The 43,472-nt window shown below is 61.0% G+C and carries 41 protein-coding genes and 1 pseudogene (1 of these 42 running past the window's edge); 9 read left to right on the forward strand and 33 right to left on the reverse strand.

Annotated features, from left to right (window positions below):
• From RAK1035_RS19895 to RAK1035_RS20315, 6 genes are all read right to left on the reverse strand, one after another.
• Positions 1–249: the beginning of a copper-binding protein gene (locus RAK1035_RS19895; protein ID WP_008282872.1), read on the reverse strand. It extends 465 nt beyond the left edge of the window; 249 of the gene's 714 nt are visible here — the first part of the coding sequence; the start codon lies at positions 247–249; the stop codon falls past the left edge of the window.
• Between the two features lie 46 nt (positions 250–295).
• A complete protein-coding gene (locus RAK1035_RS19900; RefSeq protein ID WP_112303191.1) occupies positions 296–1,654 on the reverse strand; it encodes a multicopper oxidase family protein in 1,359 nt (452 codons plus the stop codon).
• 11 nt (positions 1,655–1,665) lie between these two features.
• Positions 1,666–3,129, reverse strand: a complete 1,464-nt coding sequence (locus RAK1035_RS19905) for a TolC family protein (RefSeq protein ID WP_008282874.1) — start codon at positions 3,127–3,129, stop codon at positions 1,666–1,668.
• The gene (locus RAK1035_RS19910) at positions 3,129–3,374 is read right to left on the reverse strand and encodes a hypothetical protein (RefSeq protein WP_232279254.1); all 246 of its coding nucleotides are present in this window, start codon (positions 3,372–3,374) and stop codon (positions 3,129–3,131) included. Before RAK1035_RS19910 ends, RAK1035_RS19905 begins: the two co-directional genes overlap by 1 nt.
• A 49-nt stretch (positions 3,375–3,423) precedes the next feature.
• Entirely contained in the window at positions 3,424–3,846 is a 423-nt protein-coding gene (locus RAK1035_RS19915; RefSeq protein WP_008282876.1) for a hypothetical protein, read from the reverse strand.
• A 179-nt stretch (positions 3,847–4,025) separates the two neighbouring features.
• Positions 4,026–4,169: a hypothetical protein gene (locus RAK1035_RS20315; RefSeq protein ID WP_162655212.1), complete on the reverse strand. Its 144-nt coding sequence runs from the start codon at positions 4,167–4,169 to the stop codon at positions 4,026–4,028.
• Positions 4,170–4,456: 287 nt separating this feature from the next.
• Here RAK1035_RS20315 and RAK1035_RS19920 point away from each other — a divergent pair, with 287 nt between their 5' ends.
• Complete coding sequence (locus tag RAK1035_RS19920) at positions 4,457–5,161, forward strand: hypothetical protein (RefSeq protein ID WP_230802100.1); 705 nt, start codon at positions 4,457–4,459, stop codon at positions 5,159–5,161.
• 11 nt (positions 5,162–5,172) lie between these two features.
• Here the strand turns inward: RAK1035_RS19920 and RAK1035_RS19925 are convergent, their stop codons facing one another.
• The 18 genes from RAK1035_RS19925 to RAK1035_RS20010 all read right to left on the reverse strand — a co-directional run bounded on the left by RAK1035_RS19925 (position 5,173) and on the right by RAK1035_RS20010 (position 22,270).
• Positions 5,173–6,516, reverse strand: coding sequence for an APC family permease (locus RAK1035_RS19925; protein ID WP_008282879.1), 1,344 nt, complete (start codon positions 6,514–6,516; stop codon positions 5,173–5,175).
• Positions 6,517–6,624: 108 nt separating this feature from the next.
• Positions 6,625–7,281 (reverse strand): ferric reductase-like transmembrane domain-containing protein, encoded by a 657-nt coding sequence (locus RAK1035_RS19930; RefSeq protein WP_008282880.1) that lies wholly within the window; start codon positions 7,279–7,281, stop codon positions 6,625–6,627.
• A gap of 133 nt (positions 7,282–7,414) precedes the next feature.
• Positions 7,415–8,068, reverse strand: a complete 654-nt coding sequence (locus RAK1035_RS19935) for a methyltransferase family protein (RefSeq protein WP_008282881.1) — start codon at positions 8,066–8,068, stop codon at positions 7,415–7,417.
• On the reverse strand, positions 8,068–8,337 hold the full coding sequence (locus tag RAK1035_RS19940; RefSeq protein WP_037298741.1) for a DUF2933 domain-containing protein: 270 nt from the start codon (positions 8,335–8,337) through the stop codon (positions 8,068–8,070). The genes RAK1035_RS19935 and RAK1035_RS19940 overlap by 1 nt, the downstream gene beginning before the upstream one ends.
• Positions 8,338–8,352: 15 nt before the next feature.
• Positions 8,353–10,707: a copper-transporting P-type ATPase gene (locus RAK1035_RS19945; RefSeq protein ID WP_008282883.1), complete on the reverse strand. Its 2,355-nt coding sequence runs from the start codon at positions 10,705–10,707 to the stop codon at positions 8,353–8,355.
• Positions 10,704–11,651 carry a ribose-phosphate diphosphokinase gene (locus RAK1035_RS19950; RefSeq protein ID WP_008282884.1) on the reverse strand — a complete coding sequence of 316 codons (948 nt, stop codon included), beginning with the start codon at positions 11,649–11,651 and terminating at the stop codon, positions 10,704–10,706. The genes RAK1035_RS19945 and RAK1035_RS19950 overlap by 4 nt, the downstream gene beginning before the upstream one ends.
• Complete coding sequence (locus RAK1035_RS19955) at positions 11,648–13,156, reverse strand: thymidine phosphorylase family protein (RefSeq protein WP_008282885.1); 1,509 nt, start codon at positions 13,154–13,156, stop codon at positions 11,648–11,650. Before RAK1035_RS19955 ends, RAK1035_RS19950 begins: the two co-directional genes overlap by 4 nt.
• Positions 13,153–14,535, reverse strand: coding sequence for an MBL fold metallo-hydrolase RNA specificity domain-containing protein (locus RAK1035_RS19960; RefSeq protein WP_008282886.1), 1,383 nt, complete (start codon positions 14,533–14,535; stop codon positions 13,153–13,155). Before RAK1035_RS19960 ends, RAK1035_RS19955 begins: the two co-directional genes overlap by 4 nt.
• Positions 14,532–14,897 carry a DUF5676 family membrane protein gene (locus RAK1035_RS19965; RefSeq protein WP_008282887.1) on the reverse strand — a complete coding sequence of 122 codons (366 nt, stop codon included), beginning with the start codon at positions 14,895–14,897 and terminating at the stop codon, positions 14,532–14,534. Before RAK1035_RS19965 ends, RAK1035_RS19960 begins: the two co-directional genes overlap by 4 nt.
• 466 nt (positions 14,898–15,363) lie before the next feature.
• Complete coding sequence (locus RAK1035_RS19970; RefSeq protein WP_008282888.1) at positions 15,364–15,831, reverse strand: phospholipase D-like domain-containing protein; 468 nt, start codon at positions 15,829–15,831, stop codon at positions 15,364–15,366.
• A 158-nt stretch (positions 15,832–15,989) separates the two neighbouring features.
• Entirely contained in the window at positions 15,990–16,685 is a 696-nt protein-coding gene (locus RAK1035_RS19975) for a CBS domain-containing protein (RefSeq protein WP_008282889.1), read from the reverse strand.
• A gap of 39 nt (positions 16,686–16,724) precedes the next feature.
• Complete coding sequence (gene petA, locus RAK1035_RS19980; protein ID WP_008282890.1) at positions 16,725–17,327, reverse strand: ubiquinol-cytochrome c reductase iron-sulfur subunit; 603 nt, start codon at positions 17,325–17,327, stop codon at positions 16,725–16,727.
• Positions 17,324–18,166: an enoyl-ACP reductase FabI gene (gene fabI / locus RAK1035_RS19985; protein ID WP_008282891.1), complete on the reverse strand. Its 843-nt coding sequence runs from the start codon at positions 18,164–18,166 to the stop codon at positions 17,324–17,326. The genes petA and fabI overlap by 4 nt, the downstream gene beginning before the upstream one ends.
• On the reverse strand, positions 18,159–18,338 hold the full coding sequence (locus RAK1035_RS19990) for a hypothetical protein (RefSeq protein ID WP_008282892.1): 180 nt from the start codon (positions 18,336–18,338) through the stop codon (positions 18,159–18,161). The genes fabI and RAK1035_RS19990 overlap by 8 nt, the downstream gene beginning before the upstream one ends.
• Positions 18,322–20,112 (reverse strand): DUF3141 domain-containing protein, encoded by a 1,791-nt coding sequence (locus RAK1035_RS19995; protein ID WP_237183599.1) that lies wholly within the window; start codon positions 20,110–20,112, stop codon positions 18,322–18,324. Before RAK1035_RS19995 ends, RAK1035_RS19990 begins: the two co-directional genes overlap by 17 nt.
• Complete coding sequence (locus tag RAK1035_RS20000; protein ID WP_008282894.1) at positions 20,105–20,440, reverse strand: hypothetical protein; 336 nt, start codon at positions 20,438–20,440, stop codon at positions 20,105–20,107. The genes RAK1035_RS19995 and RAK1035_RS20000 overlap by 8 nt, the downstream gene beginning before the upstream one ends.
• 92 nt (positions 20,441–20,532) lie before the next feature.
• A complete protein-coding gene (locus RAK1035_RS20005; RefSeq protein WP_008282895.1) occupies positions 20,533–21,159 on the reverse strand; it encodes an RNA polymerase sigma factor in 627 nt (208 codons plus the stop codon).
• A 220-nt stretch (positions 21,160–21,379) separates the two neighbouring features.
• Complete coding sequence (locus RAK1035_RS20010; protein WP_008282896.1) at positions 21,380–22,270, reverse strand: DMT family transporter; 891 nt, start codon at positions 22,268–22,270, stop codon at positions 21,380–21,382.
• 255 nt (positions 22,271–22,525) lie between these two features.
• Between RAK1035_RS20010 and RAK1035_RS20015 the strand changes: the two genes are divergently transcribed.
• From RAK1035_RS20015 to RAK1035_RS20025, 3 genes are all read left to right on the forward strand, one after another.
• Positions 22,526–23,194 (forward strand): RNA polymerase sigma factor, encoded by a 669-nt coding sequence (locus RAK1035_RS20015; protein ID WP_008282897.1) that lies wholly within the window; start codon positions 22,526–22,528, stop codon positions 23,192–23,194.
• A gap of 242 nt (positions 23,195–23,436) precedes the next feature.
• The gene (locus tag RAK1035_RS20020) at positions 23,437–24,777 is read left to right on the forward strand and encodes an SAM-dependent methyltransferase (RefSeq protein WP_099911744.1); all 1,341 of its coding nucleotides are present in this window, start codon (positions 23,437–23,439) and stop codon (positions 24,775–24,777) included.
• Positions 24,774–25,817 carry a type II glyceraldehyde-3-phosphate dehydrogenase gene (locus RAK1035_RS20025; protein ID WP_037275430.1) on the forward strand — a complete coding sequence of 348 codons (1,044 nt, stop codon included), beginning with the start codon at positions 24,774–24,776 and terminating at the stop codon, positions 25,815–25,817. Before RAK1035_RS20020 ends, RAK1035_RS20025 begins: the two co-directional genes overlap by 4 nt.
• Positions 25,818–25,862: 45 nt before the next feature.
• On the opposite strand, the gene RAK1035_RS20030 is transcribed toward RAK1035_RS20025, so the two are convergent.
• From RAK1035_RS20030 to RAK1035_RS20055, 6 genes are read right to left on the reverse strand one after another with little or no spacing between them, the layout of a single operon-like run.
• Positions 25,863–26,633, reverse strand: coding sequence for an SDR family NAD(P)-dependent oxidoreductase (locus RAK1035_RS20030; RefSeq protein ID WP_008282900.1), 771 nt, complete (start codon positions 26,631–26,633; stop codon positions 25,863–25,865).
• An 18-nt stretch (positions 26,634–26,651) separates the two neighbouring features.
• A complete protein-coding gene (gene arcC, locus RAK1035_RS20035) occupies positions 26,652–27,563 on the reverse strand; it encodes a carbamate kinase (protein WP_008282901.1) in 912 nt (303 codons plus the stop codon).
• A 2-nt stretch (positions 27,564–27,565) separates the two neighbouring features.
• Positions 27,566–28,567: an ornithine carbamoyltransferase gene (gene argF, locus RAK1035_RS20040; RefSeq protein WP_008282902.1), complete on the reverse strand. Its 1,002-nt coding sequence runs from the start codon at positions 28,565–28,567 to the stop codon at positions 27,566–27,568.
• Between the two features lie 23 nt (positions 28,568–28,590).
• On the reverse strand, positions 28,591–29,820 hold the full coding sequence (locus RAK1035_RS20045) for an arginine deiminase (protein WP_008282903.1): 1,230 nt from the start codon (positions 29,818–29,820) through the stop codon (positions 28,591–28,593).
• A 23-nt stretch (positions 29,821–29,843) separates the two neighbouring features.
• Complete coding sequence (locus RAK1035_RS20050; RefSeq protein WP_037275431.1) at positions 29,844–31,292, reverse strand: YfcC family protein; 1,449 nt, start codon at positions 31,290–31,292, stop codon at positions 29,844–29,846.
• Positions 31,293–31,308: 16 nt separating this feature from the next.
• Positions 31,309–33,675: a heavy metal translocating P-type ATPase gene (locus RAK1035_RS20055; protein WP_008282905.1), complete on the reverse strand. Its 2,367-nt coding sequence runs from the start codon at positions 33,673–33,675 to the stop codon at positions 31,309–31,311.
• Positions 33,676–34,039: 364 nt separating this feature from the next.
• Between RAK1035_RS20055 and RAK1035_RS20060 the strand changes: the two genes are divergently transcribed.
• The gene (locus RAK1035_RS20060; RefSeq protein WP_198133621.1) at positions 34,040–34,543 is read left to right on the forward strand and encodes a DUF6629 family protein; all 504 of its coding nucleotides are present in this window, start codon (positions 34,040–34,042) and stop codon (positions 34,541–34,543) included.
• Positions 34,544–34,552: 9 nt separating this feature from the next.
• Here the strand turns inward: RAK1035_RS20060 and RAK1035_RS20065 are convergent, their stop codons facing one another.
• Positions 34,553–37,441 carry a Tn3 family transposase gene (locus RAK1035_RS20065; protein WP_037298742.1) on the reverse strand — a complete coding sequence of 963 codons (2,889 nt, stop codon included), beginning with the start codon at positions 37,439–37,441 and terminating at the stop codon, positions 34,553–34,555.
• 160 nt (positions 37,442–37,601) lie between these two features.
• On the opposite strand from RAK1035_RS20065, the gene RAK1035_RS20070 reads away from it, so the two are divergent.
• Positions 37,602–38,189, forward strand: coding sequence for a recombinase family protein (locus RAK1035_RS20070; protein ID WP_008282908.1), 588 nt, complete (start codon positions 37,602–37,604; stop codon positions 38,187–38,189).
• Positions 38,190–38,222: 33 nt separating this feature from the next.
• Positions 38,223–39,053, forward strand: a pseudogene (locus tag RAK1035_RS20075) (MFS transporter); the annotation flags it as partial.
• A gap of 173 nt (positions 39,054–39,226) precedes the next feature.
• Here RAK1035_RS20075 and RAK1035_RS20080 read toward each other — a convergent pair.
• On the reverse strand, positions 39,227–40,276 hold the full coding sequence (locus RAK1035_RS20080) for a hypothetical protein (protein WP_008282910.1): 1,050 nt from the start codon (positions 40,274–40,276) through the stop codon (positions 39,227–39,229).
• A gap of 244 nt (positions 40,277–40,520) precedes the next feature.
• Here RAK1035_RS20080 and RAK1035_RS20085 point away from each other — a divergent pair, with 244 nt between their 5' ends.
• Both RAK1035_RS20085 and RAK1035_RS20090 read left to right on the forward strand, forming a co-directional pair.
• Entirely contained in the window at positions 40,521–41,405 is an 885-nt protein-coding gene (locus RAK1035_RS20085) for a recombinase family protein (protein WP_008282911.1), read from the forward strand.
• A 115-nt stretch (positions 41,406–41,520) separates the two neighbouring features.
• Complete coding sequence (locus RAK1035_RS20090; RefSeq protein ID WP_008282912.1) at positions 41,521–42,684, forward strand: ATP-binding protein; 1,164 nt, start codon at positions 41,521–41,523, stop codon at positions 42,682–42,684.
• A 315-nt stretch (positions 42,685–42,999) separates the two neighbouring features.
• On the opposite strand, the gene RAK1035_RS20325 is transcribed toward RAK1035_RS20090, so the two are convergent.
• Positions 43,000–43,233 (reverse strand): hypothetical protein, encoded by a 234-nt coding sequence (locus tag RAK1035_RS20325; protein WP_157132432.1) that lies wholly within the window; start codon positions 43,231–43,233, stop codon positions 43,000–43,002.
• Between the last annotated feature and the right edge of the window lie 239 nt (positions 43,234–43,472).

Genomic DNA, 43,472 nt, shown 5'->3' on the forward strand with positions numbered 1-43,472 from the left:
GTTGGTGATGTTGAAGCGGATGGTTTCGCCCTCCTTGATATTCATCGGCTCACTCTCGATCAGCATCTGGCCCTCATCGTTTTCGAGCAAAGTGACGTCGATTGTGCGGTCCACCTTGGCGGCGTCACCAGGGACACCGATGTCCATCTGCGGTGCCGCCGTTTCAGCTTTGCTGGTATGCCCGGGAGATGCATAAGCGCCCGTGGCAAGTGTGAGAGTGATGGCCGTGCTGAGAAGTATCTTTTGCATTTTATTGTCCTGTAGGTTGGTTCGGTTGGAGATGACGAAGGGCCGCTCAGCCCTTCGAGGTTGGTTTCGGTGTGAGAATGGTCTTGGGGCTGTTGTTGGAGGCAAAGTCGGGTAATTCGCCGGTCCATTCGTAGGCCATCTCGCCCGGAGGGTTCTCGTACCAGCCGGGATCGGAGTAATCGTCCGCGTCGATGCCGTCCCGCACCTTCACGACCGAAAACATGCCGCCCATCTCGATGGGTCCGTACGGGCCCCAACCCGTCATCATCGGGATGGTATTGTCGGGTAGCGGCATTTCCATTTTTGCCATGTCGCCCATGCCGGACATGCCCATTGGCATGTATTCCGGCTGGAATTGACGGATCTTCTGGGTCAGCGGCTTCTTGTTCACCCCGATGAACGTCGGCACGTCATGGCCCATGGCGTTCATCGTATGGTGCGATTTGTGGCAATGGATCGCCCAATCTCCCAGATGATCGGCGACGAATTCGTAGGCGCGCATCGCACCTACGGGAATGTCGATGCTGACCTCCGGCCACTGTGCTTCAGGCGGCACCCAGCCGCCATCCGTGCAGGTGACCTTGAAGTCATAGCCGTGCATATGGATCGGGTGGTTCGTCATCGTAAGGTTCCCAACCCGTACTCGCACCAGGTCGCCCTTGTTCACGACCAGCGGATCGATGTCGGGGAAGATCCGGCTGTTCCAGGTCCAAAGGTTGAAATCCGTCATCGTCATGATGCGGGGTACATAGGTCCCCGGATCGATGTCGAAAGCATTCAGCATGATCAGGAAATCACGATCCACCGGCATGAATGTGGGATCCTTGGGGTGGACCACGAACATGCCCATCATCCCCATCGCCATCTGGGTCATTTCATCGCCGTGGGGGTGGTACATGAACGTTCCGGACTTCACCAAGTCGAATTCGTAGACGAAGGTTTTGCCCGGCGGGATGCTTGGATGGCTCAACCCGGAGACCCCATCCATGCCTGAAGGAAGAATGAGCCCGTGCCAGTGCACCGTTGTGCCTTCCGGCAGCTTATTGGTGACATAGATGCGCACCCGGTCGCCTTCGACAGCTTCGATCGTCGGGCCGGTGGATTGGCCGTTGTAGCCCCACAAATGGGCGATCATGCCGTCGGCAAGCTCGCGTTCTACCGGTTCGGCCACGAGGTGAAATTCTTTCACCCCGTTGTTCATCCGGTGCGGCAGGGTCCACCCGTTCAATGTGACCACAGGTGTGTAGTCCGGCCCGGAATTGGGACGCGCCGTGATCGCCGTTGCTGCGCTATCCATTTGGGCAGCTTCGGGCAGGCCCATGTTCAGGGTTTGACCCCAGGCTTTCGAAGAGACCAGCGTTGCACCTGCCGCGCCGGCTCCGAGTAATTGACGTCTATTTAGCATGTCAGTTCCTTTCAGTGTCCTGCGCCGCCACCGGCGGCAAGTGTCGCGCCTTCTCCACCAGCACCGCCACCGCCTTCGCCGCCGCCATAAATCGCAGCGGTCAGATCAGCCTGTGCCATGTAGAATTCGCGTTTTGCGTTTGCCGCTTCCAGTGATGCGCCCAGTTTCTCGCGCACGTCTGTCAGCAGCTCGAAAGTGTTGGTGATCATGCCGTTATAAGACAGCAGCCCCTCTTCTTCGACGGTCGTGCGTAGCGGCACCAGAACGTCGCGATAGTGGCGGGCGATCTTATACGCGGCGTGATAGGAGGCTTCAGCACCACGCGCTTCGGACCGGACGTTGACGGCTCTTTCTGCCAGCACGTTGGCTGCTTGCAGGTACGACAATTCCGCCTTGCGCATCCGTGCCTTCCCGGTGTCGTAGATCGGGATTGCGAACTCCACCTCCACCTGAGGGGTGGTCACGGTCTCCGTTTCTCCGTCCTCAATTTCCCGCTCCGCTTCGAACCCGGCAATGAATTCGAGATCGCTGATAATGCGAGTCTGATCAGTCAGACCAAACGCTTTGGCCTGTGCTTCCAGGCCAAGTTTGGCAACGCGCAGATCAACCCGATTTCGCAATGCTTTCGCTTCGATGTCAGTCACACGGCCGACGGAACGCGGCAGCGCAGGAAGGGCATCGGGCACATAATAGTCGACTTCGGTGCCCCACAGCCCCATGAGCCTGGTCAGCTGCTCTTTGGACCGGGTAGCATTCAAGCGTGCCTGGGCAAGTTGTCCGGCGAGTTCGGCATTGAATGCCTGTTCACGGGCCTGCCCGGCTGTGTTAAGCGCGCCGGTCTCGCCCAGTCTCATCGCTAATTCCGATCCGGCGTCAGACGTCGCTTTCGCACGGCGCAGATAGCTCACGGCCTCGAAGGCGGCTACGGCATCGACCCATGCCTTCCGCGTCTGATTGGCCAGTGCGAGTGTGTCGTTCACGGCGCTCAGTTGAGCCTTCCGGAAGTTTGCGTCTGCAATGGCCGTACGCTGCTTGCGAGTGGTGGCATCGAGCACGTTCGACCGGATCAGTCCTTCGATCGCCCTGTAGGCACCCAGTTCGGGCGCACCGATGCCCAGTATACCGATTGCGACGATCGGGTTTTCCGGCGTCGATTGCTGCCAGGCCTCTGCGGCCGATAGGCCAACGTTCGCATAGGACGCCTGCAACCCCTTGTTGTTCAGAAGCGCGACCTGAACGGCGGTGTCCGCCGAAATGGTCTTGCGATGCACCATTGCGTGCACCTGCTTTTTCAGTGCCTCGTTTTCGGCCTGGGTTTCGGCGAAGGCTGTCCGTTTGCCAATGGCTGGTGTGACCTGGCTGGAAATATTGGCGAAGCCAGCTTTTGGTTCCGTGTAGATGCCTGGTACAGCTGTAGCACAGGCACCCAAGATTAGCGGAAAGCCGAAAACCAGCGGAAACTTCGATACCCGCATCAGTTGCCCTCCGTCTGTTCTTGATTGACGGAACGCCAGTCGCGGGGACCTGTAGGGCCGCGATAGGTGTAGCCCGCCAACGGGTCCTGATAGCTGATCGGCGATGAAACTGCCGTGTTGATGACGGCCTGTTGGGTCGCGACGGACGGCAACGGGGTGGGCTCATAGGCGCATGCGCCAAGCCCGAGGGCCGAAGCCCCCATAAGTAGATGAATTTTCATGAACGTGACCTGATTGATGAACATTGTCTCACGCAGAATTTGCGCAAGGCTCACACCCGACTTGGGTGCCGGTTCAGATCAGGAATCGAGGGGGCCGCAGAAACCCTGCTGTTTCTACCGAATACGTTTGACCGTCCAGAATGACATATTCACTTGTACCAACCGGCTCTGCTCTGATCTTGGTGTCTTCGATGAAGACGACAGAAATACAGATACCGTTGCAACACTCTTGGGATTGCTTCTCTTTGCCATCCTTGTCGGACGCTGCGATGTCGATGTCGCTTGTGACCTTAAGCTTCGTATGCGCGTGATGCGCATCGCTTCCAGTGTCATGGGTCTCGGCAGCACCAACGATACTAACAGACTTGGCTTGATGTCCGTCATGCATGCCGGACGCCGCGTGAGCGGCAGAAGGTGGTGAAAACACCAAGGCCAACGCAAACGCAATGCACGTAAACGCCTTGATCCAGCTTGATATGACAACTCGAAAGCTCATGTCCAAGACATCGGATACCGAAGCAATTCTGTCAATCCGTCCTGCGCGGGAAGGTTTGTCGCTTTTTTGTGAAACAGGCGGGATACGGCCACTGCAGCCAGAAAATGTTGCATATCAGAAACATATGAACAGCCAATACCTCGCTCCCGCTCGCCGGAGCGTTGCTGACGCGTCTTGTGCTACCGAACTTCAGCCAGTTTCTCGGCGCCATAGCCCGCGCCGCTGATCGCTGCGGCCAATGCAGTTTCATCCAGAGTGCTGTCGACGCCGACGATAGGTGCAGTCAGATCGCACGAAACTTTTGCATCTGGGTCGGCAGCCATGATGGGCTTTTGCATGGAAGCGGCACGATGGCCGCGATCTCCGCGCAGATTGCAATAGACCCTGAAAGGAGTCCGCCCACTCGGATAGGAATATTCCGTTCTGAAAATCACCGCCAGCGTAAGACATGCAGAAAAGCTACTTTCCAATGCTATCAACATTTCCGCAACTAGGTCCGGCAGTAACCTACCATTTGTTATGTCGCTCGGCCTGCAGTTGAGACATGGAACGCGGTTCAGGAGATTTCGAAACTTAAATTTCATTCGTCCCAAAGACCTGGAGCGAATGCTTGGTTCCCAAACGCAGGTTCAACATCCTCGATCTCAAGCCGTATATGTGCCAACGTTCTTACATGCAGAGGTTTTTCTCCGTCGACATGCCCGGTATTCAGTTTGTGAGCATTGTCTTGGCATTCAGCCTCGCAGCGTTACTGCCGGTCCTCTGCCTTTATATCTTGCTTTCGCCGGGCTTTGCAGCGGCTCTTGCCGCCGGCGGGCCATCGCTGGCCCGCTTTCTGAGGCAAGTTACGACCAACGGTCTGCCCGTAGTTTTTGCCGTAAACTATGTCAGTTTTTTTCTTTTCGCGGTGATACAGAAACCAAAGGTCGCCCGCCGAGATACGGCGTTTTTCGTGCTGGTGGATATCTTGCTCAGAGCCATTCTCTTTCCAAGCCTCCACGCATTGATCTACGTTTTGTCTGCCGACTGGTTCGAGTCATTCGGGGGCAGTCGTGCAACCGCGTTGTCGGTCGTTGCCCCAACCCTTGCGCGTTCGGCGTTTTTTGAGAACATCTCCGGAGTTTATCTTTATGCGACAATGATCAGCGCGCTGCCGCTATATGTTTCAGCTTTCGGGCAGTCGGAATTTCTTGGACCGACTGTTCGTCGCTTGCCAATAAAAGCGGGCTTGATGCTGCTCGCCTTGTTTGCGTTTGCCCTGTCGGTCGGATTGATCGCAATCGGTGCACAAGGCATCGCATACCTTCAGGGCTAGATGATGGCTGGCTATTCACCGTGGGAATGCGCGGCCTGAGGTGCCAACCATCGCGACAAGTAAACGCGCTCGAAAGCGAAGACAGCGATCATTCCGACAGCCGCATACAGAACGATCATTGGATCACTTTGAAGCTTCATTACGGTGAAAGCTGCCAATACAATTGCATCGAGAGAAAGCGCAGACAAAAGCACGATACTGGAGGCGCCAACTTCGGTTCGACGATAGCGGAACACGCCCCAATGTATGATCATGTCCATGACGAGGTAAAAGAAGGCACCAAGGGATGCGATCCGTCCCAAATCAAAGAGCACGGCCAGCGTCGAGGCGATAACGACTGTATAGACCAGCATATGCCGCTGGACAGCCCCGGACATGCCAAAATGGCTGTGCGGGATCATTTTCATCTCCGTCAGCATGGTCAGCATCCGCGACACTGCGAAAACGCTGGCCAGCACGCCGGATGCCGTGGCCACGGCCGCCAACACGACCGTCAAGTAAAAGCCGACCTGCCCGAGTGCGGGCTCAGCCGCCTGGGCCAGCGAATAGTCGCGCGCGGCGATGATTTCGTCGATTGTCAGGCTCGCGCCCACGCCAAAGGCCACAAGCAGGTAGACCACCACGCAGATCGCGATGGACAGCATGATAGTGCGGCCCACATTGCGGTGGGGATCGGTGATTTCGCCGCCGCTGTTGGTGATCGTGGTAAAGCCCTTGAAGGCAAGGATCGCCAGCGCAACAGACGCGATGAAGCCTGTCACTCCAAAGGTCTCGGCCGTTTCTGACGCGGCTGCGAACTGAAACCCGCTTGACCAGAGTGCTGCGATACCGAACAGCGCGATGCCCCCGATCTTGATCGCCGCCATGATTAGAGAGAATAGCCCGACGGAGCGGTTTCCTGCGATGTTGACCAAGAATGCGAACACGATCACGGCAACCGCCAGAACGGGCACAAGTGGCCCGCCCGTGATGTCGAAAGGCCGCAAGACATAAGTGGCGAATGTCCGTGCGACGAGGCTTTCCGCGATCACCATGCTGAGCGCCATCAAAAGCGCCGCTCCCGCCGCGACCGCCCCCGATCCATAGCATTTCTGAAGGATCATCGCGATGCCCCCTGCCGAGGGCCAGGCGTTCGACATCTTGATGTAGCTGTAAGCGCTGAAGCTGGTCACGATGGCACCAGCGATGAACGCGAGTGGAAATAGTGGTCCAGCCAGCTGGGCGATTTGTCCGGTCAGGGCAAAGATGCCCGCACCGATCATCACGCCCGTGCCCATGGCAACAGCTCCGCCAAGGCTGATCGAGCCTTCACGGTAGCCGTCGTTCCCATCGTGGTTTTTATTGTGTTTCTGCATTTCGATCTGCCTTGGTTGCTTTTTAGGTCGTTACGCCTCTGCGCATGCCCACCCGATAGGTTTCAGGCCGCCAGAAGTCCCGACCCTGGGCGTCTGATGAAATCGCGACTACTCCCGTTGCGAGGGTGCGCCGTAGATCCGCCGGGAAGTTTGCGAACGCCATGTGACTACAACGGCGGCCCCTTGCAGAGCGATAACTGACGCCACAAGGGCAACGAACGGCCATCGCGCCCAGTTCGGCTCAGGCATTTGGCGGTGAAAATCAAGAAAATGAAAGAACAAGAAATAGGCCGTGTGCAGCACTGCCAGCCACCACAGAACATAAGCGCCCTGCTGGATGTATTTCCACACGGACGTGCCAAGTACCCTTTGGCTGAAATTATTCGACGTACCGGCAAGCACAAAGCCGTAGAGCAGTGCCGCGATCCCAACCACATTGGCCAGCGCAAACCCGTGCTGAAGCATCACGTAGCGTTGCAGCTGGGGGTGAAACTCAAAACCGAACAGCCGTGCAAAATCAAGCTCGACCCAGCCGATCAGTATGATGATGGTATGCACCGTCGCCGCCAGAACCGCATAAATACCGAGCTCGCGTCGGTACGGCATGAGCTTCCGTAAAAAGGGCGCAGACGACAAGCGTGCGAGCGGCCCAATCGCCATTGCAGCAACGATGAGCAGCAGTGAAAGATCCCCCAGCGCTCGGTTGTAGCGGTGCATCTCCGACCACTCGGCACGCGAAGCAAGCAGCAGGTATCCCGTCAGCACGGACCTTCCTATGATTAGTACGTGCCGCAGAAGGGCGGGTTTTTTCATCATGGTTTCAGATACCGTATGTTTGCAGTCTTCCAAAGATGTTTTAGGCACGCAAATAACACATCAGATCGGCTTTCGCTTCCAATCAGCGTTCAACATTCTGCAGAGTGTTAACGTTTGGTATGAAAGCGGGAACCCGGCTGGCATACCTGTCCCAGCCAGCGCCGAACCGTTCTCGGCTGTCCTTCTCCTCGCCGCGGGCCAGCCGTGCGTACATCCAGACCAGTACCGGAAACATGGCCAGCGTCAGGAGGGTCGGCCATTGCACGAGAAAACCAAGCATGATCAGAACGAACCCCACATATTGAGGATGGCGAATGCGGGCATAGGGGCCTGTCGTCGCAAGCAACCCCTGACGCTGCGCATTCCACAGATGGTGCCATGCCACGGATATGAGCCAGAAGCCGCCGCCGATAAAGACGAAGCTCAGGAGGTGGAACGGCCCGAAATGCGGGTTCGATTGCCAGCCGAACATCATTTCGGGGAGATGTCCGCTGTCGTGGGCAAACCAGTCTACCTCCGGCCAGGTCGATTGCAGCCAGCCGGAAAGAAAGAAGATGGTCAACGGGAACCCGTACATCTCGGTGAAGAGAGCTACGACAAAAGCGCTGAACGCTCCAAAACTGCGCCAGTCGCGTTTTGTCTGCGGCTTGAAGAAACTGAAGGCGAAAATGATGAACACCCCCGAATTGATAAATACCAGCAGCCAGAGTCCATAGGAAGCACCTGCATCGGTCATTACTGGTCGTCTCCCTTTCCGTGCCCGTCGTGGCCTCCATGACCGCCGTGCATGAAGAAGTGCATTCCGACGCAAAGCAGCAATGGCAGCCAGATCAGCAATCCGCTGCTCAGGATGTGCACCCGGTGGTCGTAACCCAGGAGAAGGACGCCAACTGCCAGCGCAACGATCAGATAGATGCCGGCGCGTGATCGCCAGAATGAGGGCGGGCGGGGGGCATGCTCCGATTGACTTTGATTAACATGTGATGGATCAGGTTGATGGGTCACGTTGTGGCTTCCTTTCTAGATCTTTGCGCCGCGAAGGCGCAGCGAATTGAGCACCACCGATATCGACGAGGCGCTCATGGCGAAGGCGGCAAACATCGGGCTGATGAGGATGCCGAAGAACGGAAACAGCACCCCCGCCGCGACAGGCACGCCAGAGGCGTTGTAGATCAGTGCGAAGAACAGGTTCTGCCGGATATTACGCATGGTGGCCCGTGCGAGCCGCCGTGCGCGCACGATACCGTCGAGGTTGCCCTTGACCAGCGTGATGCCCGCGCTTTCGATGGCCACATCGGCCCCGGTGCCCATGGCGATGCCGACATCGGCCTGGGCCAGGGCCGGCGCGTCGTTGACGCCATCGCCGGCCATCGCCACCTTGCGGCCCTGCTGCTGCAATTCCTTGATGATCCGCGCCTTGTCCTCGGGCAGCACGTCGGCCCGGATCTCGTCAATGCCGAGACGTGCGCCGATCGCCTTGGCCGTGCGCTCGTTGTCACCGGTGGCCATGATGACGCGGAACCCCAGTGCATGCAGGTCCTTGATGGCGGCGGGCGTGGTCTCCTTCACCGGATCGGCGACAGCGACGAGACCCGCGATCTCGCCATCCAGCACCACGAACATCACCGTCTCGCCCTCGTCGCGACGGGCATTTGCCTTGGCGGTCAGGTCGCCGGCCTCAAGGCCAAGGTCCCGGATCATCGCCAGGTTGCCCAATGCGACCACCTTGCCGCCCACGACGCCCTTCACGCCCTTTCCTGTGACCGCCTCGAAGTCGTCCGCGTCCGCCATCTTCACATCGCGTTCTTCCGCGCCGCGCACGATGGCCTCAGCGAGGGGGTGTTCCGATCCGCGCTCCAGCGATGCGGCGAGACGCAGGACCTCGGCCTCGTCGTGACCGGGTTGCGGCAGGACGGCGACAAGCTGCGGCTTGCCCATCGTCAACGTGCCGGTCTTGTCGACGATCAGGGTATCGACCTTCTCGAACCGCTCCAGCGCCTCGGCGTTCTTGATCAGCACCCCGGCCTGGGCCCCCCGCCCCGTTGCCGTCATGATCGACATCGGCGTGGCGAGGCCGAGCGCACAGGGACAGGCGATGATCAACACGGCGACAGCCGAGATCAATGCGTAGGACAGCGCCGGGGATGGCCCCCAGACCGCCCACGCGATGAAGGACAGGACCGCGATACCGATCACGGCCGGAACGAAATATCCCGCCACCTTGTCGGCATACTTCTGGATCGGTGCGCGCGAGCGTTGCGCGTTCGACACCATCTCGACGATCTGCGCGAGCATCGTGTCGGACCCGACACGCGTCGCCTCCATCACCAGAGAACCGGTGCCATTGATCGTCGCGCCGGTCAGCGGGTCGCCCTCGGTCTTCTCCACCGGCACAGGTTCACCTGAGATCATGCTTTCATCGACCGAGGACCGGCCGTCCAGCACAACGCCATCGACCGGCACCTTGTCACCGGGACGCACGCGCAGCCGGTCCCCGACCTGTACGTCCTCCAGCGGTATCTCCTCTTCGGACCCGTCGTCTCGGATGACCCTCGCGGTCTTGGCCGCCATGTCGAGAAGCGCGCGGATCGCCTTGCCGGTGCCTTCACGGGCGCGCAATTCCATCACCTGGCCAAGCAGCACGAGCGTCACGATCACCGCCGCCGCCTCGAAATAGACGCCGACATGACCTTCGGCGTCGCGAAATCCGTCCGGGAATATGCCGGGTGCCAGAACGGCGACGACGCTGAAGAGCCAGGCCGCGATTACCCCCATACCGATGAGGGAGAACATGTTGAGATTCATCGTCCGGAACGAATTCCAGCCCCGAACCAGAAACGGCCAGCCGCACCAAAGAACCACCGGGGTCCCGAAAACCAACTCGATCCAGAGGGTTGCGCGCTCGCCGAAAATCTCGCGCACTCCCGGAAAGCCGAGATAGGGACCCATGGTGAGGATCAGAAGCGGAATGGTCAGTACCGTGCCAACCCAGAAACGCCGGGTGAAATCCACCAGTTCGGGGTTCGGGCCGTCGTCCATCGGGACCCCGGACTCAAGCTCCAACCCCATTCCGCAGATCGGGCAGGAGCCGTGCTCGACCTGGCGAACCTGCGGGTGCATCGGACAGGTGTAGACAGCGCCGTCATAGCCCTCCGGGACGGTATCATATCTGCCGTCCGCCGGGGCGGCACCAGCGTGATGGTCATGACCGTGGTGATCATGCCCGGCATGGTTGTCGAGCTCCGCCTCGGGCACAAGATGCATCCCGCATTTCGGGCAATCGCCCGGACCGTTCTGCCGTACCTCAGGGTGCATCGGGCAGACGTAAATGTTGGATTCGGTTTCATGTGCAGCATGGCTTACTTGGTCGTTCATTCGGTTGTCCTCTCGGCGGGATTCGGGTCCAGCCTAATTGTTCCAGCAACTGGAAGGTCAAGGGCTGTCACGACCGAAAGGATCGCTTCGGCCAATAGACCGGCAATTCCGATCGCATTCGTTGGATGGGGTATGGTGTCGGTGGTGATGATTCTTGCCGCACCAGCCGACAGAATGGCGTCCTGAGCGCCGTGCGCAAAGACCGCATGGATAGCCAGGCAGACAGGCGCGGCGGTTCCAGCCGCAAGCAATCTTTCGACGGCGCGTGCCATCGTGACGCCGGAAGATGCGATGTCGTCGAGGATCACTGGCGTACCTTCGTGCAGCGCCGCGCTTTCGGGCACACTGACATCGACACTGCGGTCACCGGATCTCACCTTGCGCAAGACCTCATAGGGCCGTCCGGCCAGCCGGGCCACCTCGGCGACCCATTGCTGGCTTTCGCTGTCAGGGCCCAGAAGAACGGCGTCTGGCAGGTTCGTGCTGATCCAGGTCGCAAGCAGCGGGGCGGATACGGCGCGTATGGCAGGCATCGGGAAGACATCCTGCAGCCGCGCGATGCGGTGCAGATGCGGATCGACACTCGCCAGCCAATCGAAGCTTTCCCCCAGGAATTGCGCAAAGAGCGGCGCGCTGACCGCCTGCCCGCGCTCGAAGCGGCGGTCCTGCCGCATGTAGCCAAGATAAGGCGCGATCAATCCGACGCGACGCGCGCCCATCTCGCGCGCCGTCGCCGCGGCGAAGCGCAAGGGCAGGGCAAGCCGGTCGGGATCGCGCAAAGTCGCCAGAAATGCCACATCGGCCCCGTCCAGATCGCCGGGCAGCGAAATCAGGCTTTCGCCATCTGGGAAGTGGTGCCAGTCGAGAGCGAGCAGGTCCGCCCCAAGCGCGGGTGCCAGGTCTTCGGCAAGCGGCCTCATCTCGGGAAACGCGACAAGGATCATGACACTGCCTCGGACAGCGTCAGCACCCCGGTCTGGGACTCCGCGTAAGCCAGGGCATAGGCCAGTTCGCCTGGTGTCTCGGCATGAAGCTCATAAAGCGGCTGGCCCTTGTCCACCCAATCCCCGATCCGCACCAGAAGGCGGATGCCGGCGCTCTTCTGACGCGGGGCCCCGGCCAGCTTGGCGATGCGTGCGATGCGTCGGTTGTCGATGGCGGTCAACTGGCCCGCATGAGGGGCGCGTATTTCGATCTGCTGCGCTGCGGTTCCGGGTTTGCGGAAACCGCCCTGTGCCGCGCAAATTGCCATGAACTTTGCCTCCGCTGCACCACTATCGAGAAGCGCCTGCGCGCGGTCCCGCCCCCGCCCAGCAACGGCGTGCGGTGCGAGGTCCAGAAGATGTCCGGCCAGATCCAGCGCCCGCGCACGCAGGTCGCCAGGTGCATCCGGCGCGCGCCGCAAAACCGCGAGCACGTCGTGCGCCTCCAGCGCCGGGCCCATGCCACGTCCCACCGGGGCCACGCCATCGCTGATATGTAGCGCCAGGTTCAGACCCAACGCCTTGCCCACCGAAGACAGCCGTATCCCGAGTGCCTCCGCCGCTCCGGCAGACCGCACCTTGGCCGTTGGTCCGACCGGCATGTCGATCAGAACATGGGTGGCACCGGCGGCCGCCTTTTTCGACAGTACGCTCGCTACGAGTTGACCGGTGGAGTCGAAATCGAGGGGGCGTTCGACACGGATAAAATGATCGTCGGCAGGACTGAGGGCGAGCCCGCCACCCCAGACGAGGCAACCGCCCTCGGCTTCGACCACCCGGCGCAGCGCGGCGGCGTCAAGCGCGACGGGCGCCATCACCTCCATGGTGTCGGCGGTTCCGGCAGGCGATGTGATCGCACGGCTCGACGTCTTGGGGATCAGATGCCCCGCCGCCGCGACGATCGCGACGACGATGGGTGTCGTCCGGTTGCCCGGCAATCCGCCGACGCAATGCTTATCGAGGACAGTGTGCTGCCCCCAGTCGAGCGTCTGCCCTGCTTCCTTCATGGCGCGGGTCAGCGCCACGGTTTCGGCCTCGTTCAGCCTGTCGCCGGCGCAGGCGGTCACGAAGGCGGCAAGGTCGAGATCCGATAACCGGCTGTCGAGCGTGTCGCGCACGATCGTCGCGAACCCGGCCCGGTCCAGCCGCTCGCCATAGGCTTTCGCCCGGATCATAGACGCCGAAGCGGGCGGTTCAGGGTGCGAGAAAGCGGCTTCGTCTCCAATCTCAGCGCCAAGCGCGGCCCAGGCGGAAACGGACAATGCCGCCTGGTCCACGGCAAGCCATGCTCCGCGGCGGACGACATTCAGGGTCGCGATGATCCAGCGGTCCTTCAGGTCGATTCGTATGCGTGTCTGGGCAGCAAACCCCTCGGAACGGCAGACGTGACAGTCTTCATGCATGTAGACGACCGGCTGCCGGTAGGTGTCGATGCGGGAAGAGACCAGGGCAAGCGTTTCGGTCATCGCGGCCTGTCCAGGTAGACGGATTCGAGATGTTCGGGCACGCGCACGGATCGCCCTAGCTCGTGTTCGACGCGGAATCGCAGGGTGTCGGCGGTGACAGGTTCCCCATGGGTGAGATAGGTCATCTCGGGGGCGGGACCGGCGGACATCCAGCGCAGGATCTCATCGGCATCGGCATGTCCGGAAAAGGACTGGAGCTGAACCACTTCGGCCTCGATCGGGAACTCCCGTCCGAACATGCGCAATGTCCGCGCGCCCCCGGCCAGCGCCGCGCCACGCGTGCCGCCGGCCTGGAAACCGGAGAGCAAGATCGCGTTCCGCCGATCGCCGCCGAAGCTGGCCAGATGGTGCAGGATACGCCCGCCGGTCAGCATTCCGCTGGCGGAGACGATGATCATCGGGCCCTGGCGCGTGTTCAGCTCCTTGGATTGCTCGACCGTGTTTACCCTCTTGGCGATCTCGAACATCGCAATGCAGTCTTCGCGGCTGACGTGGTGCTCGGCGTGATGACGGTGATAGATCTCGGTCGCATTCACCGCCATCGGGCTGTTGAGGAACACCGGGACATAGGGAATATCGCCGCGCTCCATCAATCGCGCAATGTGCAGCATCAGCCCCTGCGCCCGTCCGACGGCAAAGGACGGGATCAGCACCGTGCCGCCGCGGGCAAAGGTGCGTTTGAGGATCGGGGCCAGTTCGGCTTCTGGGTCCACGTCGGGATGGGACCGGTTGCCATAGGTGGACTCGCAGACCAGAACATCTGCTCCGCCGAATGGCTGGGGCGGTCGCATCAGCGGATCGGGATCATGGCCCAGATCGCCGCTGAAATGGACAACCCTGCCGCCGACCTCAAGCCGGATCTGCGCCGCCCCGAGCAGATGCCCCGCCGGAATGAAACGGGCCGCGATGCCGTCGCCTAAATCTATTCGCCGGTCGAACGGTTGAAGATCAAAGCGGTCCAGCGCGGCCTTTGCATCCTTGAGCGTATAGAGCGGTTTTGGCTTCTTGTGTTTGGAATATCCCCTCCGCGCGGCAAAGCGCGCCTCTTCTTCCTGGATATGGCCGCTGTCGGGCAGAATAAGCCCGCACAGATCTGCCGTTGCTTCTGTGCAAAGAACCCGCCCGCGAAACCCCGCCCGGATCAGTGTCGGCAGATATCCCGAATGGTCCAGATGAGCATGGGTGAGCAGCACAGTGTCGATGGTGTTGACACGCACAGGGAAAGGTTTGCGATTGCGCGCCCGCAACTGCTTGAAGCCCTGGAACAGCCCGCAATCGACCAGAATGCGCCGCCCCAGGGCCTCGACCAGATAGCGCGATCCCGTCACCGTCCCGGCGGCGCCAAGAAAGCGCAGTTTCGGACGTGCGGTCGGGATCATGTCGCTGTTCCCCTTGCCGCGATGGCGTTGTAAAGGCCGCCGAAGATCAGCGCGGCGTACCAACCGTAGAGAAAGCTCTCGACCAGCCCGATGATGAAGCCCACCGGGGTCAGCCAGACGAAACCGGGCAGCAGACCGGACCAGGTTTCATACATTGCATAGGCGGGAAAGATCAGATCGAATGCGATGCACACAAGGTAGGTCAGCGCCAGGAACAGGCTCAGCGCCCAACCAAGCGGCACAACCGGCAGACGCACGCGCCCTGCCCCGGCAGGCCCGCCCATGACGCAGGCCCCGCACGTCATGCGCAGGGCCAGGAAAAGGATCACCGCGACTGCGGTGAAATAGAAAATGGGCATCATGGCTTTCTCCCTTCTTGTCGTGGATTCGGACGGAGCGCGAACACATCCGCTGGACGGCGCCGGTTCAGGATGGGCGCACCAAGCGCCAGACGCCCATCCTGCGGTGGCTTTGCCTCGGCCCTAGCCGCAGCAGCAGCCGGATTTGGCCGGTTTTGCCTTTGCGGGTTCCGCGACCTGCGGTTCGACATTTGCTTTCGGCTGCGCATCGGTCTTGCCACCGCAACATCCGCCCTGTTTTTGCTGTGCTGTGTCTTGCGTCTGAGAAGTTGATCGGTCGTCCATCTGGACCTCCTTTTGTTTGGTTTCGTTCTATAGACGCGCCCCGACCGGAAGCATTACAGAAGTTGGCAACCTGTCGGTCTTCGTTAGTACAGGAGCAAGTGTATCGCTCTGCCGTAGGAAGGCGTCGATATTGCAGACAGAGTTACTGCATCCCGGCAGGCTGTCGGCTGACCGGTGCTATAGGTTACAGCAGCCGCCGCGCGGCCCATCCGATCACCTCGAAACCTCGCGCGCGCCAGCTGCGGGAATGCCAAGCCCGAAGAGGGACTTCGCGGGCATCCGAAAGATCTTGCAGATATTGCGCCTGCAACTGCCCTGCCAGGACGCGGTCATGTGCGACCAGAACCAGCTCCTGATTGACGAACAGGCTTCGGTAGTCGAGGTTAGCTGACCCGATGATCGACCAGCCTGTATCGACGACCGACGTCTTGGCATGCAATGGACGGGGCAGATACTCGTAGACCCTCACGCCCGCCGAGAGAAGCTGCGCATATGCCGCCCGCGTCGCCCAGCCAGCGACCATAGGATCGCTCGTGCGAGGCACCAGCAGACGGACGTCCACGCGGCGACGCGCGGCATCCTGAAGCGCCCGGTCGACCACGGTGCCCGGACCGAAATAGGGCGACGTCAGATAAACGCAGGTCTGTGCCATCCCGATCAGTCCCGCGTGCAGACAGGCAAGCCTCTTTTGACACTTGCGCGAATAGCTCGGTACCAGCAGTCCTTCGATTGCGTCGGCCTCTTCGGGAATGGCGTTTGATGGAAGCGGGCGGGCGTCCTGCCAGGCCGGGTTTATCTGCGCAATGTGAGTCAGATCCCGTAAGCCCAGGCCGGCAGTCGTCCCATATGGACCTCAACCATCCTGACACCGGGCACGTTTTCGACGGCAACCCGGATCGCATTCTCCTCGAAATCGCTGTCGGCGACACCCCAGACGGCGACATTCCCCTTGTCCACCGTGTAGTTGATGAGGTTGACCGCTGCACCGGGCACTTCTTTCAGAGCCTCTTCAATCTTCGCACGCAGCACGCGGTCGTCCTCCGACGGCTCCGGCAGCGCCCCATCCTGAAGCGCCGACAAGGCGTGGAGCAGGTTCGCACGGCTGACGATGCCGACCACTTTGTCGGATCTCACCACCGGCACGCGCTTGATCCGGTGCTTTTCCAGAAGACGCGCGATTTCCGCGACATTCGTATCCTCTTCTACCGAAACCACATCCCTTGTCATCACGTCTTCGACCCGGTGGCTTTTGAGCTTCACGAAATCCTGTGCGGATTCGCTTGCCCCGCCAAGCACCTCGAGCCACCATGACCGGCGTGGTCCGTCTGTTTCGCGGACACGCCGCATGAGGTCGCCTTCGCTGACAAGTCCCTTGAGGTCGCCCTCGGCGTCAACGACGGGCAGCGCGCTGATATTGTGGTCGAGCATCAAGCGTACCGCGTCCTCGATTTGTCCCTCCAGCGGGACCGAGATCACCGATGTTGTCATGATATCCTTGGCGAGCATGTCATAGTCTCCTTCTTGAGTTTTGGCTTGTTCAGCACGTCAGGTGCCGATAACGAGTTGCAGGTCGTCGCCCAAATCGTAAGGTGGGATGTCGAGGTTGCGTGGGGCCGGCCCCTTCCGGATCCGGCCCGAGGTGTCGTAATGCGATCCGTGGCACGGGCAGAACCAACCGCCGAATTCGCCGACCGCCGACCCATCCTGGCCCAAGGGGATACAGCCGAGATGGGTACAGACACCGATAACGACCAGCCATTCGCCATCCTCGCCCGCCGCGCGGTTCTCATCCAGCGCTGGCTCCTCGCCACTTGTGTTCGGATTCTCGCCCGCTTCGTCAACAGGATCGGGAAGCTGGTCGAGATCGACGGCCCGTGCAGCCTGGATCGCTGCCTCAGACCTGCGCCAGACAAAGACCGGGTGGCCCTGCCACTTCACGGTAATACGTTGGCCCGGTTCGACGCCGGAAAGATCAACCTTGACCGTGCCGGACGCGGTCACGTCGGCCGAGGGGTTCATCGAATTGATCAACGGCCAGACCGCCGCGCCTGCGGCAATCGCGCCGGTTGAGGCCGTTGCATAATAAAGGAAATCGCGGCGCTCTGTTGCGGGCAATTGATTGGTTTCGTCAATGGTCTGGCGCATCATGATTCCTCCGATTTGACGTTCATTTTGGCTGCGGCGACAGGGCTTTCGACGTGAACACCCGCATCGACATGCAGCACCTCGCCCGTGATGCCGCCGGTATAGTCGCTGGCGAACAGCAGGGCGGCGCGGCCCACCTCGTCGGCCGTGACGTTGCGCCGCAATGGGGCAACTCGCGCGGTCGCGTCCAGAAGACCCGCAAAGCCGGTCAACCCGGACGCCGCGCGGGTCATCACGGGTCCCGCCGAAATGGCGTTGACGCGGATGTTCGACGGCCCGAGTTCGTGAGCCAGATAGCGCACGGTGGCCTCAAGCGCCGCCTTGACCGGCCCCATCACGTTGTAATTCTCCACCACACGTTCGCCACCCAGATAGCTCAGAGTGATCAGGCTGCCGCCGCTTTTCATCAGGGGCTCGGCAAGATGCGCCATGCGGATCAGCGAATGGACGGACACATGCATCGCTTGGGAAAACCCTGCAGCCGAACAGTCAGTCAGGCGGCCATGAAGGTCGCCGGGCGGCACGCTGCCCACGGCATGAAGGATGAAATCCAATTTTCCCCAGCGGTCCGTGATGGCGTCGAAGACAGCGTCGAGTTCGTGCGGCGCATTCACGTCACAGGGCAGCAGGATCGGCGCTTCGAGACGTGCAGCTAATGGCACCACATGAGGTTTGGTGCGCTCATCGACATAGGTGATGGCGAGCTCGGCACCCGCTTGACGGAAATGCAGGGCAGCAGGCCACGCCAGACTGCGATCATTGGCGATGCCGACAACCAGACCCTTCCGGCCGGACAGATCAAGCAGTTCCGCAGGATCGCAGCATGCGTCGAATTCAGGCATCCTCCGACACTGCCTCGGTATCGGCGGAAGCTTCGGACTTCTTGTCGTGCGCACCATGACGCTTGGCCGACTTGCCATGTTTGTGTCCGCCATGTCCGTGCCCGAAAAGGTGCATTGCGGCCATTCCGCCGAAGACGAGAACCAAAACCCAGTTTTCAAAAAGCCATTCCATAATTGTTCATTCCTTTTTTTGATGAGGCCGACGGTTTTTCCGCCTGTGTGGTTGCTGCGGCGAACGGGAAATTGCCGAACATCGCGCCAAAGACATGGGTGATCCAGGCATCGCGTCCCTTGCGCCATGCGCCTATACCCTCGCCGGTGCGCGCCGACAGCGCACGCTCGGCCACGATCGCGGGGTGGTCGTCCGGCAATGGTGAGCGCGTCTCGCGCAGCGTTTCGGCGGTGGACTTGATCAGGGCCATCCACGGGTTCACCTGTTCGGAGAACATCGTTCTGGTCCAGCGCATGGGGTGCAGCGCACGGAGCGCCTCAGCGCTGGCCGGGGTCGTCGCGGCGCGGATCCAAGGACTGACGAAAATCGAATAGACCGCCTCGTTGATCCGCGATATCTGCGCCACTTGTTTCAAGGCCGCATCGTCCGATGCAATGCCCAGATCATCGACCTCGCGCGGTTCGAATCGCACCTCAAAATCGCCGGTCTCGCAGTCCGGGTCACCCGACGGGTTGTCGATCACCATCTCGTAGAGACCCGGGGAAAGGGCCTCGACATCGTCCAGGCTTTCCAGAATCGCACGATGCTGGAGCCGCGCGACGGAGCCGGAGACGAAGATGCCCAGATGCCCGACACGCGGATGCGTCATATAGACGATGCGCTGCCCGGCTGCCTTGAGCGCATCGGTATCGGGATAAAGCTTGCCAATCCACCCCATTGCCTGTTCGGGCGGCGTGATGTTGTCACCGTCCGAGGCGAAGATGATCAGCGGATTGCTGATGCGCTTAAGATCGACGGTGCAATGCGCATCCAGCTGCATCTCGCCCTGTTCCAGCCGGTTGCCGATGAACAGGTTCTGCGTGATGCCGAGGATTTCCTCGCGGCTGAGCGTGTAGTAGCCATTCCACCAGCGTTCGAATTCGACGAACCGCTCACGCTCTGTGTCGGCATGGGCAAAGAGGGTCGCGTACTTATCCCAGATCGCCTTTTCCGGTTGCAGGGTCTCAAAATTCTGCGCCAGCCAGGCGCCATCGAACCGGCCATCGCCCAGATCGGATATCATATGCGCGGCCCAGGCCCCTCCCGAGAGCGCGCCCATCATCCGCATCGGGCTGCTTGCCGCCTCGCCCGACCAATAGCTGAGCGGTGAGCCATTCAGCACAATCGGACCGGTCAGGCCGTCGCAATCCGCCGCCAGCAGCGTGGCCGCCCAACCGGCCTGGCAATTGCCGTAGAGCACGGGGGCTGTGTCCGGGTGACGGCGCGCGACCTCCAATACAAAATCGCGCAGTGCATAATGCACGTCCGACAGCGTCTGACCCGGCATGGGCTCGGGATAGAAGATCACGAAATAGACCGGGTGGCCTTCGTGCATCGCCATGCCGACCTCGCTGTCGCGCTTGAAGCCGCCGATACCGGGCCCGTGCCCGGCGCGCGGATCGATCACGATCACCGGCGGCTTGGCCTCGTCCACGCAATCGTCCCAGCAATCGTCGCCGACCCGCGTGATCCTGAGCAGCGCGTAGTTGGCCGACCGCTCAAAGGTGCGTGCGTCCAGCAGCAGTTCGTAATCGAAATCCAGAAGCGGCGGCATGCCCTGCCGCTCATGCGCGATCATATTGTCGGCGCGTTCACGCAGCGTGTCGAGAAGCAGCACCCAGCGTTCAAAGGCGTCTTGGACGTAAGGCACGTTACTAGCGGTCGTTGCGTTACCGGAAACGGGTGCAAGAAATTGTTCCGGGGTCACTGTCGCAAGGCGCAGGCTCTTATTCATCATCAGCTTCCTCTTGATTGGTAGTGTCTATGGAGGGTCGTCCAGCGAGCATCACACGCACGAAATCCTTCGCCACATCCTCGCGCAGACCGGTCAGCAGATAGGACGCATCGCCGGGCTCGATGCCCAACGCGCGCGCCGCGAGTGACGGGGGCTGGTTCATCATTTCGACCCGGTTGAACAACGCCCGCGCCATCGGGGCGTCGGCATGCCCGCAGGTCTCGGCACAGGCACAGGTCATTTGCGAGAACAAGATCCGAAGATCATCGTCGTCGGATGATGAGTGACGGGTTCCCCCTGATTTCCGATCCATCGTCTTGCGTGGCATGGCTAGGCGACTCCTGTGGTTGAGCCTTCGGGCTTGGTCACAGAAGAAGACGCCGGAAGAAGGAAATCGTTACAGACCCGCCGACAGGGCGATCAGTGTTCCTGTCCCTCTTCTTCGCAATCAGTCTCGTGTTTGTCGTTCTCGCAGCCCTCGGGCGGACAGTAACAATCGTCCCGGTCCTCTTGGCAGCACTTGCCGCAATGCGTTGTAAGCGCCTCGCGCAAAGCAGTGCGTGCCCGGTGTAGCCGGACACCAAGTGCGTTGCGGTTAAGCCGCAGATCGGCTGCCACGCTTTCGCGATCTTCTTCGCCGAAATCGATGCGCCGGATCAGTTCGGCATCCGCCGGGCGCAGTTCGGAAATCAACCCGCCATGGCAGGTGCACAGCCGCGCCATCTGTGAGGGCGCATCGGCAATCCATTCCTCTGGTTCGCGCGCCGCCGCCGCCGCCAGCCGGCTACGCCGGGTCCCTTTGCGGTAGTGATCGTTCAAAGTGGACCGCAGGATTGTGTAGAGCCACGCATCCATTCGTTCGACCTCTCGGAGCTGATCCTTGCGTGACAGCACGCGGATGCAGAAGTCTTGCAGGACATCCTCTGCATCTGCGCGGTTGCCAAGCCGTTTGACCAGAAATCCCATAAACGCTCCGCGCCCGTCCAACAGGGCGCGTTCCGGCGAAGCGTCGGGCACATCGGGCTTGCCACTGTCTTGCGATGCCATGATGTCTCTGCCCTTTCCAAGAGGTTTGCGAAGGTGCGATCAGCGCTGATTCGAGCATTGTCTCTCTAACGTACAATGCGCGCAGTCATTCTAAGAACAATTTGCCCCTCCGCGCGTCACTCTGAATAAGCAACACACATTCGTATCGAAGCAAACAGGCTTTCGACGAAGACAATAGCCAAAACGACCGTTTGAAAACAGGTTAACAGGTTGTTCTGTATTATCGACCTTGAGACCGCCGTGCTCCCTTAAGATTGACGAACACGATCCCCAAAATGACCAGCGCAATACCGGAAAATTGAATCCCGGACAGGCGTTCCCCGAAAAACAAGGCACCAATTGAAAGACCGAAGATTGGAACAAGAAAGCTGAACACAATCGCCCGGTTCAGCTCAACTGCCTCCAGCACGGAAAACCAGAGCCAATACACCAGCGCTGAGCCGAACAGGGCCAGCCCCAAAAGCGATGCCGTGAAGACCGCGTTCCATTGAATGGCGTTTTGATCTTCCAGCGCGAGGGCTGCGAACGCGAGCGGCGCGCTGCCGATGAGCAACTGTAACCCCATTGCAAAAAGCCCGTCCACTTTGCCGGCGATGGACTTGATGGCCACGTTGCTGATGGTCACCCCAACCGCGGCCAAAACGATATAGGCGAAACCGATGGCCGACCCCTCTTGCCCTCCATCAAGCAATTGCGGCAGCGCGATCACGAGGATTCCCATGAATCCGATCGAAAGGCCGACCCAACCGACCTTCGGCAGCCTTTCGCCAAGCCATACAACACCCAGTATTGCGGCCAGCAGCGGCTGCGCGTTTGCGATGACCGTGGCGAGGCCCGGAGACACGAATTCTGCTGCATGAAACATGCCCAGAAATCCCAAACTTGTCGCACCAATCCCGACGATCCCCAAGGTCAACCACGTGCGCCAACCGCGCGGGAATGGTCTGCGCAAAATCATGGCCAACCCCACCAGAGCCGCGCCTGCCAGACCTGCCCGCATCGTCGCAAAGGTCAGGTGCGGCGCGTATTGCAGCCCCGCCGTGATCAGCGGAAAGCACGCCGCCCACAGGAACATGGCCAAAACGATTTTGGTTATGACAGTCGGCGACATCGAGATTTCCTTTCCAAGTCAGAAGTGGCAGGAATTGCAGAAATTTTCCGATGTGCCAACTCAGGGGCGAAGTAAGAAGACGCTGCGGCAGCCGAAACCTTACGCATTCCTGGGCATACGCCCGTTGGCCCGGGTTCCAAAAGACCGCGCCTGTGCATACCCAACAGCAAAACCACCAACAATCAGGTCACCCGAAGCACCCGAAAAAGTGTAACGTTCTCGATGGTTCGGCGTCTTACTTTTCAGAGGTGTATCATGAATCACGACCCGAATGATCGGTTATCCACAGCAGATCAGCCCAACACAGCCGCCAAGGATGCGGACATCGCTGTCCGTCGCTCGCTGGTGGAAGGTCGGCAGCATATCCTGAATTTCCTGCGTCGGCGACTGGGAGATCCGGAGGCAGCCGAGGATGTCCTGCAAACGTTCATGCTGCGCGCCATTGACCGCTCCGAGCAACTTCGCGATGTGCGCGCCGTTCGTGGCTGGCTCGGCCAGATTCTGGCGTCGTCCATCGCCGACTACGGTCGCAAGGTTTCGCGAAGGCGCCAGAGGGAGGTAGTCATGGCCCCAACCGACCTGGACAGCGTCCAAAACGGGTTCGACGAAGAACTCGACGAGGCGATATGCAATTGTCTGTACAAGCTGTTGCCGACGCTCAGACCGGAATATGCCGAAGTAATCTGGCGCGTCGATCTTCAGGAGCAGCCGCGCGATGCTGTCGCCAAAGACCTTGGCATCACCTTGAACAACATCACGGTCCGCCTTCACCGGGGTCGGCAGGCGTTGAAGACAAGGTTGGAACAGATGTGCCTGACCTGCCCGGTTCATGGCTTTCTCGATTGCGATTGCGACGCAGCGGAAAAGGCCCGCGCTCGTTTTCAAGCGATGAAGGACGACGCCGGAGCGAAAACGACGGACTGAGCCCCGATGTGCTGGCCCTCTCTCACCGGCGTGTCTGCAATTCACGGATCGCGTTCTATTGTCCGCCAGCGAGGACACGCCGATCCGTTTTCCAAGGGTTCCGCCTACGCACGCCTGTGCACCGCGGGCACCGTGTCGGCAGGCCGCTGCGCTGTAATGAACCTTGTCATCTTTCGTCTGTTTTATCAGAAAGCGGCGGTTGACGCCGCCTGCCGACAAAAAACAAGACGGAGCAAGCGATCATGTCCAATAGCGAAACCTCTCCCGACGAACGCTTTGAACAAGAAGGTAGCCGGATTGAAACCGGACGTCTCGCACCGGGACGGGCGGCCATGTGGTTGCTCGCCAAATCGCTGCGACGCCTCGTTCAAAACGGACGCCTCACCATCTACGATCCCTGCGGCCAGACGTGGCATTTCGGCCCCGGCGGCGAACCCGCCGTTTCCGTCCGTTTGACCGAAAAGGTGCTGCCTGTGCAACTTCTGGTGAACCCCAGCATTGCACTTGGCGAGGCTTATATGGACGGGACGCTGCGCATTGAAACTGGCAGCCTGCGCGACCTCCTCTCGATCTGCATGACCGACATAGATACTATCGACGCATTGCCTGGCAGACGATTGACCCGCTGGCTGGACGCATTCCTGAGCCGCAGGCTGCATCATAATCCGATCAGCCGGTCTCACGCGAACGTGGCGCATCACTACGACATCTCGACCGAACTCTACGACCTTTTTCTGGATGCGGATCGACAATACTCCTGCGCCTACTTCCCGATCGGGACCGAAACGTTGGACGAGGCCCAGGCCTTCAAGAAAAAGCACATCGCAGCAAAGCTCTTGATGCGACCCGGTCTGGAGGTTCTCGACATCGGCTCGGGCTGGGGCGGGCTGGCGATGGAGCTTGCCCAGCAACACGAGGCGCGCGTGACCGGGCTCAGCCTCTCGACCGAACAGATTGCCGCTGCCCGCGAACGTGCCCAGCAAACCGGCCTGTTTGATCAGGTGGCCTTTGAACGGCGCGATTACCGCGAAGAGCATGGGCTATACGATCGCGTCGTGTCCGTAGGTATGTTCGAGCATGTGGGCCGCAGCGGATTCGATGCGTTTTTTACCACCCTTCAGCGCGTTCTCAGGCCCGATGGCGTCGCACTTTTGCATGCGATCGGCAGGATGGCGCCCAAAGGCGGCAGCGATCCGTGGATCCGCAAATACGTCTTCCCCGGGGGCTATCTGCCCACGCTGTCCGAAACCATCGCGGCAGCAGAGCGTGCGGGAATGTGGGTCACGGATGTCGAGGTCCTGCGGTTGCATTATGCCGAGACTCTGCGCCACTGGTCCGAACGATTTGCCCAGGAACGCGAAACAGCGCGCATGCTTTACGACGAGCGGTTCTGCCGTATGTGGGAATTCTATCTGGCTGTCTGCGAAATGGCGTTCCGGAATGGGCGGTTGATGGTCTTCCAGATCCAGCTTGCCAAGCGCCGTGATGCGGTTCCGCTGACCCGTGACTATATCGCCAAGGTCAAGGCAGGCGAATCCGCCTGGGATATTTCGACCGGCACAGAATTCACGAGAGCGGGATGACTGACATGAGACCTATCAGAGTTGCCGTAAACGGATACGGCGTGATCGGCAAACGTGTGGCAGACGCAGTGGTCGCACAAGAGGACATGGACCTCGTTGGCGTGGCGGATGTCACCTCCGACTGGCGCGCCCGCATGGCGCGCGCGAAGGGTTTCGCGCTTTATGCCGCCGACCCGGATCGCACCCCGGCCATGCGAGAGGCCGGCCTTGACGTGGCCGGAGGGCTCGACGACCTGCTTGCTACCGCAGACATCGTGGTGGACAGCACGCCCAAGAAAGTGGCTGTGCGCAATGTGGAAACCTATCGCGAAAGAGGCATCCGGTTCATCGTTCATGGCGGCGAAAAACACGAGGTGACCGGCCATTCCTTTGTTGCCGAAGCAAACTATGCAAGCGCGATTGGGCGCGATCGCACCCGCGTGGTGTCCTGCAACACGACGTCGATCGTCCGCACCCTCACAGCGCTGAAAGTTGCAGGGCTTCTTGGCTCAGCGCGCGGAACGCTCCTGCGGCGCGCCACCGACCCGTGGGAAAGCCATCTGGGTGGAATCATGAACACGCTTGTGCCCGAACCCGATATTCCCAGCCATCAGGGCCCGGATGCACAAAGCGTCGATCCCGATCTCGACGTGATCACGATGGCCGTGAAGGTGCCGCAGACCCTTGCCCATCTGCATTATTGGTCGGTCAGGATGCCGCGCAAGGCGTCCAAAGACGAGGTACTCGAAGCGTTCCGCGCCTCCTCCCGCATCGCGTTGATCCGGATGGCGGACGGGCTGGGCGCACTTAACGCGGTCAAGGAGATGATGGCCGATTTCGGGCGTCCCAACGACAGCCTCTATGAGGTGGCTCTGTGGGAGGACATGCTCAAGGTCGAGGGCGACGAATTGTACTATGCCTACATGGTCGACAACCAAGCCATCGTGATCCCCGAAACCATCGACGCGATCCGCGCCCTGACGGAAGCCGAGCGAGACGGATCGGCGTCGATTGCGCGTACGAACGCGGCGCTTGGGGTCGGGACATTTACGGCGACCTGACAGCCCCCTAGCAACAGGTTCCAAACCCATAGGGCAGAGACCCGATCAGCCCGCCGACATGCCCCCGTCGATGGGATACTGCGCTCCCGTGATGAAGGCGGACTCGTCGGAGGCGAGGAACAGGACCAGATTGGCGATTTCTATGCTTTCACCATAGCGACCCAGCGGAATCGTGCCGGCAAGCTGTTGCTTCACTTCGTCGCCGTGGCCGGGATTGAACCCTTCCTCCAGCGACCGCATCATCCGCGTGTTGACCGGCGAGGGATGCACCGAGTTGACACGCACGTTGTGGCCTGCGACCTCTATCGCGGCGGCGCGCGTCAAACCGACAACGGCATGTTTCGACGTGATATAGGGCGCGACGTTCGGGCTGCCCTTGAGGCCCGCGATCGACGACATGTTGATCACGCTGCCCGATTGCTGCCCAGTCATCACGGGCAAGACATGCTGCAACCCAAGGAAAGCGCCGCGCACATTAACCGCCATCACGCGGTCAAAATCCTCGATCTTCTGATCGACCAGCGGCGCGACCATGCCTTCGACTCCGGCGTTGTTGAAGAACACGTCGATGCGCCCGAACTTCTCGACGGTCTGCGCGACGTATCTTTTGCAATCTTCGACCGATGAGACGTCGGCGGCGATTGTCAGCAGGTCGTCCGGATTGCCCAGATCCCCCGCAGCATCCGACAGGTCGTCAACGTGGAGGTCCACAAGCGCAACCTTGGCCCCCTCACTCAAGAAAAGCCGGGCGGTTTCCAGACCGATGCCTGCCGCTCCTCCAGTGATCAGGGTGACTTTTTCTGCCAGACGTTTCATCGAATATGCTCCTTGGGTTCAGTTGTTTACGATCATCGTGCCCGCCTTGCCATCTAGCAGGGCAAGCGCATCCTCCAGGCGACCCACGGAGGCGAAACGCGCACGATCGGATACGAAAGTCGCGGCGGCGGCCACCTTCGGCGCCATCGAGCCGTCGGGCAAGTCCAGACGCACTGCGTCCTCCGGCGACACCTGCCAAATAGCCGATTGCGTTTCGGTGCCGAAGTCGCGGAACACGGCCTCGACGTCAGTCAGCAGCAACAGCGCGTCGGCGTTCAGCTTGTGTGCCAGAAGCGCCGTCGCGTGATCCTTGTCGATCACCGCCTCGACCCCGATCAGCGAACCGTCGGCACGCCGGACGACCGGAATGCCACCGCCGCCTGCGCAGATCAGCGTCACGTCCTGCTCGAGCAGCAGTTCCAGCACTTTCAGGTCGGGAATGCCACTCGGCATCGGCGACGGCACCACGCGGCGCCAATGCGCGCCATCCGCAGCAATGCTCCACCCCCGCGCCTGCGCGAGCCGTTCGGCTTCCGCCTTGTCATAGACCGGGCCGATGAACTTGGTGGGTTTGGCGAAGGCCGGGTCTTTGGGATCGACCTCGATCTGGGTCAGCAGGGTCGCGACCGGGCGGTCATGGCCCAGGGCGTTTTCAAGCGCCTGCTCGATCATGTAACCGATCATGCCATCGGTTTCCGCCCCCAGCACATCCAGCGGGAACACTGCATCGGGTTTGTAGGCCGCACCCTGCAATGCAAGCAGGCCGATTTGCGGCCCGTTGCCGTGGGTGACGACCAGCCGGTGTCCGGCCTTGATGATCTGCGCCAGCGCGGTAGCCGCGGTGGCGACGTTCTCGCGCTGCGCCTTGGCGGTCAGCGGCTCGCCACGGCGCAACAATGCATTGCCCCCCAATGCGGCGACAACCAGCACCGCTAGTTGCCCAGCGTGGCGACGAGCACCGCCTTAATCGTGTGCAGCCGGTTCTCGGCCTGATCGAACACGATGGAGGCCGGGCTTTCGAACACCTCTTCGGTGACTTCCATCGCCGTGATGCCGAATTCCTCTTCGATATCGGCGCCGACTTCGGTCTCGGCATTGTGGAAGGCGGGCAGGCAATGCATGAACTTGGCCCTCGGATTGCCGGTTTTGGCCATCACATCGGAATTCACCTGATAGGGCGTCAGCAGCTCGATCCGTTCCGCCCATTTTTCCTTGGGCTCACCCATCGACACCCAGACATCGGTATAGACGAAATCGACGTCTTTCACCGCGGCGTCCACATCCTCGGTGATCGTGATCCGCGCGCCGGTCTGCACGGCGACGTCATCGGCCTCGTCGCGGATCGCCTGGCCCGGCCACAGGCTTTCGGGCGCGCACAGGCGCACATCCATGCCCATCTTCGCCCCGCCGATCAGCAGGCTGTCACCCATGTTGTTGCCCGCATCGCCCATGAAGCAATAGGCGATCTCGCGCAGCGGCTTGTCGGAATGTTCCTGCATGGTCAGGAAATCGGCAAGGATCTGCGTCGGGTGGAATTCGTCCGTCAGCCCGTTATAGACGGGCACGCCAGCGTATTGCGCCAGCGTCTCGACGATAGGGTGACCAAATCCGCGATATTCGATCGCGTCATAGACCCGGCCTAGCACGCGCGCGGTGTCCTTGACGGTTTCCTTCTTGCCCAGATGCGACCCCGAGGGGCCAAGATAGGTCACATGCGCGCCCTGATCGTGGGCCGCCACCTCAAAGCCGACGCGGGTGCGGGTGCTGTCCTTCTCGAAGATCAGGGCGATTTCCTTGCCGGTCAGGCGCGGAACTTCAGTGCCGGCGTATTTCGCCGCCTTCAGGTCGGCGGAGAGTTTCAGCAAGAAGCTGATTTCCTGCGGCGTGAAGTCGCGCAGGGCCAGGAAATGGCGGTTTCTCAGATTGTAGGACATGGGATTTCCTTATCGTCGGTGGTTCAGATTGCGTCGCGGATCGTCGGGCAACTCATGCAGTGGCTGCCGCCCCTGCCCCGGCCGAGTTCGGCACCGGGGATGGCCAGCACCTCGATCCCGGCCTCCTTCAGTGCGGCGTTGGTGTCGTCGTTGCGGTCATAGCCGATGACGACGCCGGGGCGCAGCGCCAGCACGTTGTTGCCATCATTCCACTGTTCGCGCGATTGCTCCGCGGCGTCGGCCCCGCCGGTGGGCACTAGATGCAGTTTCTTGTGGCCCAGAATTTCAGCGGTGATCTCGAATATGTGGCGCGCATCCCGGCGGATATCGAGCGCGGCCTTGCCCTGACCGGGGCGCAGGTCATAGCAGGTGATCGCATCCGCCACCTCCTTGAAAGTGGTCACCACATCGCCCCCGCAATGGGTGAAAACGGTGTCCAGATGCATCGCCGCGCGCGAACTGGGCATCTGGCAGGCGATCACCCGCGTCACGTCGCCACCCTCGAACAGCGCCTCGGCCAGTTGGCCCACCGCCTGCGGGGTCGATCGTTCGCCCATGCCGACCATGACGACACCGTGCCCGATTGGCATGATGTCGCCGCCTTCCAGCGTGGCCGTCCCGAATTCCCGCGTCGGATCGCCGAACCAGACCCGCACTCGATCCGCGAATGTCGGATAAAACCGGTAGACTGCTGCCATCAGCAGCGTTTCGGGCCGCCGTGCCGCGAAATGCATCGGGTTCAGGCTCACGCCGCCATAAACCCAGGCTGAATTGTCGCGGGTAAAGATGAAATTTGGCAGCGGCGGCAGCACGAAACCGTGGGGGCCAAGGTAGCTGCCGAACATGCCGGAGGGCGTGAAAGGCAGATCGTCCACCCGGATGCCGCCGACCAGCAAACGGGCCAGTTCCGTGCCGGGCAGACCCTCCATCCAGGCACGCAAGTCGTCCCGCATCCCCACGCCGACGTCATTGCGGGTGATGCGGTGGTCGAGAACCCAGGCGCGCGCGTCGGAAATGTCCAGCGTCTCGCCCAGCAGCGCCATCGCATCCAACACCTCGACCCCTTCGCCGCGCATGACATCGGCAAAGACGGCGTGATCCTTGATCGCCTGTTTGACCCAGAACACATCGTCGAACAGCAGGTTTTCGCGGTTGTCCGGTGTCAGACGGCGATGCGCCAGGCCGGGTGGCGATACGATCACCTGCCGCAATGTACCGGCTTCGGAATGAACGCCCAATTTTGGTTCAGACATCTGGAATGCCTCCTTCTTTCTAATCAGAGAATGGCGGCCAGGCTGATCCCGGCCGAGATGAAGACGACGAGGATCAGCAGCAGGGGCCAGACGAAGACGACCCAGCGGTCGAACGACACGCGCCCGATGGCCAGACCGCCGATCACAACCGCAGAGGTGGGCGTGATCAGATTCACGAGCCCGCTCGCCGATTGATAGGCCGTCACCACGAGGTCACGGCCGACCCCCGCGAAATCCCCCAACGGGGCAAGGATCGGCATCGACAGGACGGCCAGGCCGGACGACGACGGCACGAGAAAGCTCATCCCGATCTCGATCCAAAGCATCAGGTTGATGAACGCGACTTCCGGCAGGCCGCCGAGGGTATCGGCGGCACTATTCAGGATCGTGTCGGCAATCAGGCCCTGCTCCATGATCACCACGATGCCGCGCGCCAGACCGATCACCAGCGCAACTCCCAGAAGATCCTTCGCTCCGTCGACAAAGGACGACGTTAGCTTCTTCTCCCCCATGCGGGCGACCAGCCCGACGACGATGGCCATGCCGAAGAACAGCGCGCCCATCCGAGCCATCCACCATCCCTGGCTCGAGACACCCCAAATCATTACCGCAAAGGTCGTAAAAAACAGGATCAGGACCAGCTTCTGAGTTCCGCTCAGCTTCGGCTCCTCGAACGTTGCATCCGTCTCGTTCAGAAAAAACTGCCGGTCGCTGTCGCGTTGCGCAGCGACGACGGACCGGGCCGGGTCGGCCTTAACCTTCGAGGCATAGCGCATGACGTAGGCCACGCAGATCGCGAGGCCGCCCAACAGAAGGACCAGCCGCAGCGCAATACCATCCGTGAACGGGATGCCTGCCGCGTTAGACGCGATCACCGTGGCGAAGGGGTTGATTGTCGATCCCAGCGTGCCGATCCCGGCACCGATCAGGATGATCGCCACGCCGGTCACGGAATCGTAGCCCGCCGCGATCACCACCGGGATCAGAAGCGCGTAAAAGGCCAGCGTTTCCTCGGCCATGCCATAGGTCGTGCCGCCCAGGGCAAAGAGCGACATCAGGATCGGGATCATCCAGATCTCGCGCCCCTTCAGCCGCACCATCGCCGTCTGGATGCCGGTGTCGATGGCATTCGTGGCATTCACCACGCCCAGAAAGCCGCCCAAAAGCAGTACGAACAGCGCCACGTCGATGGCATTTGCGGCATAGCTGTCGGGATCATAAAACCCCGCCACCGGTGCCAGCATGACGTCGATGACCCCCTGTGGATTGGGCTCGACCGTTTGATACGTACCCGGCACGGCGATCTCGCGCCCGACCTCTTCGTTCATGGCGCGGTCATATTGGCCCGCAGGGATAATCCAGGTCAGCGCCGCGACAACGATGATCAGGCCGAACAGGATGGAATACGCGGTGGGAAACCGCGCCGCCATGCCCTTCCCGTCCGGTGTCTTGGTCGATGATGTGTCAGACATCTCAAGTCCCCCTTATTCAATGTGATTTCTGCGAGTGTCCGGCGTGAAGCGGCACCTGGCCTGCCTGCGCATCGCCCTGACCGCCGCCGCTGGCGGACCCACTCTTGCCCGCACCAATACCTTCCAGCCGCGTTCGTTTCAGCAGCAGCGCGTTGACCGCCACCAGCGCGGAGCTGCCCGACATGGCAAGTGCTGCCACGGCGGGGCTGATGATCAACGGATAAAACACCCCTGCCGCCATCGGAAAGGCGACCACGTTGTAAGCCACGGCCCAGAACAGGTTCTGGTGCATCTTGCGCAAGGTGGCGCGCGACAACTCGATGGCCCCCACGACATCGTAGGGATCGCTTTTCATCAGCACGACATCGGCGCTTTCCATCGCCACGTCGGTGCCCGCACCGATGGCAAATCCGACATCGGCCTGGGTCAACGCGGGTGCGTCGTTGACACCGTCACCGACCATGCCGACCTTCTTACCCTGGGCCTGAAGCTCTTTGACCTTCTCGGCCTTTTGGCCCGGAAGAACATCTGCCAGCACAATGTCGATGCCCAGCTCGCCCGCGATCCGCCTTGCGGTACCTTCGTTGTCGCCGGTCAGCATCGCCACCTCGACGCCGCGTGCGCGCAGCTTGGCCACGGTGGCCTTGGCGCTCGGACGCGGCGCATCAGCGATGGCGATCAGGCCCAGCATCCGTCCGCCCTGCGCCACATGCACAACCGTGCGGCCCTCGCCCTTCAGGCGCTCGGCCTCCGCCGTCAGGGTGCCGACGTCGATACCCTCCTCGTCCATCAGGCGCCGATTGCCGACCAGCACGGTCTTGCCTGCGACTTCGGCGCGCGCGCCGCGGCCTTCGAGGTTGAGAAACTCGGCCATCTGCGGGACGTCGAGGTCCGCCGCGCGTTCGACAATGGCGAGCGCCAGCGGGTGGTCCGAGCCGCGATCGACGGCCGCCGCAGCCCGCAGCGCGTCATCCTCCGCGCCGCCTTCGGCGGCAACGACCTCGACCACGCGCGGTTCGCCCATGGTCAACGTGCCGGTCTTGTCGAAGACGATCACGTCAAGCTTGGTCGCGTCTTCCAGCGCACCGGCATTCTTGAACAGGATACCGTGCTGCGCCCCTAACCCTGTGCCCACCATCACCGCCATCGGCGTAGCAAGCCCAAGCGCGTCCGGGCAGGCGATGACGAAGACGGTGATCGTCAGCGTCAGCGCGAACAAAAGCGGAGAGCCGATCCACCAGAACCAGACCGCGAAGGTTGCAAGTCCGATCACGACGGCGATCAGCACCAGCCATTGTGAGGCTTTGTCGGCCAGAAGCTGGGCGGGTGCCTTGGAGTTCTGCGCCTCCTGCACCAGCTTGACGATCTGCGCCAGCGCGGTGTCGGCCCCGACCTTGGTGGCGCGGTACCGGAAACTGCCGCTCTTGTTGATGGTGGCGCCGATCACGGTGTCGCCGACGGCCTTGTTGACCGGCATGGATTCGCCTGTCAGCATGGATTCGTCGACCAGCGACGCGCCTTCGACAACCTCGCCATCCACCGGGATCTTGTTGCCGGGCCGGATCAGCACGATCTCGCCCTCAAGTACTTCGGAGGTAGGCACCTCAACGTCTTGCCCATCGCGGATAACGGTCGCCATCGGCGGTGCAAGATCGAGCAGTGCGCGGATTGCAGCGGACGCCCCGGCCCGCGCGCGCATCTCCAGCCAGTGACCCAACAGGATGAACACCAGCAGCACCGCCACCGCCTCGTAGAATTGCACGCCCGGAAAGAAGAAGGTAGACCCGACGCTGAACACATAACCGGTGCCAACCGACAGCACGACCAGGACCGCCATGTTCAGGATGCCGTTGCGCAGGGCGCGCCAGGCGGCGACGAAGAACGGCCAGCTTGGCCAGATAATCGCGGCACTACCCAGGAAGAACAGCCACAGATCCAGTTCCAGCCCGAAGGGCGGCGCGGGTGGCGTGAACAGGCCACCCATCGGCGAATAAGTGAAGATCGGGATGGTGAACAGCAGCGCCACCCAGAAGCGGTTGCGCATGTCGCGGACCATGCTGGCCATGTCCATACCACCGCCGTGGCCCATCTCGTGCGCCATCGCGTCGTGGCCAGCCGGGGCCTCCGCGCCAGACATTTGATGGTCGGCGTGGCAGACATGGTTCGGAACCCGCTCCCCGGCGCAGTGGAATCCGCAGGCCTCAACCGTGTTGCGCAGCTCTTCCTCGCCCACTGCCGTCTCATCGTAGTGGACTGTCACGCTTGCCGATGCCGGGTTCGCTTCGGCGCTGTGCACGCCGCCGAGAGCTGACAAATGGCGTTCGACCGCGAGATGATCGAGTTCCTCGAACAGCCCGCGGACCTCAAGGGTCAATTTTTTCAATGTTGGCTCCTGTCGATTTTCCTTGCGATCGAGAACGACCGTTTAGGTAAATAGACGTTGCCGGTCTCCAAACCTTACAGTTCCATCCGAAAGGCATTGATTTGCATGAAAGCCACTGGCGATTCCTCAACTCGGCAATTCGAATACTTTGCCGACGGGGCGCGCCAAGTCTCCGCAGAGGCCTCGTGCTCAGGGAGGTAATCGCGACTGAGCTGCGCCCGCGACCGTCCCATCGCAATGGGTGGTCAGCGGCGCCGAGAGGACTCCCGTAATGAGCCGGTTGCTTTTCAACGCCCAGTTTGTGCCTTAGGTTTGCACTTTGGGCCGTCCCAAAAAAATATGTCGGAGAAAGAATTCCATGTGCTTGTCCGCGCAAGTCAGCTTTGCCGCCAGCGTTTTTCTTGTTGGCGGCGGCACGGCCATTTCAATTGTGGCGTGGCGGCGAAACAAACGGTATCTTCCGCTTGCCCTGATGCCGCTTTTTGCCGGACTGCAACAGTTTACCGAGGGTTTTGTCTGGGTCGGCATGAACGGAAACGATCCCCTGACGGTCTTATGGGGAGCTATGGGGTTCATTTTTTTCACCTGGTTCATGTGGCCGATCTGGGTGCCATACTCGGTCTACGTTCTGGAACCGGACGACAGCCCTCGGAAGCGGTTGTTCCGCCTCATGGCGTTGATCGGACTGGCCTTCGGTCTATTGCTTTACATCCCGCACGGGCTGAACAGCAGCATGGTCGTGGTCGAGATCAACAACCAGTCGCTGGCCTATGAAAAATCAATGTGGCTTGATTACATGATGCCACGCTGGCTGACCAATACGATCTATGTGGGGTCTGATGCCGGAGGGGGCAGAATAGTACGCTAAGATATCTGGTCACCTTTTTGGCCATCTGTATTCGCCCGTGAGGAGGATGTGAGCCCAACCGAGCGGCGAGATGTGCGCCAGCAGCTCGGCAGGACAGTCCAACCCATCATGCTGTCGCTGCGTGACGGTGTGACCGAGATGCTTGGTGTTCCAGTAGATGATTATGGCGGCCAACAGGTTCAGGCCCGCCATGCGGAAGTGCTGCCCTTCGGTGGTGCGGTCACGGATTTCGCCTTGGCGTCCGATGCGCAAGGCATTCTTCAACGCGTGATGGGCCTCGCCCTTGTTGAGGCCGATCTGGGCGCGGCGCTGCATGTCGGCGTCGAGCAGCCAATCGATGATGAAGAGTGTCCGCTCGACCCGTCCGATTTCCCGCAGGGCCACGGCCAACTCGTGCTGCCGAGGATAGGCTGCAAACTTCCGCAACAATTGGCTTGGGGGCATGACGCCTGTGAGCATGGTTGCCGCGCTGCGCAGGATATCCGGCCAGTTTGTCGTGATCAGGCGTTCCTTGATCTTGCCACCGATCAGCCCATTCAACTCTTTCGGACAGGACGCCGGGTCGAAGAGGTACAGGCGCTTGGAAGGCAGATCCCTGATGCGAGGGATGAACTGGAATCCCAGCAGGGCGGTGACGGCGAAGACATGGTCGGTGAAGCCGCCAGTGTCGGCATACTGTTCGCGGATTTTTTGGCCCGCGTCGGTCATCAGCAGACCGTCGAGAATGTAGGGCGCCTCGTTCACCGTGGCCGGAATGGTCTGGGTGGCGAAGGGTCCGAACTGGTCGGAGACATGGGTGTAGGCCTTCAACCCGGGTTCATGGCCGTATTTGGCGTTGATCAGGTTCATCGCTTCGCCCTGGCGCGTGGTGGGGAAGAACTGCCCGTCGCTTGAGGCTGTCTGCCCGGCACCCCAGAACCGAGCCATCGGCAGGGAGGATTGGCCCTCGATCACCATGGCCAGAGCGCGCGCCATTGCCTCGCTTTCCACATGCCAGCGGGAAAGGCGTGAAAGCTGGAAGTAATCGTGGGTGTTCGTGGCCCCGGCCATTTTGCTGAGGCCAAGGTTCAGCCCTTCGGCCAGCAGCACGTTCAGAAGGCCGATCCTGTCTGTGCAGGGTACGCCTGTGCGCATATGGGTGAAAGCCTCGGTAAAGCCGATGTCATCATCCACCTCCAACAGGAGGTCGGTGATCCGGATGCCCGGCAGGCGGCCATAGAGATCAAGCACCACGGCTTCAGCTTCTTCCGGGACGGCCGCAGTCAGCCGGTCGATTTTCAGGACGCCGTTCTCGATGGATCCACCTGGGATGGCCCCGGCCTTCGCCGCACGCGCCAGGCGGCGCAAGGCATCGGACATGCGCACCTTGCGATCCGCAAGCCAGGTTTCGGGTTCGAACGGCATGGCCAGCCTCGGCGTAGCGCGGGCCACCTCGGCCGGAACCAGTGCCTCTTTCAGGTCGCCAAACCGCCGGGAACGGACAAGCCAGATATCGCCGGAGCGGAAGGCCTCGCGCAGGTGAAACAGGACCGCCACCTCCCACAACCGCTGCCCATCGCCTTCATCAGCATTCAGGTGTCTTTGCCATTTCGAACCCCGGCGCAGAAAGGTCAGCGGCAAGGTCACTGTCGTTTCTGTGCGCGCGATGATCCCAGCGGCTTCCAGCAAGGGCACGGCCACCGGCGCGGCCTGAATGTCTAGCAACCGCAGCATCCGCGGGGCATAGCGACGGAAGCGATGGTATCCGTGGACGACATGCGCCAGTGGATCGGCAGCCAATGTGTCAGTGAGCTGGGCGGCGGTGGCGACAAGCCCCTTCAAGGATGACCAGCCACCCGCATTTTGGACGGCCTCCTCAAGCGAGGCGCGATCTTCATGCGCTTCCAGCAGGGCTGATCCAAGGGTAGAAAATGCCTGCAGGGTCTCCTTCAGGGCGGCTTTGGCGTCGTCCGCGCGGGCATCACATCGGGATTTTGCCTCGCGCCAGGTCTTGCCAACGATACGGTCATGGGTTTCGACCACCGCATCGGCAATGGCGCTGCGCCATTCGAGGGCGCAGACCGCGAGGATGGCAAGGCGACGCTCGCCTGATATGTCCCGCAGATCCCCGGCGAAGTAGCGTTCCCCCTGACGGCGAAGACGGGTAACGCGGTGAGGTGGCACATCCGCCAGAATGCTACCGCCCGGCGCCAAAGCTCGCAGAAATTCCAGCCGGTCGAGCAGGCGGTTCATATCGGCCGAGTTCTGGCCCACCTCAAACTGGCGTAGCCAGACAAAACGGGTGACGGAGCCACCTGCATCCTCTGTCAGCAGGGCATCAAGCCGATTGCCCATCTCCTTGTCCAGCCGACCAGCAATTCGTGCATCGACCCGCCGTTCAGCGGCGACAAGAGCATCAGCGCAAAGTCGTTCGATGACCGTGATCCCGGGCAGGATGGTCTGGGTTGCCCGGCATTGCTCAACTAAACTCCGCGCCAGATCCTCGTTCGATCGGGCCGTTTCGGCCGCATCTTCCAGCCAGGCCTTCAGATCGCGCGACCCTCGGCCCGTGAACATCTTGTAGCCGTAGACCTCCCGCAACGCAGCAAGATGCTCACGGCGGGTTTCTTCGCGGGCCGCATAGTCAGCCAGATCATCGGGACGCAACCCGAGTTGCGCCGCCAGGAAGCGCGTCACGGCCTCGGGAATGACCTCACCCGGTGCCAGCAATCTTCCCGGATATCGTAACGCGCAAAGCTGCAGGGCGAAGCCAAAACGATTGTGGGATCGGCGGCGCCCACGGATGATTTCCAGATCATCATCGGCCAAGGTGTAATGGCGCAGCAGAGCCGCTTGATCCGTGGGCAGATCGAAGAGGACAGCCCTTTGACGGTCCGTCATGATATTGCGTCGTGGCATGATGTTTTCCAGAGAGAGAAGCGCAGATGTCCGTAAGAGGGTCGATCAGCGGACATGTGTCGAGGGGGTTGGTAACGGCAATGAAACAGCACGCCGTCACATCTCGTATAAGTGGTACGATTTGATTCGCACATGAGGCCCCTTATCCGTACACAGAACCATGACCATGACCAAAATTGGCTACGCCCGCTGCTCGACAGACAAACAGGACTTGACCGCGCAGCGGCAGGCCCTGCACGCCTTGGGGGTATCGGAAGACCTTATTTACACCGACCACGGGCTGACGGGCACCAACCGCACCCGTCCCGGCCTCGACCAGGCACTGGCTGCCGTGCGGGAAGGCGACGTGCTGATCGTGTCAAAGCTGGATCGTCTTGCAAGGTCCGTTCCAGACGCGCGCGCTATCGCAGAGCAACTTGAAAAGAAGGGCGTCAAGCTTGCTTTGGGTGCGTCGGTCTACGATCCGACCGATCCGATGGGCAGAATGTTCTTCAACATTCTGGCCACCTTCGCCGAGTTTGAATCTGACCTGATCAGGATGCGGACAAGAGAAGGCATGGCAATCGCCCGCGCCAAAGGCAAGCTGCGGGGAAAGCAGCCAAAGCTATCTGAAAAACAACAAAAAGAACTGATGCGCATGCACGCTTCTGGCGACTATTCCATCAGCGATCTCGCCGAACTCTTCTCGGTGTCACGGCCGACGATCTACAGAACCCTACAGCGTGCAGGACCCAAAATCAGCCCTTAGCGTACTATTCTGCCCCCTCCGGCATCAGACCCCTACAATTCGCTTTTCCTCGGCACGGTCCTCGGTTTCGCCGCATCGGCCCTTCTGGTTGTTTCGGTCGTGCTGCCCAGTCCCCGCCCATCCGAGCCGCGCGGTGTCTATGACCGCACTACGCGCGGCATCCGCATCTATCTGGCCACGCCCCGCTTGCGCGGGCTCTTGGCATTGAACCTCGCGGCGGCGGCGGCAGGTGCGATGGTGCTGGTCAATACCGTCGTTCTTGTGCGCGGCTCGCTCGGCCTTTCGGAAAGTGCTCTGGCCTGGACGATGTTCGCCTTCGGCGCAGGGTCGATGATCGCCGCGCTGGTCCTGCCGCGTGTTCTCGATGTGTTGCCGGACCGGCCCGTGATGTTCGGCGGAGCCACGCTGATGGTGGCTACTCTGGTCGGTCTGGCGTTGACGGTCCTTGGAGCGGGCCTTGGCTGGTCCATCCTTCTGACAGCCTGGTTGCTGGTGGGGCTCGGATATTCCGCTGTCCTCACCCCTTCCGGCCGACTGCTGCGCCGTTCCGCCCACGCCGGGGACCGCCCGGCACTCTTCGCGGCGCAATTCGCGCTGTCCCACGCCTGCTGGCTTGTGACCTATCCGCTGTCGGGATGGCTGCTGACAGTCTATGGTGTCGTTCCCGCACTGATCGGACTGGCCCTCATCGCCGCCTTCGGAATGCTCGCAGCGCTGAAACTCTGGCCGTCCGGCGATCCCGTTGAGCTTGAGCACACCCACGATAATTTGCCACTCGACCATCCCCACCTAAGGGGACATCGCAGGCACAGCCATGCCTTGATCATTGACGAGAGCCATCCTCGCTGGGCCACGCATTTATAAGCCGCAGCAAGAGACGAAGACTGGACACGGGCGGTTCGTTTTCATCCATGCGGACATTCGTGCTTCGAGCAAAATTCATCAAAGTGGGCTCGATGCGCGAATTGTCTGCAAGTTTGGCGGACAGAAGCGTTGACTCTAACATAAACTGTCGGCCCCCCGACAAAGAGCACGGCTTAAGTTGCGACCCTCCACATCCGATACCGCCCCTGCCCCGTCATCTCGTGGATCAGACCACGCGCTTCCATCCAAGCAAGGTTGCGCTGGATGGCAGCCCGGCTGGCGCCGATCAGGGCCTCGGCCATCGGAGCGGACACGAGCGGCCATTCGGTAAGTACCGCGCACAAGGCCGGGGGCGTGCGGCCGGAAAGCGGGCTCATCTCGGCTTCCGCCCTCGCCGACCATGCCTCGATATCATCGAGGTGACGCATTGCGGTCAGGCATGCGGTCTCCATCCCGTCAAGCCAACGAGACAGACGGTCAGCGGGTGGGCCACCGGAGCGCAATCCTCCTGCCCCGCCCATGGCCAAAGGCGCGAAGAGCGCCCCCTTGCCCTCACTGGCCACGATCCGTGCGGCTGTGACCGCCGCTTCCATCCGGTCGCCGTGCTGCCCGAGGCCCGCGAGACTCCAGAGATGGAAGCCCATGCAAGCGCGCGTGACTGGGTGAAGATCGGCGGCTTGCGCCATAAGATCGAGCCAACCGCCCGCGCGTTCCGCGAACGGTTCGGCTTCAACGCCGAGGTTCTCGGGGTCGCGGCGGTCGAGGAAGGCGGACAGGTCCACTTCCGGTCCAAGGCCGCCTGTAAGACGCCGCACTGCCCATCCGACACGCGCGAGCGCCGCGGTGTCGTCCTGCACGCCGGACAAGCGCATGGATTTCCAGAGCGCCAGCCGATCCGGGCCAATTCGGTCGCCTACAAACCAGCTGAGGTCTGCCGCCTCCATCAGCGCGAGCCTGTGCCGCCAACCTTTCGGGCCACGGCGCAGCCGGTCGTCCAGCGCGCCGATCCGGCCAGCCACACGGGCGAGACGCGCGGCATTGCCCGCCTCTGCCTTCCGCCAATCGTCGAGGACTGCGGTTTCACGAAGCTCTGCCCTAGGTCCGGGCGGCAGATAATCTGGCTCCTCGTCCATCGGACCGGGCAGGAACCACAGGTCGTCCTCAGACGTCTCTTCAAGCCCCTCCGCATTCACAAGAGGATCGTAAAAAATATCATACTGCATAGATACTTGAGTCTTCATGTATGCAAAATACCGCACTTTTGCATTTTACCAAAGTGTTTTGTCAGAGTGCGCCTGCACACCTTATATAGCACGGGCGCGCGATGGTCTGCGAGAGCTCGCTGATCGCGCTCAGCGTATGGAAACCAAGGGTTCTCTGCTGAGCAGCGCCACAGTGCACGCCCTTGCATTCGTTTTCAAACGGTCGTTTATTAGCGATGTATGAAACTGCAAAAAGACTGGTTCGATGCCATTGATAGGCTACGCGCGCGTTTCAACCGAGGATCAAACCCCCCTGCCCCAGTCGCAGGCCCTGAAATCCGCAGGCTGCGCCGAGATCCATGAAGAACAGGCCTCTGGCGGCAATCGTGCGCGGCCGGTGCTTGGGCGGGTGTTGGAGCGCATCGGCAAGGGCGACACGCTGGTGGTCGTTCGGATCGACCGGCTGGCGCGGTCCTTGTCGCACCTTCTCGAGGTGATCGAGCGACTCGAGGCCAAGGGCGCGTTTTTCAAGTCCCTGCAGGATCCGATCGACACAGCCTCCCCCCAAGGCAAGTTCACGCTTCAGGTTCTGGGCGCCGCGGCCGAGTTTGAGCGGGCGCTGATCCGCGAACGTACCAAGGCGGGGCTGGCGAGTGCCCGTACTAAGGGCCGGGTCGGCGGGAACCCGGGCCTACGCGCCCGCGATCCAGCGGCGCTACGAAAGGTGCGGCTCGCGCGGCAAGACGGCTACATGGAGCGGCTGAACGAGACGGCTCAAGACTGGGTGCCCCAAGTGCGCCGGTTGCGCCCCGACTTGGCCTGGGAAGACGTTGTGCGCATCATCAACGGCCCCCTGCCCGAGGCGCGTCGCTGGACCCAAAGCCGTCTCTTGCGCGCTGTGAAGGCCTATGTCCGCGACGGCTTCCTGCCTACCGAGGTGCTGGCCCGCGCCGGGCGCCGCGAAACGGACGATCGCCTGCCCGCCATTATTGCTGGCATCAAGGGCGCAGATCCCGACATCACGCTTCAAGCGATCTGTGAACGGCTGGAATCTATGCGCGAACGCACGCCTCGTGGCCGAACAAGATGGCAGCCGTCGTCCGTGAGGATGCTGCTGGAACGGGCGGAGCGAATTGGGTTGTTGGAGTGAGTTTTGGCGCAAAGCGTGTTCATCACTTCAGGCTAGTTCACAAATTGGGCTGGAACGTTAGCGGCACAATAATTTAACCTTGCAAATCTTCCACATGATGGAGTAATTGCAAGGTATGTATATGCGCCAAACTCATCAACTTGTGCAATCCGCGCTTGCGAACCAAGCCGCTGTTGTGCTCCTCGGTCCCCGGCAGGTTGGGAAGACCACGCTTGCTCTCGACATCGCTTCGGAGCAACCATCGGTATACCTTGATCTTGAACGTGACGCGGACCGGCAGATCCTGACCGAACCAGATCTCTATCTGGATGAACAAACGGGAAAACTCGTCATCCTCGACGAAGTGCAGCAGATGCCCGGCCTCTTCAAGAGCCTGCGTGGTCAGATCGACCAGCGCAGGCGGGCCGGGTTTCGTACGGGGCAGTTTCTGCTCTTAGGGTCAGCCTCCAATGTTCTCCTGCAACAATCGGCAGAGTCCCTCGCTGGAAGGGTCCGGTATATCGAAATGCCCCCTCTGCAACTTACCGAAGTTGGGACTGATCAGTTGAATGCGCTCTGGTTACGTGGTGGCTTTCCTGACAGTTTCTTGGCTGCCAGCGATCAGGCCAGCATGGACTGGCGTCTAGATTTCCTGCGCACCTATCTGGAGCGTGACATCCCTGCCCTTGGACCGCGTATTCCGGCCGCAACCTTGCGGCGCTTCTGGACCATGTTGGCGCATGTGCAAGGCGGCCTGCTGAATGCTGCTGCCCTCGCAGAGGGGCTCGGTGTGTCGGGCCAAACCATCGGTCGTTATCTCGATCTGCTCGTCGATCTCATGCTGGTGCGGCGGCTGCAGCCCTGGCACGAGAATGTCGGCAAACGCCTGGTGAAATCGCCAAAAATCTATGTGCGGGACAGCGGGATCGTTCATGCGCTGTTGAGTATTGGTACAACCGAAGGCTTGCTCGGGCATCCTGTCGTCGGCGGCAGTTGGGAGGGGTTCTGCATCGAGACCCTTCTTGCCGCGACGCCCGCCGGCACCGAACCCTTCTTCTATCGCACCTCTGCCGGAGCCGAACTTGATCTGGTTCTGCGTTTGCCGGGTGGCGACATCTGGGCCGTCGAGATCAAGCGCACGACTGCGCCGAAGGTTTCTCGTGGTTTCCACACCGGCGCAGAAGACGTCAAAGCCAATCGGAAGCTGCTGATCTACGCCGGAGAGCGTGATGTCCCCTTAGCAGAAGATATCCGGGCAATACCTCTCGAACAGGGAATTGGGCTGTTGAGAGCGCTTTAGCGCAGTGCTGGCTTTTCCCGCTGCGCGCCTGCGCGAGTTCCAAGGTATTTTCTTGTTTGGGTCAGTTTCAACAGAGTTTCCAATTTTCCTTGGTATCTTTCTCGACCGCCGGACGTCTCCCGATGCGGCCCTGTTGCATGGAATGCACATCGCAGCGGCTGCCCCGTCTACAACGGCTGTGGCCCATCTTCCTCCCCTACCCTTCTATGCGGCGCTTCGCATCCAGCGTGGTCAGGCCTTGGTCAACCGCCCAGCTACCCTTCGGGCTGCATCAGTTTCACAGGAGCCGACAACGAACCCGTCAAAGGCTTCGGCTCAATCTGCATCTTGATCTCCGACCTGGAAATTAGCATCGAACCCGTCGCGAGGTCGAACAGGACGGCCTTCGCGCAACGCGTCGCCGGACGCTCCCCGTAAGGCAAGCTGGCCGAGTGCGGCGGCATCTAGAAGATTCGGAAAGGGGAGACCGGCGCTGGCTACTTCACGGTGAGCATCTGTGATCACGGCTTCAACGCAAACCTGGGCAAAGCCACGAACTAGGTCGGTCATCTCCTCGGGTCCGAAAGACGCGGCGTGTAACATGCAAGGTTGATCGGCTTCGCTCTGGTCAGCCGACTTAAACTCCAATCTTGAACGCGTTCAAGATTGGAGTTTCTGGAGCCACTGAGCCTCAAAATAAGCGCCTGAAAGCTATAGGCGCGTGGTATCTTTATCTTTAGCTCAGAACCGTGCTACCATTGGGACAGAATCGAGTCGAACTCGGACCCAACCGAAGTCAGGGCTTATAA

This window comes from Roseovarius sp. AK1035 (genome assembly GCF_003288315.1).
Taxonomy (GTDB): Bacteria; Pseudomonadota; Alphaproteobacteria; order Rhodobacterales; family Rhodobacteraceae; genus Roseovarius; species Roseovarius mucosus_A.

What these genes read in the sequence shown, in the direction of transcription:
- petA (WP_008282890.1), bottom strand. Translation starts at nt 17,327, where the DNA reads ATGATGCGCCAGACCATTGACGAAACCAATCAATTGCCCGCAACAGAG.
- RAK1035_RS20045 (WP_008282903.1), bottom strand. Translation starts at nt 29,820, where the DNA reads ATGTCTGAACCAAAATTGGGCGTTCATTCCGAAGCCGGTACATTGCGG.
- RAK1035_RS20070 (WP_008282908.1), top strand. Translation starts at nt 37,602, where the DNA reads ATGACCATGACCAAAATTGGCTACGCCCGCTGCTCGACAGACAAACAG.
- RAK1035_RS20005 (WP_008282895.1), bottom strand. Translation starts at nt 21,159, where the DNA reads ATGGCATCGCAAGACAGTGGCAAGCCCGATGTGCCCGACGCTTCGCCG.
- RAK1035_RS19970 (WP_008282888.1), bottom strand. Translation starts at nt 15,831, where the DNA reads ATGGCACAGACCTGCGTTTATCTGACGTCGCCCTATTTCGGTCCGGGC.
- RAK1035_RS19905 (WP_008282874.1), bottom strand. Translation starts at nt 3,129, where the DNA reads ATGCGGGTATCGAAGTTTCCGCTGGTTTTCGGCTTTCCGCTAATCTTG.
- RAK1035_RS20025 (WP_037275430.1), top strand. Translation starts at nt 24,774, where the DNA reads ATGACTGACATGAGACCTATCAGAGTTGCCGTAAACGGATACGGCGTG.
- RAK1035_RS19995 (WP_237183599.1), bottom strand. Translation starts at nt 20,112, where the DNA reads ATGAATAAGAGCCTGCGCCTTGCGACAGTGACCCCGGAACAATTTCTT.
- RAK1035_RS19960 (WP_008282886.1), bottom strand. Translation starts at nt 14,535, where the DNA reads ATGATCCCGACCGCACGTCCGAAACTGCGCTTTCTTGGCGCCGCCGGG.
- RAK1035_RS19945 (WP_008282883.1), bottom strand. Translation starts at nt 10,707, where the DNA reads ATGAACGACCAAGTAAGCCATGCTGCACATGAAACCGAATCCAACATT.
- RAK1035_RS19925 (WP_008282879.1), bottom strand. Translation starts at nt 6,516, where the DNA reads ATGCAGAAACACAATAAAAACCACGATGGGAACGACGGCTACCGTGAA.
- RAK1035_RS20050 (WP_037275431.1), bottom strand. Translation starts at nt 31,292, where the DNA reads ATGTCTGACACATCATCGACCAAGACACCGGACGGGAAGGGCATGGCG.
- RAK1035_RS20020 (WP_099911744.1), top strand. Translation starts at nt 23,437, where the DNA reads ATGTCCAATAGCGAAACCTCTCCCGACGAACGCTTTGAACAAGAAGGT.
- RAK1035_RS20080 (WP_008282910.1), bottom strand. Translation starts at nt 40,276, where the DNA reads ATGCAGTATGATATTTTTTACGATCCTCTTGTGAATGCGGAGGGGCTT.
- RAK1035_RS19955 (WP_008282885.1), bottom strand. Translation starts at nt 13,156, where the DNA reads ATGACCGAAACGCTTGCCCTGGTCTCTTCCCGCATCGACACCTACCGG.
- RAK1035_RS20065 (WP_037298742.1), bottom strand. Translation starts at nt 37,441, where the DNA reads ATGCCACGACGCAATATCATGACGGACCGTCAAAGGGCTGTCCTCTTC.
- RAK1035_RS19965 (WP_008282887.1), bottom strand. Translation starts at nt 14,897, where the DNA reads ATGATGCCCATTTTCTATTTCACCGCAGTCGCGGTGATCCTTTTCCTG.
- RAK1035_RS19910 (WP_232279254.1), bottom strand. Translation starts at nt 3,374, where the DNA reads ATGTTCATCAATCAGGTCACGTTCATGAAAATTCATCTACTTATGGGG.
- RAK1035_RS19900 (WP_112303191.1), bottom strand. Translation starts at nt 1,654, where the DNA reads ATGCTAAATAGACGTCAATTACTCGGAGCCGGCGCGGCAGGTGCAACG.
- RAK1035_RS19935 (WP_008282881.1), bottom strand. Translation starts at nt 8,068, where the DNA reads ATGACCGATGCAGGTGCTTCCTATGGACTCTGGCTGCTGGTATTTATC.
- RAK1035_RS19950 (WP_008282884.1), bottom strand. Translation starts at nt 11,651, where the DNA reads ATGATCCTTGTCGCGTTTCCCGAGATGAGGCCGCTTGCCGAAGACCTG.
- RAK1035_RS20010 (WP_008282896.1), bottom strand. Translation starts at nt 22,270, where the DNA reads ATGTCGCCGACTGTCATAACCAAAATCGTTTTGGCCATGTTCCTGTGG.
- RAK1035_RS20030 (WP_008282900.1), bottom strand. Translation starts at nt 26,633, where the DNA reads ATGAAACGTCTGGCAGAAAAAGTCACCCTGATCACTGGAGGAGCGGCA.
- RAK1035_RS19990 (WP_008282892.1), bottom strand. Translation starts at nt 18,338, where the DNA reads ATGGAATGGCTTTTTGAAAACTGGGTTTTGGTTCTCGTCTTCGGCGGA.
- RAK1035_RS19915 (WP_008282876.1), bottom strand. Translation starts at nt 3,846, where the DNA reads ATGAGCTTTCGAGTTGTCATATCAAGCTGGATCAAGGCGTTTACGTGC.
- RAK1035_RS20085 (WP_008282911.1), top strand. Translation starts at nt 40,521, where the DNA reads ATGCCATTGATAGGCTACGCGCGCGTTTCAACCGAGGATCAAACCCCC.
- RAK1035_RS20090 (WP_008282912.1), top strand. Translation starts at nt 41,521, where the DNA reads ATGTATATGCGCCAAACTCATCAACTTGTGCAATCCGCGCTTGCGAAC.
- RAK1035_RS20000 (WP_008282894.1), bottom strand. Translation starts at nt 20,440, where the DNA reads ATGCCACGCAAGACGATGGATCGGAAATCAGGGGGAACCCGTCACTCA.
- argF (WP_008282902.1), bottom strand. Translation starts at nt 28,567, where the DNA reads ATGTCCTACAATCTGAGAAACCGCCATTTCCTGGCCCTGCGCGACTTC.
- RAK1035_RS20325 (WP_157132432.1), bottom strand. Translation starts at nt 43,233, where the DNA reads ATGACCGACCTAGTTCGTGGCTTTGCCCAGGTTTGCGTTGAAGCCGTG.
- RAK1035_RS20315 (WP_162655212.1), bottom strand. Translation starts at nt 4,169, where the DNA reads ATGGCTGCCGACCCAGATGCAAAAGTTTCGTGCGATCTGACTGCACCT.
- RAK1035_RS20015 (WP_008282897.1), top strand. Translation starts at nt 22,526, where the DNA reads ATGAATCACGACCCGAATGATCGGTTATCCACAGCAGATCAGCCCAAC.
- fabI (WP_008282891.1), bottom strand. Translation starts at nt 18,166, where the DNA reads ATGCCTGAATTCGACGCATGCTGCGATCCTGCGGAACTGCTTGATCTG.
- RAK1035_RS19975 (WP_008282889.1), bottom strand. Translation starts at nt 16,685, where the DNA reads ATGCTCGCCAAGGATATCATGACAACATCGGTGATCTCGGTCCCGCTG.